The 57,671-nt window shown below is 65.5% G+C and carries 43 protein-coding genes, 3 pseudogenes and 1 riboswitch (1 of these 47 running past the window's edge); of the genes and pseudogenes, 32 read left to right on the plus strand and 14 right to left on the minus strand.

The window, feature by feature from the left end:
- Positions 1-95 (plus strand): annotated as a pseudogene (locus HDG39_RS22105) (IS5/IS1182 family transposase); the annotation flags it as partial.
- Between the two features lie 19 nt (positions 96-114).
- Positions 115-1,032, plus strand: a complete 918-nt coding sequence (locus HDG39_RS22110; protein WP_184008620.1) for a LysR family transcriptional regulator — start codon at positions 115-117, stop codon at positions 1,030-1,032.
- Between the two features lie 51 nt (positions 1,033-1,083).
- On the opposite strand, the gene HDG39_RS22115 is transcribed toward HDG39_RS22110, so the two are convergent.
- On the minus strand, positions 1,084-1,284 hold the full coding sequence (locus HDG39_RS22115) for a hypothetical protein (RefSeq protein WP_018418526.1): 201 nt from the start codon (positions 1,282-1,284) through the stop codon (positions 1,084-1,086).
- Between the two features lie 553 nt (positions 1,285-1,837).
- On the opposite strand from HDG39_RS22115, the gene HDG39_RS22120 reads away from it, so the two are divergent.
- On the plus strand, positions 1,838-2,629 hold the full coding sequence (locus tag HDG39_RS22120; RefSeq protein ID WP_184008840.1) for an SDR family NAD(P)-dependent oxidoreductase: 792 nt from the start codon (positions 1,838-1,840) through the stop codon (positions 2,627-2,629).
- Between the two features lie 128 nt (positions 2,630-2,757).
- Here HDG39_RS22120 and HDG39_RS22125 read toward each other — a convergent pair whose 3' ends face one another.
- On the minus strand, positions 2,758-3,753 hold the full coding sequence (locus HDG39_RS22125; protein ID WP_184008636.1) for an LLM class flavin-dependent oxidoreductase: 996 nt from the start codon (positions 3,751-3,753) through the stop codon (positions 2,758-2,760).
- A 336-nt stretch (positions 3,754-4,089) separates the two neighbouring features.
- Here HDG39_RS22125 and HDG39_RS22130 point away from each other — a divergent pair, with 336 nt between their 5' ends.
- The 15 genes from HDG39_RS22130 to HDG39_RS22200 all read left to right on the plus strand — a co-directional run bounded on the left by HDG39_RS22130 (position 4,090) and on the right by HDG39_RS22200 (position 21,673).
- Positions 4,090-5,691, plus strand: a complete 1,602-nt coding sequence (locus HDG39_RS22130; protein WP_184008638.1) for a rhodanese-related sulfurtransferase — start codon at positions 4,090-4,092, stop codon at positions 5,689-5,691.
- 544 nt (positions 5,692-6,235) lie between these two features.
- The gene (gene bamE, locus HDG39_RS22135) at positions 6,236-6,787 is read left to right on the plus strand and encodes an outer membrane protein assembly factor BamE domain-containing protein (RefSeq protein ID WP_184008640.1); all 552 of its coding nucleotides are present in this window, start codon (positions 6,236-6,238) and stop codon (positions 6,785-6,787) included.
- A 61-nt stretch (positions 6,788-6,848) separates the two neighbouring features.
- Positions 6,849-7,802 carry a patatin-like phospholipase family protein gene (locus tag HDG39_RS22140; RefSeq protein ID WP_184008642.1) on the plus strand — a complete coding sequence of 318 codons (954 nt, stop codon included), beginning with the start codon at positions 6,849-6,851 and terminating at the stop codon, positions 7,800-7,802.
- Positions 7,803-8,156: 354 nt separating this feature from the next.
- Entirely contained in the window at positions 8,157-8,846 is a 690-nt protein-coding gene (locus tag HDG39_RS22145; RefSeq protein WP_184008644.1) for an ABC transporter permease, read from the plus strand.
- A 5-nt stretch (positions 8,847-8,851) separates the two neighbouring features.
- Positions 8,852-9,565, plus strand: coding sequence for an ABC transporter permease (locus HDG39_RS22150; protein WP_184008646.1), 714 nt, complete (start codon positions 8,852-8,854; stop codon positions 9,563-9,565).
- Between the two features lie 91 nt (positions 9,566-9,656).
- A complete protein-coding gene (locus HDG39_RS22155) occupies positions 9,657-10,448 on the plus strand; it encodes an ABC transporter ATP-binding protein (RefSeq protein WP_184008648.1) in 792 nt (263 codons plus the stop codon).
- 31 nt (positions 10,449-10,479) lie between these two features.
- On the plus strand, positions 10,480-11,523 hold the full coding sequence (locus HDG39_RS22160) for a GlxA family transcriptional regulator (RefSeq protein ID WP_184008650.1): 1,044 nt from the start codon (positions 10,480-10,482) through the stop codon (positions 11,521-11,523).
- A gap of 317 nt (positions 11,524-11,840) precedes the next feature.
- Positions 11,841-13,076, plus strand: coding sequence for an aspartate aminotransferase family protein (locus HDG39_RS22165; protein WP_184008652.1), 1,236 nt, complete (start codon positions 11,841-11,843; stop codon positions 13,074-13,076).
- A gap of 67 nt (positions 13,077-13,143) precedes the next feature.
- The gene (gene aruF / locus HDG39_RS22170; RefSeq protein ID WP_184008654.1) at positions 13,144-14,196 is read left to right on the plus strand and encodes an arginine/ornithine succinyltransferase subunit alpha; all 1,053 of its coding nucleotides are present in this window, start codon (positions 13,144-13,146) and stop codon (positions 14,194-14,196) included.
- Positions 14,193-15,230: an arginine N-succinyltransferase gene (gene astA, locus HDG39_RS22175; protein ID WP_184008656.1), complete on the plus strand. Its 1,038-nt coding sequence runs from the start codon at positions 14,193-14,195 to the stop codon at positions 15,228-15,230. Before aruF ends, astA begins: the two co-directional genes overlap by 4 nt.
- Before the next feature lie 2 nt (positions 15,231-15,232).
- Positions 15,233-16,696, plus strand: a complete 1,464-nt coding sequence (astD, locus tag HDG39_RS22180; RefSeq protein WP_184008658.1) for a succinylglutamate-semialdehyde dehydrogenase — start codon at positions 15,233-15,235, stop codon at positions 16,694-16,696.
- A gap of 12 nt (positions 16,697-16,708) precedes the next feature.
- Positions 16,709-18,049, plus strand: a complete 1,341-nt coding sequence (astB, locus tag HDG39_RS22185; RefSeq protein WP_184008842.1) for an N-succinylarginine dihydrolase — start codon at positions 16,709-16,711, stop codon at positions 18,047-18,049.
- Entirely contained in the window at positions 18,033-19,115 is a 1,083-nt protein-coding gene (gene astE / locus HDG39_RS22190; protein WP_184008660.1) for a succinylglutamate desuccinylase, read from the plus strand. The genes astB and astE overlap by 17 nt, the downstream gene beginning before the upstream one ends.
- 146 nt (positions 19,116-19,261) lie before the next feature.
- Positions 19,262-20,056 (plus strand): ABC transporter substrate-binding protein, encoded by a 795-nt coding sequence (locus HDG39_RS22195; protein WP_184008662.1) that lies wholly within the window; start codon positions 19,262-19,264, stop codon positions 20,054-20,056.
- Between the two features lie 240 nt (positions 20,057-20,296).
- The gene (locus tag HDG39_RS22200; protein WP_184008664.1) at positions 20,297-21,673 is read left to right on the plus strand and encodes an EAL and HDOD domain-containing protein; all 1,377 of its coding nucleotides are present in this window, start codon (positions 20,297-20,299) and stop codon (positions 21,671-21,673) included.
- 100 nt (positions 21,674-21,773) lie between these two features.
- Here the strand turns inward: HDG39_RS22200 and HDG39_RS22205 are convergent, their stop codons facing one another.
- Together HDG39_RS22205 and HDG39_RS22210 are read right to left on the minus strand one after the other, a co-directional pair.
- Positions 21,774-23,231 (minus strand): HDOD domain-containing protein, encoded by a 1,458-nt coding sequence (locus HDG39_RS22205; protein ID WP_184008666.1) that lies wholly within the window; start codon positions 23,229-23,231, stop codon positions 21,774-21,776.
- Between the two features lie 95 nt (positions 23,232-23,326).
- Positions 23,327-25,141, minus strand: coding sequence for a putative bifunctional diguanylate cyclase/phosphodiesterase (locus HDG39_RS22210; protein WP_184008668.1), 1,815 nt, complete (start codon positions 25,139-25,141; stop codon positions 23,327-23,329).
- Between the two features lie 353 nt (positions 25,142-25,494).
- Between HDG39_RS22210 and HDG39_RS22215 the strand changes: the two genes are divergently transcribed.
- From HDG39_RS22215 to HDG39_RS22225, 3 genes are all read left to right on the plus strand, one after another.
- Entirely contained in the window at positions 25,495-26,796 is a 1,302-nt protein-coding gene (locus HDG39_RS22215; RefSeq protein WP_184008670.1) for an EAL and HDOD domain-containing protein, read from the plus strand.
- Positions 26,797-26,967: 171 nt separating this feature from the next.
- Positions 26,968-27,531, plus strand: a complete 564-nt coding sequence (locus tag HDG39_RS22220; protein WP_184008672.1) for a peroxiredoxin — start codon at positions 26,968-26,970, stop codon at positions 27,529-27,531.
- A 78-nt stretch (positions 27,532-27,609) separates the two neighbouring features.
- On the plus strand, positions 27,610-28,074 hold the full coding sequence (locus HDG39_RS22225; RefSeq protein ID WP_184008674.1) for a hypothetical protein: 465 nt from the start codon (positions 27,610-27,612) through the stop codon (positions 28,072-28,074).
- A gap of 17 nt (positions 28,075-28,091) precedes the next feature.
- Here the strand turns inward: HDG39_RS22225 and HDG39_RS22230 are convergent, their stop codons facing one another.
- The 4 genes from HDG39_RS22230 to HDG39_RS22245 form a co-directional block, all read right to left on the minus strand.
- Positions 28,092-31,418 (minus strand): efflux RND transporter permease subunit, encoded by a 3,327-nt coding sequence (locus HDG39_RS22230; protein ID WP_184008676.1) that lies wholly within the window; start codon positions 31,416-31,418, stop codon positions 28,092-28,094.
- 3 nt (positions 31,419-31,421) lie between these two features.
- Positions 31,422-34,556, minus strand: coding sequence for an MdtB/MuxB family multidrug efflux RND transporter permease subunit (locus HDG39_RS22235; protein WP_184008678.1), 3,135 nt, complete (start codon positions 34,554-34,556; stop codon positions 31,422-31,424).
- Positions 34,557-34,579: 23 nt separating this feature from the next.
- On the minus strand, positions 34,580-35,977 hold the full coding sequence (locus tag HDG39_RS22240) for an MdtA/MuxA family multidrug efflux RND transporter periplasmic adaptor subunit (protein WP_184008680.1): 1,398 nt from the start codon (positions 35,975-35,977) through the stop codon (positions 34,580-34,582).
- Between the two features lie 433 nt (positions 35,978-36,410).
- Positions 36,411-37,256: an IclR family transcriptional regulator gene (locus HDG39_RS22245; RefSeq protein WP_184008682.1), complete on the minus strand. Its 846-nt coding sequence runs from the start codon at positions 37,254-37,256 to the stop codon at positions 36,411-36,413.
- Between the two features lie 903 nt (positions 37,257-38,159).
- Here HDG39_RS22245 and HDG39_RS22250 point away from each other — a divergent pair.
- Both HDG39_RS22250 and HDG39_RS22255 read left to right on the plus strand, forming a co-directional pair.
- Positions 38,160-39,416, plus strand: a complete 1,257-nt coding sequence (locus HDG39_RS22250) for an acyltransferase family protein (RefSeq protein WP_184008684.1) — start codon at positions 38,160-38,162, stop codon at positions 39,414-39,416.
- A gap of 23 nt (positions 39,417-39,439) precedes the next feature.
- Positions 39,440-39,613: pseudogene (locus HDG39_RS22255) on the plus strand (ubiquinone-dependent pyruvate dehydrogenase); the annotation flags it as partial.
- Positions 39,614-39,683: 70 nt separating this feature from the next.
- Here HDG39_RS22255 and crcB read toward each other — a convergent pair.
- Both crcB and HDG39_RS22265 read right to left on the minus strand, forming a co-directional pair.
- Positions 39,684-40,064: a fluoride efflux transporter CrcB gene (gene crcB / locus HDG39_RS22260; RefSeq protein WP_184008686.1), complete on the minus strand. Its 381-nt coding sequence runs from the start codon at positions 40,062-40,064 to the stop codon at positions 39,684-39,686.
- A 72-nt stretch (positions 40,065-40,136) separates the two neighbouring features.
- A riboswitch (Fluoride riboswitch) is annotated at positions 40,137-40,198 on the minus strand.
- A gap of 77 nt (positions 40,199-40,275) precedes the next feature.
- Positions 40,276-41,463 carry an ammonium transporter gene (locus tag HDG39_RS22265; RefSeq protein WP_184008688.1) on the minus strand — a complete coding sequence of 396 codons (1,188 nt, stop codon included), beginning with the start codon at positions 41,461-41,463 and terminating at the stop codon, positions 40,276-40,278.
- A gap of 432 nt (positions 41,464-41,895) precedes the next feature.
- On the opposite strand from HDG39_RS22265, the gene HDG39_RS22270 reads away from it, so the two are divergent.
- Positions 41,896-43,653: a sensor histidine kinase gene (locus HDG39_RS22270; protein ID WP_184008690.1), complete on the plus strand. Its 1,758-nt coding sequence runs from the start codon at positions 41,896-41,898 to the stop codon at positions 43,651-43,653.
- 42 nt (positions 43,654-43,695) lie between these two features.
- Here HDG39_RS22270 and HDG39_RS22275 read toward each other — a convergent pair whose 3' ends face one another.
- Together HDG39_RS22275 and HDG39_RS35655 are read right to left on the minus strand one after the other, a co-directional pair.
- On the minus strand, positions 43,696-44,019 hold the full coding sequence (locus tag HDG39_RS22275; protein ID WP_184008692.1) for a hypothetical protein: 324 nt from the start codon (positions 44,017-44,019) through the stop codon (positions 43,696-43,698).
- 65 nt (positions 44,020-44,084) lie between these two features.
- A pseudogene (locus HDG39_RS35655) lies at positions 44,085-44,233 on the minus strand (SDR family NAD(P)-dependent oxidoreductase); the annotation flags it as partial.
- Between the two features lie 130 nt (positions 44,234-44,363).
- Between HDG39_RS35655 and HDG39_RS22280 the strand changes: the two are divergent.
- The 4 genes from HDG39_RS22280 (at position 44,364) to HDG39_RS22295 (ending at position 49,118) form a co-directional block, all read left to right on the plus strand.
- Positions 44,364-44,828, plus strand: coding sequence for a BCAL1086 family glycoprotein (locus HDG39_RS22280; protein WP_184008844.1), 465 nt, complete (start codon positions 44,364-44,366; stop codon positions 44,826-44,828).
- A 90-nt stretch (positions 44,829-44,918) separates the two neighbouring features.
- Positions 44,919-45,368 (plus strand): Rrf2 family transcriptional regulator, encoded by a 450-nt coding sequence (locus tag HDG39_RS22285; protein WP_018418385.1) that lies wholly within the window; start codon positions 44,919-44,921, stop codon positions 45,366-45,368.
- A gap of 179 nt (positions 45,369-45,547) precedes the next feature.
- Positions 45,548-46,195, plus strand: a complete 648-nt coding sequence (locus HDG39_RS22290) for an NAD(P)-dependent oxidoreductase (protein ID WP_184008694.1) — start codon at positions 45,548-45,550, stop codon at positions 46,193-46,195.
- Positions 46,196-46,313: 118 nt separating this feature from the next.
- A complete protein-coding gene (locus HDG39_RS22295) occupies positions 46,314-49,118 on the plus strand; it encodes a mechanosensitive ion channel family protein (protein WP_184008696.1) in 2,805 nt (934 codons plus the stop codon).
- 31 nt (positions 49,119-49,149) lie between these two features.
- Here HDG39_RS22295 and HDG39_RS22300 read toward each other — a convergent pair whose 3' ends face one another.
- Entirely contained in the window at positions 49,150-49,818 is a 669-nt protein-coding gene (locus HDG39_RS22300) for a cysteine dioxygenase family protein (protein WP_184008698.1), read from the minus strand.
- Positions 49,819-49,956: 138 nt separating this feature from the next.
- On the opposite strand from HDG39_RS22300, the gene HDG39_RS22305 reads away from it, so the two are divergent.
- A complete protein-coding gene (locus HDG39_RS22305) occupies positions 49,957-50,442 on the plus strand; it encodes an Lrp/AsnC family transcriptional regulator (RefSeq protein ID WP_184008700.1) in 486 nt (161 codons plus the stop codon).
- 286 nt (positions 50,443-50,728) lie between these two features.
- On the plus strand, positions 50,729-50,938 hold the full coding sequence (locus HDG39_RS22310; protein WP_184008702.1) for a hypothetical protein: 210 nt from the start codon (positions 50,729-50,731) through the stop codon (positions 50,936-50,938).
- Between the two features lie 19 nt (positions 50,939-50,957).
- Here HDG39_RS22310 and HDG39_RS22315 read toward each other — a convergent pair whose 3' ends face one another.
- The gene (locus HDG39_RS22315; protein ID WP_184008704.1) at positions 50,958-53,474 is read right to left on the minus strand and encodes an FUSC family protein; all 2,517 of its coding nucleotides are present in this window, start codon (positions 53,472-53,474) and stop codon (positions 50,958-50,960) included.
- A 213-nt stretch (positions 53,475-53,687) separates the two neighbouring features.
- Between HDG39_RS22315 and recC the strand changes: the two genes are divergently transcribed.
- On the plus strand, positions 53,688-57,080 hold the full coding sequence (recC, locus tag HDG39_RS22320) for an exodeoxyribonuclease V subunit gamma (RefSeq protein WP_184008705.1): 3,393 nt from the start codon (positions 53,688-53,690) through the stop codon (positions 57,078-57,080).
- Positions 57,077-57,671 carry the 5' end (the start) of an exodeoxyribonuclease V subunit beta gene (gene recB, locus HDG39_RS22325; protein WP_184008707.1) on the plus strand. The gene runs 3,131 nt beyond the window's last position, so 595 of the gene's 3,726 nt are visible here — the first part of the coding sequence; it begins with the start codon at positions 57,077-57,079; its stop codon lies off the right edge, out of view. The genes recC and recB overlap by 4 nt, the downstream gene beginning before the upstream one ends.

Genomic DNA, 57,671 nt, shown 5'->3' on the forward strand with positions numbered 1-57,671 from the left:
TCTCCACCCGGTATGACAAGCTCGCTGACAGCTATCTCGTGTTCGCGTCCCTTGCCTGCTCGTTTGGGCCGCTTTTAAATGTGAACACGGCCTAGTGCCGGTGCGAGGGTCGCGATGAATCCCAATGAACTCTTTGCGTTACTACCCGACATGGCGACGTTTGCGAGGGTTGTCGACGCCGGCAACTTCTCGATTGCCGCGCGGCAACTGGGCAGTACACCGTCGACTGTCAGTCGGCAGATCAAGCGTCTTGAGGATTCGCTTGGCACGCGGTTGCTTGAGCGCTCGACCCGTAGCCTCCGTTTGACGGATTCAGGCGCGCAGGTCTATCGGTATTGCCGGGATATGGTCGGCGCAGCGTCGGGCGCCGTCGACGTCGCTGGACAAGTGACGGGTGATCCGCGAGGCAAGGTCAGCATCAGTGCGCCGATTTCATTTGCGCGATCCGTCATCCATCCGCTTGTTCCCGAATTTCTGCGCATGTGGCCCGACGTGGATGTCCATCTGGTCTTCGCCGACCACGAAGTCGATCCGCTACGTGACGATGTCGATATGGTGATCCGACTCACGCGTTCGCCTCCGCCAGGCCTTGCTGCCCGGCGACTTGGAGCGGTCAAATGGGTTCTATGCGCGTCACCTGCTTATCTCGCGGAATGGGGGACACCGGCCGAGCCACGCGACCTTGACCGGCATGCATGCATGTATCTAGGGGAGACGGTCGACGACAATCGATGGCATTTCCGCCGCGACTCTGAGACACAGTCGGTCGAAGTGAAGGGCCGATACATCGCCAATGATGCGGGCGCGCGATTGGATGCTGCGCTGCATGGCCTGGGCATTGCGAGCTTGCCCGATTTTGCCGCTGCGCAGGCGATTTCCAGGGGCGACATTGTCCGGGTGCTGACCGACTGGGAATTCGAGGCGCGTCCCTATATGGGACCGGTCTGGCTGCTTTATCCGTCGAATCGTTTTTTACCGTCTCGAGCACGTGCGCTCATCGATTACCTGGTGAGCCAGCTCCACGACACGTAGGCTGCCACACCGACGGCATCAGGCGCGCAGGGCTGCGCGCCTCCTTTGCTGTCAGCCGTGGTAGAAGCCGTCGGTGACCGAGTTTTGCAGCACGCCGTCGACATAGACGCCGACAGGGTCGCCATCAGCGGACGTGAGGATCGAGCCGATGTGCTGGCCGGGTAGTTTCATCCGGCCACCTTGAATTCTGGTCATCTCCTGGTGATCAAGTTCTGCAGAGTTCTGGATGTCGTCGATGGTCAGTGTGTTCATGATGTGTCTCCTTGAACAAGAGGGTTGTAGAAACATTTGAGCGGCCGGCTGCCTGCAGCACACAACGCACATGTCATGCCATCCGGGCGTGATCTGCGCGGAGCGCATCCCCGTGGTGAATCGCGATGATGTGAGTCTGGGCGCCACCATCACTTAGCCAGACGAAGTTGGAAAATCGCTGACATGGCCTTGTTTTTCTTCTCCTACACGTACTTCAGGTCTGCCTGCTTCGCTATCGGCCTGCCACTCATGTGCGTGCCCCCACGTACACGCTTTGCTGCTCCCGGACATCTCCGTCAGATCATCTAGTCTTTTTCTGTTCGAAAGCGAGGCTCTATGCCCGATCCTGACTTATTCGGTGTTGCGGGGCGCTGTGGACACGCAGATGTATCTCGACATGAACGACAGCAACGAATCGCAGGCGTTCTTGACCGAACCGCCTCACTGGTCGATGGTGGCGCATCGATTACACGTACGTGAACCTCCTGGCGGCATCCGACGTTCAAGTTCCGATGTCGCCGTTTTTAATTCATCCATTGAAAGGAAACCACTCATGGACCTGAATCTGACAGGCAAACTCGCGCTGGTGAGCGGCAGCACAGCCGGCATCGGTTTCGCTATCGCGAGCACGTTGGCGCAGGAGGGCGCTCGTGTGATCGTGAACGGCCGCGCTCAGTCATCTGTGGACGACGTGGTCGCGCAGCTGAAAGCGCAGACGGGCAGCGACGTGCAGGGATTTGCGGGCGATCTCAGTACCGCCGCTTCAGCAGAAGAGCTCGCGCGACGCTATCCGGACGTGGAAATTCTGGTCAACAACCTGGGCATCTTCGAGCCCAAGCCGTTTGAAGAGATCCCCGACGCGGACTGGCGGCGGTTCTTCGACGTCAATGTCTTGAGTGGGGTACGCCTCGCTCGCCTGTTTTTGCCTGCGATGAGGCAGGCCAACTGGGGGCGCATCATTTTCATTTCGAGCGAAAGTGCGGTGCAGATTCCTGCTGAAATGATCCACTACGGGATGACGAAAACCGCGCAGCTGGCAGTCTCGCGGGGGCTCGCCGAAGCCGTTGCCGGGACGGGCATTACAGTCAATAGCGTGCTGCCGGGGCCAACGAAATCGCGGGGAGTGGGTGAATTCGTGGAGACCCTTGCCAAGGCCGACGGCAAATCGTTTGAAGCGTTCGAAACAGAGTTCTTCGAGAAGGTCCGTCCCACCTCGCTCATCAAGCGATTTGGTTCGCCGCAGGAAATCGCGTCGCTCGTGGCCTATATCGCCAGTCCGCTTTCGTCGGCCACCACGGGAGCCGCGTTGCGGGCCGACGGGGGCGTCATAAAGAGCGCCTTCTAGACCCACGCCGGCATTGGGCCGGCTTCTCACGCGACCGGCCCCAACTCAGTGCAAAAGACAAGGGCGGCTTGCCATGAACCGCCCTCTTTTCGTGCGTCGCCGTGTCCGCCGATCGGTTCGCGAACCGCTTATCTGGCCGCCATCATTTCATCGCGTACCTCGGCGCCGATCTCGAACGAGCGCAGCCGCGCGGCGTGATCGTAAATCTGGGCGGTCAGCATCAACTCGTTCGCGCCGGTCTGCTCGATGATCGATTGCAGACCTTCGCGGATTGCGTCGCGATCGCCGAGCACCGTGCAGGCGAGCGCACGCGCGACGTTGTTCAACTCCATCTCCGACGCGTCGAGCCGCTCGACCGGCGGCTGCAATTGTCCCGGCGTGCCGCGCCGCAGATTGATGAACTGCTGCTGCAGCGACGTGAACAGCCGTGCGGCTTCGTCGTTCGTGTCGGCGGCGAACAGATTGACGCCGACCGTCGCATAGGGCTTCGCCAGCGTCGCGGACGGCCGGAACTGCGTGCGATACACCTGCAGCGCGGTCATCATGTAATCGGGCGCGAAGTGCGACGCGAACGCGAACGGCAGCCCGAGCGCCGCGGCCAGTTGCGCGCTGTACAGCGACGAACCGAGCAGCCACAGCGGCACGTTCAGGCCCGCGCCCGGCACCGCGCGAATGCGCTGGCCCGCGACCGGCTCGGCGAAATACCGTTGCAATTCGACGACGTCGTCGGGGAAGGTTTCGGCGCTCGCCTGAAGATCGCGGCGCAGCGCGCGAGCGGTGGTCTGATCGGTGCCGGGCGCGCGGCCGAGGCCGAGATCGATCCGCCCCGGATACAGCGACGCGAGCGTGCCGAACTGCTCGGCGATCACGAGCGGCGCATGGTTCGGCAGCATGATGCCGCCGGAGCCGACGCGAATCGTCTTCGTGCCGCCGGCCACGTAGCCGATCACGACCGAGGTCGCCGCGCTCGCGATACCAGTCATGTTGTGATGCTCGGCGAGCCAGTAACGCTTGTAGTTCAGCTTTTCCGCGTGCTGCGCGAGTGACAGTGTGTTCCTGAACGCGTCAGCCGGCGTGGCACCCGCGGTGACCGGCGAAAGATCGAGAACCGAGAAGGGGATCATTGTCTGTTGATTGCGATGGGCGGCGCTTTCGCGCGATGGGGCATTGTGGCAAAGCGGCGCCTTTTCTGCTGGCGGCGCGGCGATGCCCCTGTCGGCTGAAGGGTCGGCAGGACCGACGCGGCGCGATGAGGCACGACGGGGATGCGGCGCGTGGCGCGGAAATTGCGCGTGCGTAGCGTGTTCGCGCGGCGGTGCTTCGCATTCGCAGTGCGCCCGAATAACCAATCCAGCGAGTGACCGTGCGCCGATCGGAATTCGAGTGTACGGTTAAGTATCGGTGCGGTGACGCGATCCGTTGCCGGAAATCTGGAATGTAGCGAAGGAGTTCCCGATCCCATGAGTGTCGTCAAAGAGTTTCGTACCCGGTCGTTCCAAGACGTGTGCCATGCATTGCTCGACCGCGAGGAGATCGCGCTCGTCGACGTGCGTGAGGAAGATCCGCACGCGCGCAGTCATCCGTTGTTCGCCGCCAATCTGCCGCTGTCGCGGCTCGAACTCGACGCGCCGCTGCGGCTGCCTCGCCCGGCCGTGCCGATCGTCGTGTTCGATGCCGGCGAAGGCCTCGCGAGGCGTGCGGCCGAGCGCTTCGCCGAACTCGGCTATACCAACGTCGCCTTGCTCGAGGGCGGCCTGCAAGGCTGGCGCGAAGCGGGCGGCGAGTTGTTCAAGGATGTCAACGTGCCGAGCAAGGCGTTCGGCGAACTGGTCGAAAGCGTGCGTCATACGCCGTCGCTGTCCGCGCAGCAGGTGCAGGCGCTGCTCGATCGCGAGGCCGATGTCGTGGTGCTCGACGCGCGCCGCTTCGACGAGTTTCAGACCATGAACATCCCCGGCAGCATCAGCGTGCCGGGCGCGGAGCTGGTGCTGCGCGCCAGGCAGCTCGCGCCGGATCCGGCCACGCGCATCATCGTCAATTGCGCTGGGCGCACGCGCAGCATCATCGGCGCGCAGTCGCTGATCAACGCGGGCGTGCCGAATCCGGTGGCCGCGCTGCGCAACGGCACGATGGGCTGGACGCTCGCCGGTCAACCGCTCGCGCATGGCAGCGCGCGGCGTGTCGAAGGCGCGGTCGACGACGTTTCCCGTCTCGCCGCGGCAGACGGCGCGCGCGCGGTTGCCGACCGGGCGCGCGTGCGCCGCACGTCGCGCGACGAAGCGCGCCGCTGGGCCGACGAAGCGGTACGCACCGTCTATCGCTTCGACGTGCGCAACCCCGAGGAATACGAGGCGGGCCACGTGCCCGGTTTTCGCAGCGCACCGGGCGGCCAGCTCGTGCAGGAAACCGACCTGTTCGTGACGGTGCGCGGCGCGCGCGTGATCCTCGCGGACAGCGACGGTGTGCGCGCGAACATGACCGCATCGTGGCTCGCGCAGATGAACGTAGAGGTGTACGTGGTCGATGGCCTGACGGCGGCCGATTTCGCCGAGAAGGGCATGACGCCGTTGGCGCGCAACGCGGTCACGCCGCCCGACGTCGACGACATCGAGCCGGCCGAGCTCGCCGCGCTGCTGCAGTCGACGGGAACCGTCGTGCTCGACTTCACGAGCAGCACGCACTATCTGAGGCGGCATGTTCCGGGCGCGTGGTTCGTGATCCGCAGTCAGCTCGCCGACGCGCTGCGCACGCTGCCCGATGCGAAGCGCTATGTGCTCACGTGCGGCAGCGACGTGCTCGCGCGCTTCGTCGCGCCGGAGCTCGCCGCGGCGACCGGGCGGCCGGTGCAGGTGCTGCGCGGCGGCACGACCGCGTGGATCGACGCGGGCTTGCCCGTGGAGTCGGGCGGCACGCGAATGGCGTCGCCGCGGATCGATCGTTATCAGCGGCCGTATGAGGGCACCGAGAACGCGCGCGAAGCGATGAGCGCGTATCTGGAGTGGGAGCATGGGCTCGTCGCGCAACTCGCGCGCGACGGCACGCACGGCTTTCGTGTCATTTGATGGCCGGCCATCCGGCGGCCGGCCATCCGGGGCCGGCCAACCGGCACCCCTCTTGCGCCGCGCGAATCTTCTGCCGATTCGGTGTAAACGCGCTCTCGTCGAAAGTCTCCGATGCGTTTAGATTAGCGGCATCTGGAAGGCTTTTCGAGGGACCAGGGCGGCCATAAAAGGCAGCGGTTTGTCATTCGGCGATGGCGCAAGGTGAGTAGCCAAGGTTGCTCATCGCTTCGTCTGGAGCAGACCGCTGCGCGTCGTCCGCGGTGCTTCGCGCAAGGCGGCCAATGAGCCGCCGTCACTTCCGGTTGATCCTATCGACCGACATGGCGACGCTGTACACAGCGTCGCCTTTTTGCTTCTGGCGTGCCCATCTCAACCGACCTCAGCCGATCCATTAGCGCTGCGCGCAACACGTTGCGTGCGTAGCCGCACCCGTCGCGCCTGCGTTGCTCGCGGTTTTCTCCGTGCGCGGTTATCCTTGTAGTACACACTACAGACCGGCCAGGCGCCGCGACGACAAATCCCGCACATCCGGACAGGAACCGAAGTGAGCCTCAAACCGCTGGGCGTGACGCTACTGATAGCGTGCTGTGCGCTGACCGGCTGCGACCAACAGCAGAGCGATCAAGCCGTGCAAAAACTCAAGGACTTTTTCAACGCCGTCAAACCGGACGCGTTGCTGCTCAAGAACATGACGCCGGGCGTCACGACCGAAGCGCAAATCCTCGCGCAGATGGGCAAGCCCGAGACCACGCGCAGCTTCACCGACGGCTCGAAGCGCTTCGAATATCCGCGCGGCCCGCAAGGCCTGAACACCTACATGGTCGACATCGATCGCGACGGCAAGCTGCAGGCGATCACGCAGGTGCTGACCGCGGACAACTTCGCGAAGATTCGCTCGGGCATGACCGAGGACGAGGTGCGGCGCTTGCTCGGCAAGCCTGGACAGGTCGCGGTGTTTCCGCTGAAGCCGGAAACCGTGTGGAGCTGGAAATGGCGCGAGGGCGGCGTGACCGAAGAAGGCATCTTCAACGTTCACTTCGACCGGAGCCAGAGGGTGTACACCACGTCACGCTCGGACGTGATTCGCGGGCGATAGGCGAAGGGGCAATGTCGATCAGAAGACGGCCGGATAAGCGGGCCGAAAAAGCGGGGTAGGCATGATACGTCGACGTCGATACAGCCGGATCGGGCTGGTGTTGGGGGGCGGCGCCGCGCGCGGCTGGGCGCATATCGGCGCGATTCGCGCGCTGCAAGACGCGGGCATCAGGCCCGACGTCGTGTGCGGCACGTCGATCGGCGCGCTGGTCGGCGCGGTCTATGCGAACGGCGATCTCGACTGGCTCGAGGAGTGGGTGTCGCGCCTCACGTGGCAGACCGTGGTGCGGCTGCTCGATCTGCGCATCTCGGGCGGCCTGCTTGGCGGGCGCAAGGTGATCCAGCTATTCGCCGACAAATTCGCCGGCTGCTCGATCGCGCAACTGCAGATGCCGTTCGCGGCGGTCGCGACCGAACTCGACACGGGCCGCGAAATCTGGCTGCAGGACGGCAGCACGATCGACTCGGTGCGTGCATCCATTGCGATTCCGGGCATCTTCACGCCGGTATGGCACAACGGCGTGTGGCTCGTCGACGGCGGGCTCAGCAATCCGGTGCCGGTGTCGGTCGCGCGGGGCATGCGCGCGGACTGCGTGATCGCGATCGATCTGAACAACGACATCCTGAACGGCCGCGATTTCGGCGGCCCGGTCATCCAAACGCCCGCGCTCGATCCCACCGCGCCGCCGCCCGTCGCGCTGCGCCGCAACGGCAAGCCGTGGCCGCGCTGGCTCGCGCCGGCGGAGGCGAGCGCCACCGACGACGTGCGCGTGCCGCCGAAGCCGAGCGCGCAGGTGCCGTCGATGCTGAGCTCGATCGCGCAAAGCATCGACATCATGCAGGTGCGCATCACGCGCAGCCGGCTCGCTGGCGAACCGGCCGATATCCTGATCCAGCCGCGTCTCGGCGGCATGGGCATCTTCGATTTTCATCGCGCGGCGCCAGCCATCGAGGAAGGACGCGAGGCGGTCGAGCAGATGCTGCCGGCGATTCGCGCGCGGCTCGGGCTCGACTGAGCGCGAGCTGTCAGGCGTCGGAGCCGGCGTGGACGCGCTGACGCAACGGCGCGACGCGTTCGGGCGGCGCCACCGCGGTCGGCGCGGCCTATCGAAAAAGCGACCCGAAACTTGCTAAATCGCCGCACGGCCAGGCGCACGCGGCGCGCGCGACAACACGATAACCCCCGTGAAACCAAGCGCTACGAGCGTTCCGTCGTGCGTCGACGTGTCATGTTGCGTCGCAGCAAATCACCCGCCCCATATTTGAGAAATTGATTTCAGCTTGCGAGACTCCGCGCCATGCCGGAGCAGCGAGCAGCCCATGAAGCCGCCGCCATCCGCGCCAATTCAACGAACTGGATGGAGACACGCGTGTTCCTATATGGCTTTGGTCCCGTGCTGCTCGCCGGCACGCTCCAGACGATCGAGCTGTCCGTTCTGTCGCTGGCGGCCGCTGTATTGCTCGGCCTCGCGGGCGCGGCGGCGAAACTCTCGTTCAACCGGCCCCTGCGGGTCATCGCGACCGGCTACACGACGCTGATCCGCTCGGTGCCCGACCTCGTGCTGATGCTGCTGCTGTTCTACAGCATCCAGATCTGGCTCAATGATCTGACCGACATGTTCAACATCGAGCAGATCGACATCGATCCGTTCGTGGCCGGCGTGCTGACGCTCGGTTTCATCTACGGCGCGTATTTCACCGAGACTTTTCGCGGCGCCTTTCTCGCGGTGCCGCGCGGCCAGCTCGAAGCGGGCAGCGCGTACGGCATGAGCGGCGTGCGCGTGTTCACGCGCATCCTGTTCCCGCAGATGATGCGCTTCGCGCTGCCCGGCATCGGCAACAACTGGCAGGTGCTCGTGAAGGCCACCGCGCTCGTATCGATCATCGGTCTCGCCGACGTCGTCAAGGCCGCGCAGGACGCGGGCAAGAGTACCTTCAACATGTTCTTCTTCATCCTCGTCGCCGCGCTGATCTATCTGGCGATCACCACCGTATCGAACGTCGCGCTGATCTGGCTGAACCGCCGCTATTCGATCGGCGTGCGACACGCGGAGCTCTGAGCGTCATGATCGACATCCTCAATCAATTCTGGAAGGCGTATCTATTCTGGGACGGGCAACGCCTGTCGGGTCTCGCGGTCACGCTGTGGCTGCTGGTCGCGTCGATCGCGATCGGCTTCGTGTGCGCGGTACCGCTCGCGGTCGCGCGCGTGTCGAAGAAGCGCTGGCTGTCGACGCCGGTACGTCTGTACACCTACGTATTTCGCGGCACGCCGCTCTACGTCCAGCTGCTGTTGATCTACACCGGCGTGTACAGTCTCGCGTTCGTGCGTTCGCACAGTCTGCTCGACGCGTTCTTTCGCAGCGGCTTTCACTGTGCGATCCTCGCGTTCGCCTTGAACACCTGCGCGTACTCGACCGAGATTTTCGCGGGCGCGATCCGCTCGACTTCGCATGGCGAAGTCGAGGCGGCGCGTGCCTACGGCATGAGCGGGTTCACGATGTACCGGCGCATTGTGATACCGTCCGCGCTGCGCCGCGCCTTGCCGTTGTACAGTAACGAAGTGATCCTGATGCTGCACGCGACGACGGTCGCATTCACGGCCACGGTGCCCGACATCCTGAAAGTCGCGCGCGATGCGAACTCGGCGACCTACCAGTCGTTCAATGCGTTCGGGCTCGCGGCGCTGATTTATCTCGTGGTGTCGTTCGCGCTGGTTGCGCTGTTCCGGCGCGCCGAGCGTCGCTGGCTCGCGCATCTCGCGGTGCGCACGCACTGAGCGCGCGTTGACGACATAGCATCGGGCGCGTCGAACTTCGGCACGGCGGCGTCCGCACCAGACCGATCCGTATTCTCACTGGGAGAGCATCTTGCTCCATACCACTCAAACCGAAGCTTGCAAGCTCGCCGTACAGGACATCCACAAGCGCTACGGCGACAACGAAGTGCTCAAGGGCGTGTCGCTCAACGCGAACAAGGGCGACGTGATCAGCATCATCGGCGCGAGCGGCTCGGGCAAGAGCACTTTCCTGCGTTGCATCAATTTTCTCGAGCGGCCGAACGCCGGGCAGATCGTCGTCGACGGCGAAGCGGTCAAGACGAAGACCGATCGCGCCGGCAATCTCGAAGTCGCCGATCACAAGCAGCTTCAGCGCATCCGCACGAAGCTCGCGATGGTGTTCCAGCACTTCAACCTGTGGGCGCACATGAACGTGCTTGAGAACGTGATCGAAGCGCCGATTCATGTGCTCGGTCTGAAGCGCAAGGAAGCCGAGGACCGGGCGCGCGAGTATCTGGAGAAGGTCGGTCTCGCGCCGCGTCTCGAGAAGCAGTATCCGGCGCATCTGTCGGGCGGCCAGCAGCAGCGTGTCGCGATCGCGCGCGCGCTCGCGATGGACCCGGACGTGATGCTGTTCGACGAACCGACCTCCGCGCTCGACCCCGAACTCGTCGGCGAAGTGCTGAAGGTGATGCAGAAGCTCGCCGAGGAAGGCCGCACGATGATCGTCGTCACGCACGAAATGGGCTTCGCGCGCAATGTGTCGAACCATGTGATGTTCCTGCACCAGGGCCGCACCGAGGAAGAGGGCAATCCCGCCGAAGTGCTGAGCGCGCCGCGCAGCGAGCGCCTGAAGCAGTTCCTGTCCGGCAGTCTGAAGTAACGCGCGGCTCGTTCGTTTTCACTGACAAGCGATGGCCCGCACGTCCAGCCCGGCTCGCACGACGCAGGTCGCGATTGTGGCACTGCCGCCCGTGTCGATGTCGGGCGTCGGGCCGATCGTCGACGCGCTCAGTCTCGCCAATGAAATCGACGGCCGCGCGCTGTATCGCGTGCAGGTGTGTTCGTGGGACGGCCGCGCGGTGCCACTGTCGGGCGGCGCGCAATGGCCGGCCGATGCCGCGTTCGGCGACGCGATCGCGTGCGACTGGCTGATCATCGTCAGCGAGCGGTTCCAGCAGTTCGCCGACTACCGGCTGTTTCTCGCGAGCCTCGCGCGCGTCGGCCAGCGCACGCCGCTCGTCACCGGTATCCACCACGGCGTGTGGTGGCTCGCGATGGCGGGGCAGCTGTCCGGGTATCGCGTCAGCGTGAACTGGGAAACCTATCAGCAGTTCTCTGAACAGTTCGAACGCTCGATCGTCACGCAGCAGATCTTCGAAATCGATCGCGATCGCGCGACCTGCGCGGGCGGCCAGGCGACCGTGGACTTCATGCTCGCGATGATCGGCCGCGAGCACGGGCCCGAACTCGCGGAGCGCATCGCCGATACGCTCGGCGTAGGCGTGCTGCGCGCGGGCGAGGAGCGTCAGCGCATTCCGTTCGTGACCGCGCCGGGCGAGCGTCACCCGCGCCTGAACGACGCGCTGCTGCTGATGGAAGCCAATATCGAGGACCCGCTGACCACCGATGAAATCGCCGGCCTCGTCGGCGTCTCGCGGCGGCAGCTCGAGCGCCTGTTTCGCCAGTATCTCGGCTCGATGCCGTCCAAATACTATCTGGGGCTGCGGCTGTCGAAGGCGCGCACGCAATTGCAGCGCACCAGCAAATCCGTCGTGCAGATCAGCCTCGCATGCGGGTTTTCGTCGGCGGCGCACTTTTCGAATGCGTATCGGGAGCGCTTCGGCGTCACGCCGCGCGAGGATCGCCGCAACTGGATCGACCGCCAGACCGGCGCGCACGGCGGCGCGAGCGAGCCGCGGCCGGCCGCGCTGATCGAGCGGCCCGAGCTCGATTGACGCAAGGCGGCGCGCCATGCACGCATGGCTCGTGCGCGCGCTGGAAGCCGCCTGAAAGCGAAGCCGGGGCAAGCCCGGCGCGAGTACGACCAAAGCGCGACCAAAGCGCGACCAAAGCGCGACCAAAGCGCGACCAAAGCTCGACACAAGCCCGACACGAACCGCTCACAGAGTACGAACGAAACGCCTGCACGAAAAATACCCGCTGTGGCCGGCGACGCGCGGAACCTCATAGAAAGCGTCGCGTATGCGCAAGACGTGCCGCGCGCGGTTTCCTACACTAGCTGTATTACCTGTCACCCGTAAAAGGAATTGCCATGAACGACCTGACTGTGACACGCCAGACCTTCGACGAAGTCATGGTGCCGGTGTTTGCCCCCGCCGCCTTCGTACCGGATCGCGGTCTCGGCTCGCGCGTGTGGGACACGCAAGGCCGCGACTATATCGACTTCGCCGGCGGCATCGCCGTCACCGCGCTCGGTCATGCGCATCCCGAGCTGCTAAAGGTACTGCATGAGCAGGGCAGCAAGCTGTGGCACATCGGCAATGGCTACACGAACGAGCCGGTGCTGCGCCTCGCGAAGCGCCTCGAAAGCCTCACGTTCGCCGACCGCGCGTTCTTCGCGAATTCGGGCGCCGAGGCGAACGAGGCCGCGCTGAAGCTCGCGCGCCGCGTCGCGTTCGACCGTCACGGCGCGCAGAAAGATGAAATCATTTCGTTCGCGCAGTCGTTCCACGGCCGCACGCTGTTCACCGTCAGCGTCGGTGGCCAGCCGAAGTACTCGGAAGGCTTCGGCCCGGTGCCGGCCGGCATCACGCATCTGCCGTACAACGACATCGAAGCGGCGAAGCAGGCGATCGGCGCGCAGACCTGCGCGGTGATCGTCGAGCCGATCCAGGGCGAGGGCGGCGTGATCCCGGCCGATCCGGCGTTCCTGAAGGCGCTGCGCGAAGCGTGCGACCGGCACAACGCGCTGCTGATTTTCGATGAAGTGCAAACCGGCGTGGGCCGCAGCGGCTTCTTCTACGCCTACCAGGACACCGGCGTGACGCCGGACATCCTGACCACCGCGAAGGCGCTCGGCAACGGCTTCCCGATCGGCGCGATGCTGACCACCAAAGAGCTCGCCGCGCACTTCAAGGTCGGCGTGCACGGCACGACTTACGGCGGCAATCCGCTCGGCTCGGCGATCGCGGAAAAAGTGGTCGAACTCGTCAGCGACCCGAAGCTGCTCGAAGGCGTCCGCTCGCGCAGCGAAGTGCTCAAGGGTCATCTCGCGAAACTGAACGAGCGCTTCGGGCTGTTTACCGAAGTGCGCGGCAAGGGTCTCCTGATCGGCGCCGAACTGAACGACACGTTCCGGGGCCGCGCGAAGGACTTCGTCAACGCGGCCGGCCAGCACGGCGTGATCATGCTGATGGCGGGCCCGGACGTGCTGCGCTTCGTGCCGTCGCTGATTATGCCGCTCGACGACATGGCCGCAGGCTTCGCGCGTCTCGAGACGGCGTTCGGCGAACTCGTCGGCGCGAACGCGCAGGCGGCGTCGCATTGATGTTCAGGCAGTCCCGCACGCCCACGCTGATGCAGCGGATCATGCGTCACATTCAACAGGAACGATGATGCTCTTCGTACGTCCAGGCCGCCTTGCCGATCTCGATGCGCTCGAGCATATGGCACGCACCGCGCAGCCGGTGCTGCATTCCCTGCCGCACGACCGGCGCGCGCTCGAAGCGCGGGTCGCGTTGTCGGAAGACTCGTTTCGCGCGGAGGTCGATTTTCCGGGCGAGGAGTTTTATCTGTTCGTGCTCGAAGACTCGGAGACCGGCAAGCTGATGGGCACCGCGAGCATCGTCGCGGCGGCCGGTTACGCGGACCCGTTCTACGTGTTTCGCAACGACGCGCTGATTCATGCGTCGCGCGAACTGCACGTGAATCGCAAGATTCACGCGCTGACGATGTCGCACGAGCTGACCGGCAAGAGCCGGCTCGCGGGCTACTACATCGACCCGTCGCTGCGCGGCGACGCGGCCGCGCAACTGATGTCGCGCGCGCGGATGATGTACATCGCCGCGAATCGCAAGCGCTTCACGCCCGAGGTGTTCTCGCTGCTGCTCGGCGTGACGGACGAAAACGGTGTATCGCCGTTCTGGGAAGCGGTGGGGCGCAAGTTTTTCGGCCGCGATTTCGCCGACATCGAAGTCGAATCGGGCGGCCGCAGCCGCACCTTCATCGCCGAAGTGATGCCGACCTATCCCGTGTATGTGCCGCTGTTGCCCGAAGCGGCCCAGCGCGTGCTCGGCGAGCCGGACGCGAACGCGCTGCTCGCCTACGAGATTCATCTCGAGGAAGGCTTCGAGACGGATCGCTACGTCGATATCTTCGACGCGGGTCCGGTGCTGACCGCGCAGTTGGATCGCAGTGTCAGCGTGAAGCACAACGAAACGCGCGTCGTGCGCGAGGCATCTGCGACGCACGGCGAAACGTACCTGATCGCGCACAACGGCGCCGCCGGCGAGTTCCGTTGCGTGCTCGGCGATCTCGCGCCCGGCAAGGCGTCGGGCGCGGGGTTGTCACAGGCGGCGCGCGCCGCGCTCGGCGTACGGGAAGGCGATGCGGTGCGCTGCGTGCCGCTGCATCAGCCGCAGGATGAACAATCGGGAGAAGCGCAATGATCGTCGTTCGCGTAGTACAACGAGGCGATGTGGATGCGCTGATGCGGCTCGCGCAGGAAACCGGGCCGGGCCTGACCACCTTCAAACCGGATCGCGATGCGCTCGCGGCGCGTGTCGAACGCGCGCGCCGCACGATGGAAGATCAGGCCGCGCCGCACGAGGCCGGTTATTTCTTCGTGATGGAAGACACCGCGACCGGCGACGTGGCCGGCGTCTGCGGGATCGAAACGGCGGTGGGGCTGCAGCAGCCGTTCTACAACTATCGCGTGAGTACGGTCGTGCACGCGAGCCAGGATCTCGGCATCTGGACGCGCATGCACGCGCTGAACATCTCGCACGACCTCACCGGTTATGCGGAAGTGTGCTCGCTGTTTCTGAGCCCGCGTTATCGCACGAGCGGCGTCGGCGGCTTGCTGTCGCGCTCGCGCTTCATGTTTCTCGCGCAGTTTCGCGAGCGTTTTCCGCAGCGTCTGTGCGCGGAGCTGCGCGGCCATTTCGACGAGCAGGGCACGTCGCCGTTCTGGCGCGCGGTCGGCTCGCATTTTTACCAGATCGATTTCAACGCGGCCGACTATCTGAGCTCGCACGGCCGCAAGGCGTTTCTCGCCGAGCTGATGCCGCGCTATCCGGTGTACGTCGAACTGTTGCCGGAAGAGGCGCAGCGCTGCGTCGGCCTCACGCATAACGACACGATCCCCGCGCGCCGCATGCTCGAAGCCGAAGGGCTGCGCTATGAGAATCACGTCGATATTTTCGACGCGGGTCCGGTGCTCGAATGCCATATCGCCGATTTGCGCACGGTGCGCGAAAGCGTGCTGGTGGCGGCTGAAATTGGCGAGGCAGCGGAACAAGCCGCGCAGGACGGGCCGAAGTCGATGGTATCGAATACGTCGCTCGGCGATTTTCGCGTTGGCGTCGTGGCGGGCGTGCCGCGCAACGGTGTGTGCCGGCTGAGCGCGGCCGAGGCCGACGCGCTTCGCGTGCAGGCAGGCGATCCGCTGCGGGTGCTGCCGTTGAAACACAAACAAGGATGATCATGAGCGAGCTTTTCATCGACGGCGAGTGGGCCGCCGGCACAGGACCCGTATTCGCATCGCGCAATCCCGGCACGGGCGCGGTGGTGTGGCAAGGCAACGGCGCGTCGGCGGACGACGTCGATCGCGCGGTACGGAGCGCGCGCCGCGCGTTCGCCGCATGGTCGGCGCTGACGCTCGACGAGCGCTGCGCGGTGGTGCGCCGCTTCGCCGCGCTCGTGACAGAGCGCAAGGAAGCGCTCGCCGAAGCGATCGGCCGCGAGACCGGCAAGCCGCTGTGGGAAGCGCGCACCGAAGCGGCCTCGATGGCCGCGAAGGTCGAGATCTCGATTCAGTCCTACAACGAACGCACCGGCGAAAAGCGCTCGGCGATGGCCGACGGCACCGCGGTGCTGCGGCATCGTCCGCATGGCGTGGTGGCGGTGTTCGGGCCGTACAACTTCCCGGGCCATCTGCCGAATGGGCATATCGTGCCGGCGCTGATCGCCGGTAACGCGGTCGTCTTCAAGCCGTCCGAACTCGCGCCCGGCGTCGCGGCGCTGACCGTGCAGATCTGGCGCGATGCGGGGCTGCCTGCCGGCGTGCTGAATCTCGTACAGGGTGAGAAGGACACCGGCATCGCGCTCGCGAATCACCGGCAGATCGACGGACTGTTCTTCACCGGTAGTTCGGATACGGGAACATTGCTGCACAAACAGTTCGGCGGACGGCCGGAGATCGTGCTCGCCCTCGAAATGGGCGGCAACAATCCGCTCGTGATCGGCCCGGTCGCGGACCTCGACGCCGCCGTGCACCACACGATTCAATCGGCGTTTCTGTCGGCGGGCCAGCGCTGCACGTGCGCGCGCCGCATCTTCGTGCCCGACGATGCGTTCGGCGAGCGTTTCCTCGCGCGCCTGACGGAAGTGACCGCGCGCATCGGCGTCGGTGAATACAACGCGGAGCCGCAGCCGTTCATGGGCGCCGTGGTGTCGGCGCGCGCGGCCTCGCGTTTGATCGGCGCGCAGGAGCGTCTGCTCGCGAGCGGCGCGAAGGCTTTGCTGAAAATGGAGCAGCGCGATCCGCAACTCGGCTTCGTCACGCCCGCGATTCTCGACGTGACCGACGTAAAGGACCTGCCCGACGAGGAGCACTTCGGTCCGCTCGCGCAGATCATCCGCTACCGCAATTTCGACGACGCGCTCGAACAGGCGAACGATACTGAGTTCGGTCTCTCGGCGGGCCTGCTCGCCGACGACGAAGCGCTGTGGACGCATTTCCAGCGCACGATTCGCGCGGGCATCGTCAACTGGAACCGGCCGACCAATGGCGCTTCTTCAGGAGCGCCGTTCGGCGGGCCGGGCCGCTCCGGCAATCATCGGCCGAGCGCGTACTATGCGGCCGATTACTGCGCATACCCAATGGCCTCAGTCGAGAGCGCGCAACTGAACATGCCCGCGAGCGTCTCGCCGGGCCTTCAATTCTGAGGATCGACGATGCTGCAAGCCACTGAAGCCAATTTCGACGGCCTGGTCGGCCCGACTCACAACTACGCGGGCTTGTCGTTCGGCAACGTCGCGTCGCAGAGCAACGAGAAGTCGGTCGCGAATCCGAAGGCCGCCGCGCGCCAGGGTCTGCGCAAGATGAAGCAGTTGGCGGACCTCGGCTTTCATCAGGGCGTGCTGCCGCCGCAGGAGCGTCCGTCGATGCGTCTGTTGCGCGAGCTCGGTTTTTCCGGCGACGATGCTTCGGTGATCGCGCGCGTCGCGAACAACGCGCCCGAACTGCTCGCGGCGGCGAGTTCGGCCTCGGCGATGTGGACCGCGAACGCGGCGACGGTGAGCCCGTCCGCGGATACGCACGACGGCCGGGTGCATTTCACGCCGGCCAATCTGTGCAGCAAGCTGCATCGCGCGATCGAACATGAGTCGACACGCCGCACGCTGCGCGCGATGTTCAGCGACACCGACCGCTTCGTCGTGCACGAGGCGCTGCCCGGCACGCCCGCGCTCGGCGACGAGGGCGCGGCGAATCACACGCGCTTTTGCGAGCAATACAAGGCGCGCGGTGTCGAATTCTTCGTGTATGGCCGCAGCGAGTATCGTCGCGGGCTGGAACCGAAGCGCTATCCGGCGCGCCAGACGTTCGAGGCGAGCCGCGCGGTCGCGCATCGTCATGGCTTGCAGGAAGCGGCGACCGTGTATGCCCAGCAGAACCCTGAAGTGATCGACGCGGGCGTGTTCCATAACGACGTGATCGCGGTCGGCAATCGCAACACGCTGTTCTGCCATCAGCTCGCGTTCGTCGAGCAGCAGGCGGTGTACGACGAGCTGCGCGCGAAGCTCGCGAGTCTGCACGCAGGGTTCAACGTAATCGAAGTGCCCGACGCCCAGGTCAGCGTCGCCGATGCGGTGACGTCGTATTTGTTCAACAGCCAGCTGCTGACTCGGCCCGATGGCAAGCAGGTGCTGGTCGTGCCGCAGGAGTGCCGCGAAAATCCGCGCGTGGCCGCGTATCTGGATGAGCTGACTTCGCACAGCGGTCCGATCGACGAAGTGCTCGTGTTCGATCTGCGCGAGAGCATGAAGAACGGTGGCGGCCCCGCATGTCTGCGTCTGCGCGTCGTACTCGACGACATCGAACGCGCGGCGGTCGCGCCGGGAGTGTGGATCGACGACACGCTGTTCGGCCGTCTCGATGCGTGGATCGAAAAGCACTACCGCGATCGTCTCGCACCCGCCGATCTCACCGATCCGAAGCTGCTGGTCGAGTCGCGCACCGCGCTCGATGAGCTGACGCAAATCCTCGCTCTGGGCTCGCTGTATGACTTCCAGCGCTGAGCACGCAATGGCGGCCCCGAGCGCGATGCTCGACGATTTTCTCGCGTGGACGCTCGCGGGCTCCCGGCCTGCCGCGCATCAAGTGCAAGGCACGTGTGCGAACGGCGTGCGCTGGACGTGGCAGGGCGACGGTGTACTCGTCATCGAGCCCGCGGAGCGGCACGCGGACATCCGTAGCGTGCTCGTGTCGGCCGGCGTGCATGGCGACGAAACCGCGCCGATCGAACTGCTGTCGCGCATCGTCGCCGATATCGCGCAGGGCCGCGCCGTGCTTGCGTGCCGGTTGCTCGTGATTCTCGGCAACATCGAGGCGATGCGCGACGGCGGCCGCTATCGCGACGACGATCTGAACCGGCTGTTCAGCGGCCGTCATCTGCAACTGCCGCACAGTCATGAGGCGCCGCGCGCGGCCGCGCTCGAACAGGCCGCGACGCGCTTTTTCGCCGACGCGTCAGCCGCGCCCGGCGCGCGCTGGCATGTCGACATGCATACGGCGATCCGCGCGTCGGTGTTCGAGCGCTTTGCGCTGTTGCCGCATACCGGCAAGCCGTTTTCGCGCGCGATGTTCGAATGGCTCGGCGACGCGCGTATCAGCGCGGTGCTGCTGCACACGACGAAGGGCAACACCTATTCGCACTTCACCGCGCAAGCGTGTGGCGCTGATGCGTGCACGCTCGAACTCGGCAAGGTGCGGCCGTTCGGCGAGAACGACCTGACACGCTTCGAGGGCGCGGATCTCGCGGTGCGCGCGCTGCTGGCCGGCACGCGCGTGGGTTCGCGAGCCGACGCACCAGCCGACGCGCAAGCCGCTCTGCCGCGTGTGTTCACCGTCGTCGATCAACTGACCAAGCAAAGCGACGCATTCGAGCTGCTGCTCGCGCCGGACGTGCCGAACTTCACGCTGCTCATGAGGGGTAGCTTGCTGGCGCGCGACGGCGACTATCAATACACGGTGCAGCGCGACCAAGAGCGCATCGTGTTTCCGAACCCGACGGTCAAGCCCGGCCTGCGCGCCGGTCTGCTCGTCGTCGACACCACCGCCGACACGCTGTCCAAGCTTGTCTAGACAGGTTCCATGTACAATCGCCGGCTTCGCGGCGGTCGCACCAACTGGTCACGCCGGCCGCGCGAGTCCGAAGCGCGGCGGGCGTAATCCGCCTGTGCGCGCCGAATCGGCTCCGTTTCAGTCCACACCGTAAAGGAACATCCGTAATGAAGAAGAATTGGCCCAACCTGGCCGCGCTCGCGCTGGTCGCGACGGCGGTGTTGACGGCAGGCACCGCGTCGGCGGCTGAGATCAAGGAAGTGCGCTTCGGCGTCGAGGCGTCGTATGCGCCGTTCGAATCGAAGTCGCCCGCTGGCGACCTGCAGGGCTTCGACATCGACGTCGGCAATGCCGTGTGCGCGAAGCTGAAGGCCAAATGCGTGTGGGTCGAGAACTCGTTCGACGGCCTGATCCCGGCGCTCGAAGCGCGCAAGTTCAGCGCGATCAACTCGGACATGACGATCACCGACCAGCGTCGCCAGGCGATCGACTTCACCGATCCGATCTACACGATCCCGAATCAGATGATCGCGAAGAAGGGCAGTGCTCTACAGCCGACGCCCGCATCGCTGAAGGGCAAGCACGTCGGCGTGCTGCAGGGCACGATCCAGGAAACCTATGCGAAGGCGCGCTGGGCGCCGGCCGGGGTCGACGTCGTGCCATATCAGACGCAGGACCAGATCTACGCGGACCTCGCGTCGGGCCGTCTCGATGCGTCGTTCCAGGACGCCGAAGCGGCATCGAAGGGCTTTCTGAAGAAGCCGCAGGGCGCGGGCTTCGAGTTCGCCGGTCCGGCCGTCAGCGACGACAAGCTGCTCGGCGCGGGTGTCGGCTACGGTGTGCGCAAGAACGACAAGGCACTGAAGGATGCGCTGAACGGCGCGTTGAAGGAGCTGAAGGCGGATGGCACGATCGACCGCCTCGCCGCCAAATATTTCAACGTGAAAGTCGTGCTGAAGTAACGATGCATCGAAGTGTGCAAAACGGCCGCTCGTTGCGGCCGTTTTGCTTTCCGCACGCGTGTCGCAAACGTTCAACAAATATTTCGAGATATTGCCTCGTAAGCCTGTTCGTGCCCAATGACGCTGCGATAAAATTGCGACGCACACTGCCGCGCGCGACGGAGCTTTCAACGTCACAGAAACGCGCCAACGTGCAGCGAAAAACAGAACATAGCGGCCAGGCGCCGAGCGGGGACTGGAATGACCACCATCGCAATCGAGACTCTGAGCCACAGCGGCACGACCGACGACGCGTCGCTCACCGCCAGCTACGCGCGGCAGCCCATTCTGAATCGGGACGGCATGCTGTGCGGCTATGAGATCAAGGTGCGTGCGCCCGAGCTGCCGCTCGCCGACGCGGACCGCATCGCCCCGCAAGCCAATACCGATCTCCCTCCCGAAACCGACGCGTTGCCGGGCCGCGCGCCCACGCCGGCGCAACGCGTCGCGCGCGCGATCGTGCGCGGGCTCGTGCAGAGCGACGTGCGCGGCGCGCTGACCGGCCATCCGGCCTATGTCGACGTGAGCCGCGAGCTGCTGCTCGACGACGCGATCCTGAGACTGCCCGCCGAGCGCTTCATGCTCGAGCTGCCTTCATCGCTCGAAGTCGACGACGCGTTGATCGCGCGTGTCGTGTATCTGCACGGCCGCCGCTACCGCTTCGCGCTCGACGACGTGACGCAGCCCAACGAGACTTTCGCGAAGCTGCTGCCGTACGCCGAAGTCGTCAAGATCGACGTCACGCGCACACCGCGCGCGCTGCTGCCGAAGCTCGCGAGCGTGCTGAAGTCGGCTGGCAAGCTGCTGCTCGCATCAGGTGTCGATGCGCAGGCCGACTTCGAAACGGTGCACGAGCTCGGCTTCGACCGCTTCCAGGGTTATTACTTCGCGCGCGCGCAAAGCTCGGCGACGCGCCGCGTCAGCGCGCCGCGCCACGCGCTGCTCAATCTGCTGCAACTGCTCGCGGGCGACCCGACGGTCGCGCAGCTCGAAGCCGAGCTGAAGCTGAATCCGGTGCTCGTCATGCATCTGATGAAGCTCGCGAATTCGAGCGGCCTCGCGGTCGGTCACAAGGTGACGACGCTGCGCGACGCGATCAACGCGACCGGCACCGACCGCATCGCGCGCTGGACGCAACTGCTGCTCTACGCCGACGGCCGCAAGGTCGCGCTGGAGGACGATCCGCTGCTGCAACTCGCGGCCACGCGCGCGCGCTTCATGGAACTCGCGATCGAGCGCATGCCCGAGGCGGGCCGCGACGAAGCCGATGCGGCCTTCCTGACCGGTGTGTTTTCGTTCGTCGATGCGGTGTTCGGCGGCTCGCTGGAAAAAACGCTGAACATCCTCACGCTGTCGCGGCCGATCCAGGCCGCGATCCTGCATCGCGAGGGCAGGCTGGGTCTGCTGTTGAGCGCGGTCGAAGCGCTCGAAGGCGGCGCATGGGAGCGCGTCGCCACGCTATGCGAGCGTCTTGCGCCGTTGACCGTGGAAGAGGTCGCGCAGATGGGTCTCGCGGCCGGCGCATGGGCCGGCGTCGCGGATCGCGGCGCGGAAGGGCTCGAGCGGATCGAGGATTGAGTGGGGTAAAAGCCCCACACCGTGCCCGGATAAAATCGTTTTCGGGCAAACCCGGAAAGGATCGACGTGAAGCAGCGTGATCAACGATCACGCCAGGTCTTCACATCGTCTCCATTTCCTGCATTTGCCCCTGGCCGAAAAAACGGCCTAACTCCCGTGCCAGTTCGTTGAGTACGCTCATCTCCTTCTGCGAGATGCGGCGCGCCTCCTGCGTATGCGACCAGTCGCCGTAGAGCAGCGCGACCGTCTGATCGGTTTCGTCGATGATCGGCAGCAGCACGAACGCGCGCGCATCATCGAACGAGCGCCGGAACCACTCGGGCAGCCGCGCGACCATCTTCGGATCGCGCGCATTCTCGATGAAGATGCCCACCGAGTTCGCGATCGCGAGATGAAATACGTCGGGTTCGAACGCGGTGTTGAACGAGAGCCGCGGCAGCGCCGCGTCGATCTTCGGCCCGAAGCCGAGACGCGCCCTGAACGATCCGTTGCTGTGCTTGACGTACACCACGGTGCGCGAGAAGCCGAGCGCCGCGAGCACGGTCTCGGCGGCCATCGCGAGCGCCGGTGCGAGCGGGCTGCCCTCGGGCAGGTCGCGCAGATCCTTCACCCCGATCTCGATGCGTGCCTCGGGTGTTAGCGCCTCGCGTGCGATCGCATCGGCATTCGCGCGTAACTCGACGATCTCGCGCATCACGCTGTCGCCGCCATCCTCGCGTGCTAGCGCGACGCTCATCTGCAGCAGCACCTCGGGGTCGGTGTTCAGCGCGCTGCTGTACTCGTGCGCAAGCTCGCCGATGCGTGCCTCGCGCTCCCCCTCGGGCATGTTCTGCTGGGTGAGCACGTCGGCGACCGCGGTCGAGTAATTGGTGATCGCGCGCAGCCACTGCACCTGGCGCGGTTGCGTCGCATCCTCCGCATCGAACTCACCCATGCCCGAGCGGATCGTGTCAGGCAGGCGCCAGCGCACCGCGGCTTCGGCGCCGATTTCATCGAACGTCACGCCGAGCACGAGCACGCACGCATCGGTTTCGAGTGCGCCGCCGTCGATATGGCGGCGAATCTGGTCCCATTCGGCGTCGAGATAGAACACGACCAGCAGCTTGCCGATCTGCCGCATCAGCGTGCAGACCACCGCTTCCTCGCCGGCGCGCAGGTCGCCGCGCTCGGTCAGCTTGCGCGCGACGCAGCCCGACAGCAGGGTGCGGTTCAGTTCGAGTTTCGCGTCGATGCGGCGCGGCGCGCTTTGATGAAAGTGATCGACGATCTTCAGACCGACGACCAGATGGCCGACCGCATCCATGCCGAGCACCATCAGCGCGCGCGACACGGTCGTGATGTTGCCGCCGAACGCCATGTACATCGCCGAGTTCGCGAGCCGCAGCACCTTCTGCGTGAGCGCGAAGTCCGACAGCACCACTTGCACGAGGCCGGTGAAGTCGAGGTCGTCGTTGGTCACTGCCGCCATGGTGGTGCGCAGCGATTGCGACAGCATAGGGAAATCGCCGCGCTCGCTCATTCGCGTCCAGAGCCGGTCGAGCACTGCCGCCTTTACCATGTGAGTCCCGCAAAAGCCATACGTGTTCCAGTGAATGCCATGCCGGTCGTGAGCCGGCTTGTTGCGCTGCCTGGGCGTCGTGTCTGCATCGCCCGTTACGCGCCGTGCAACTGAAGCTCGCGCGATTCGAAGCGCTGCGCGAGTTCCTCGGACGGCAGCGCCTTGCAAACGAGCCAGCCCTGAATGTGATCGCAGCCCATCTCGGTGAGCAACGCGCGTTGCGCTTCCGTTTCGACGCCCTCGGCTACCAGTTCGAGGTCGAGCGTCTGCGCAAGGCCGACGACAGCGCTAACGATTGCCTGATCGTTTCGCGAGGTTAGCAGATTCTCGACGAAACTCCGGTCGATCTTCAGCTTCGCGAGCGGAAAGCGCTGCAGGTACGCGAGGCTCGAGTAGCCGGTGCCGAAGTCGTCGACGGCGAAGCGGATGCCCATTGCGGTCAGCTCTTCGAGCAAGCCTTTCGCGTGCGCCGGGTCGTGCATCAGCAGACTTTCGGTGATCTCGAAGACGAGGCGGCGCGGATCGATGCCGGTCAGCTCGATCGCCTCGCGCACCGAGTCCTTGAAGCGCGGATCGCGAAACTGCTGCGGCGACACGTTGACGGCCACGTACTGCAGCGAGATGCCCTTCGCGTCCCACTGGATCAGTTGCATGCACGCGACCTTCAGCACCCAGTTGCCGAGAAAGTTGATGAGCCCGATCGACTCCGCGAGCGGAATGAACATCGACGGCGGCACGAGGCCATGCACCGGATGCGTCCAGCGAATCAACGCCTCGACACCGACCACGCCCCGCGTGCGGCTGCTCGTGATCGGCTGGAAGTGTAGCGAAAACTCGCCGTTGCGTACGCCGTCGTAGAGGTCGGCCTCGAGTTTAAGGCGCTCGGCGTCGGCCGGGTTGTCGTCGGGTACGTAGAACGCCAGCGTGTTGCCGCCCGCGGCCTTCGCCTGCAACAGCGCGTGGTCGGCCCAGCGCAGCAGGTGCGTGTCGTGGCCGCCGGTGTCGTTGGCGTGGCGCACGTCCGGGTATAGCGCGATGCCGATGCTGGCCGACAGGTGCACCTGCTGACCCTTGAACACGTACGGCTGCTGGATCGCGGTCAACAGACGCCGCGCCAGCGCTTCGGCGGCCGCCGCCGCGTCGGTGCGGCTCGCGGCAGGCTTCACGAGGATCGCGAACTCGTCGCTGGCGACGCGCGCGATCGTTTCGTTCGGGCTCGTCATGTTCAACAGGCGCCGCGACGTGTCGCGCAGCATCTCGTCGCCGGCGTCGTAGCCGAGTGCGCGATTCACGCGCTGATAGTCGTCGAGATCGAGCAGCAAGAGCGCGACCGGCGTGCCATGCGCGTCGGCCTTCTGTTGCGCGTCGAGCAACGCGTGCAGCAAGCCCGACTGGTTCGGCAGGCTGGTCAGCCGGTCCAGATGCAGCGCCTGGGTCAGGCGCTCTTCGGTGGCGCGCCACGACGACACGTCGAAGCCGGCGATCGCGTAGCCGTCGACGCCGTCGTGGCTGCTGCGCACGACCCGCAGCTCGACCGTGATCGGATAGGTCAGCGACTTGACGAGCCCGAGCGTCGCTTTCTCGACGTTGCCCGAGGCCGCCGCGAGCTTGAGCAGCGCGTCGAGGCGCGGCACGTCGGCGGGCGCGACCAGATCGTGCAGCGTCGCGGTTTTCAGGTATTCGCGGTGATAGCCGATGAAGCGCAGGCTCGCGTCGGACACGTAGATGAAGCGCAGCGCATCGTCGACGTGCGCGAGCAGATCGACCGCGCCGACCACCTGTTCCAGTGGGGGCGGGCGGTTCGCGCTGCTCGGCTGGTCGTCGTCCTCGCGCCGGCCGAACGCCCGCAGCCGGTCGATGACCGTGCGCAAGGAGCCCCGGCGGGGCGCGGTGATCGTGTTCGCTTCCATGTTTGTCGCTGGCAACCTCGGTTCGTCCGCGGGCGGGGCTGCTTGTCCGCCGGTCCGGGCGGCCAGGAGATAGCAGGCCGCCCCATCAGAACGAGATAACGACGCATGCGGGGAAATCTTTAGCGGCCCGTGGAGAAAAACATCTGGTAAGGAGAAGCCCGGCGCCGTCGCCGGGACGATTCGGTTAAAGTGACGCCGCTTCGCGGCCGTTAACACGGCGAATCCCCTTTATTTGGCGACGCTGATGACGTCGCGCTGCATAGACTTTCCGAACCTTGCACTGATGATCCATGTCCGAACGCCCCGTCGTCAGGTCCGCCAGAGCCCCACGGCCCGTCCCGCGGGACGTCGAGGTGCGTGATGTCCTCGCCGGCGCGTCGGCCGGCTATCGTGAGCACGGGGAGCTGGACGCTGCCCCGCAGTACGTCTATGTCGGCCGCCAGCCGATTCTCGATCGCGATGGCGCGCTTCACGCCTACGAGCTGCTGTTTCGTGCCGGAACGTACAACTACGCCGAAATCAGCGACGACACGCAGGCCACCGCGCAGGTGGTCGCGCGCACGATCGGCGGAATCGGCGTACCCGCCGTGCTCGGCCAGCATCGCGGCTTCGTCAATATCGATCGCGCGCTGCTCTTTAGCGACATCGTCCATCTGATGCCGCCCGAGCGCTTCGTGCTCGAAATCCTCGAAACCGTGCGCTACGACGCCTCGCTCGCGCGTCGTCTCGGCGAGTTGCGCGGCGCCGGCTTCCAGGTCGCGCTCGACGACGTGCACGATCTGTCCGACGAGCTGAGCGCGATGCTGCCGTACGCCGACATCGTCAAGATCGATTTCCTGCAGACGCCGCGCCGCGCCGTCGCGGAGCTCGCGTCGACGCTGCGCGGCCACGGCAAGACGCTGCTCGCCGAGAAGGTCGAGACACGCGAGGACTTCGCGCTCGCCCACGAGCTCGGTTTCGATCTGTTCCAGGGCTACTTCTTCGCGCGGCCGCAGGTGCTGGCCGCGCCGCGCAACCGCTCGCTGCGTCCGGGCCTGCTGCGGCTGCTCGCGCTGCTGTCGCGCGACGCCGGCATCGTCGAGCTCGAGGCGGAGCTGAAGGTCAACCCGGGCGTGGTCGTGCAACTGCTGCGGCTCGTCAATTCGAGTGCATTCGGCCTCGGGCGCAACATCGCGTCGCTGCGCGAGGCGATCATCGCGACCGGCACGCGGCAGATCGCGCGCTGGGCGCAACTGCTGCTATACGCGGACACCGGCGAGTTGCCGTGGCGCGCCGATCCGCTCGTGCAACTGGCGGCGACGCGCTCGCGCTTCATGGAGCTCGCCGCGAACTGGCTGCGTCCGGCCGACGGCGAATTCGCCGACGCCGCGTTCATGACCGGGATTTTTTCGCTCGTGCACATCGTGCTCGACAGCACGCCGGACGCGGTGCTCGAGAAACTCGGCCTGGCGCCGCAGATTCGCGACGCGATCGTCGCGCGCAAGGGCGAACTGGGCGCGCTGCTGCTGATCGCCGAGGTCGCGGGCGAGGGCGGCGACGCGGCGCCGGTCGCGACGGCGGCGGGCTTCCACGCGCTGACGCCCGACGTGCTGTCGGAGCTGAACCTGTCGGCGGCAGCGTGGTTCGGCGCGCACGTGGCGGAATTGGGCGTTTGATGCGTCGAGCTCGCGCGCCGCACTCTTTCGATTCGCTTGTGATCCGGGCGACGACCCACGCCGCGTGCGCATCCGTGGTCCAATAGGGAGTTCAGCGACGGCCTGTGACGTCGGCCGAAGCTCTCTCCGATGGACCCGATCAATTGCGTGCGCTCACGCGTGGAGGAGCAGATGAAGACAAAACACATACCGGCGGTACTGGCCGCCGTCATGGCGTTCGGATTCGCAATGCATTCGCCGCTCGCCTCGGCAACCCTGAAGCCCGGCGATACGGCGCCGACGTTTACCGCCGACGCCTCGCTCGGCGGCAAGACCTACACGTATTCGCTCGCCGACGAACTGAAGAAGGGCCCGGTCGTGCTGTACTTCTATCCGGCCGCGTTCACGAAGGGGTGCACGATCGAGGCGCACGAGTTCGCCGATGCGGTCGACGAATACAAGAAGTACGGCGCGACGGTGATCGGCGTGTCGCACGACAACATCGATACGCTGACGAAGTTTTCGGTCAGCGAATGCCGCAGCAAATTCCCGGTCGCGGCCGACGCCGACGCCAAGGTAATCAACGCATACGACGCGGGCATGCCGTTGAAGGCCGGCATGGCGAATCGCGTGTCGTACGTGATCTCGCCCGACGGCAAGATCATCTATGAGTACACGAGCCTGTCGCCCGACAAGCATGTCGAGAACACGCTGAATGCGCTCAAGGAGTGGGCGGCCGCGCATAAGGGGCAGTGAGGGGCAGTGAGGGGTCGTGCGCGGCGTCGCGTTTGCCCGCGCTAGCCGACTAAAAACCTTTCGCCGGATGAGTTTGCGATGCCGATTGTCGTTGCGTTGATTGCGCTGATCGCGCTGGGGTACGGCGCGGTGCGTGCCTTTTATGCGCTGCAGGTCGCTTTCGGGCTGGCGGTGGCGGAGGGTGTGGCTGTGCTGGTTGCGTTGCTGATCGCCGGTGCGCTCGCGTACTGGCGGCAGCGGCGCCGCGAAGTCGCGCCGAACGTGCGCGACGGCGACTGGACGCACGAATTGAAGGGCAGTTGGGGCTCGGTGCGGCTCGCGGCGGCCAAGCGGCTCTGCGAGATTCGCGTCGGCGACCAGCAGGGCGCGTATATCTTCGCCGATCTGCTCGCCGCCGAAGCACAGGGCCGCGACGCACAGGCGCGGCTCGCGCTGAAGGTCAACGACTCACGGCACGGCGAGTGGCTCGTGCCGATGTCGAACGAGCGGGCGGCGCGCCGATGGCAGCGGATTTTCTCGCTGGCCATCGAGCAGAAGCTGTGAGCGCCACCTTCACTACATCATGACGACGTCGGCGCCGCGCCACCCGCGCGGCGTGCCTTTCTCGCCTCCCAGCGCACGCGGATGCGATCCATGTACAGATAGACGACCGGCGTCGTATAGAGCGTCAGCATCTGGCTGACGATCAGCCCGCCGACGATCGAAATACCGAGCGGCGCGCGCATCTCCGCGCCTTCGCCGCTGCCGAACGCGAGCGGCAACGCGCCGAGCAGCGCGGCGAAGGTGGTCATCATGATCGGCCGGAAGCGCAGCAGACAGGCCTGGTAGATCGCGTCGCGCGACGACATTCCCTTGCGCGACGCGTCGATCGCGAAGTCCACCATCATGATCGCGTTCTTCTTCACGATGCCGATCAGCAGGATCACACCGATCAGCGCGATGATGCTGAACTCGGTCTTGAACAGCAGCAGCGCGAGCAGCGCGCCGACGCCCGCGGACGGCAGCGTCGACAGGATCGTCAGCGGGTGGATGTAGCTCTCGTACAGGATGCCGAGCACGATATACACCGCCGCGAGCGCGGCGAGGATCAGGATCGGTTGGTCGGACATCGACTGCTGGAACGCCTGCGCGGTGCCCTGGAAGCTGCCGTGAATCGTGGCGGGCATGCCGATTTCGGCCATCGTGTCGTAGATCGCCTGCGTGGCGGTGGACAGCGACACGCCCGGCGGCAGGTTGAACGAGATCGTCGAGGCGACGAACTGGCTCTGGTGATTGACCGATAGCGGCGTGGTGCCCGGCCCGAAGCTCGCGATCGCCGACAGCGGCACCATCGTCTCCTTCGCGGTCGACACCGCCGAGCCCGACGACGCGCTCGACTTGCCGCTCGCCGCGATCGAATTGATGGCCTGATTGCGCGCGGAGTCGGCTGCGATGCTGGCCGCGCTCGTCGCGGTGGTGGCGGCCGTGCCGCCGGTTGCCGCGCTCGTCGTGGTCGACGTGCTGGTCGCTCTGGACGTCACGGTGCCGGCCGGCGCGTTGGTGGTCTGCGCGCCGCTCGCGCTGCCGCCCGACGTACTGACGAAAATCTGCTTCAGCATCTCCGGGCTCTGCCAGTAGCGCGGCGCGACTTCCATCACGACGTGATACTGGTTCAGCGGGTTGTAGATCGTCGACACCTGGCGCTGGCCGAACGCGTCGTACAGCGTGTTGTCGATCTGCGCGGGCTTGATGCCGAGGCGCGATGCCGTGGCGCGGTCGATCGTCACCATCGCTTCGAGACCGCCTTGCTGCTGGTCGGAGTTCACGTCCGCGAGCTCCTTGCGTGCCTGCAGCGCCTCGGTGAGCTTCGGCCCCCACTTGTACAGATCGGGCGTCGAGTCGGCGAGCAGCGTGAACTGATACTGCGCGTTCGATTGCCGGCCGCCGACACGGATGTCCTGCACGGCCTGCAGGAACGTGCGCGCGCCGGCCACGTCGCCGAGCGGCGCACGCAGTTGCTGGATCACCTGGTCGGCGGACAGCTTGCGTTCGCTCTTCGGCTTCAGCGACATGAACATGAAGCCCGAGTTGGTCTGCCGGCCGCCGGTGAAGCCGGCCACGCTGTCGACCGCCGGATTCTTGCTGACGATTTCCATCATCTGCGAGAACTTGCCCTTCATTGCCTGGAACGACGTGCTCTGGTCGGCCTGGATGCCGCCGATCAGGCGCCCCGTGTCCTGCTGCGGGAAGAAGCCCTTTGGCACGATGATGTAGAGCGCGATGTTCAGCGCGATGGTCAGCAGCAGGACGAGGACGATCAGCAGCGGATGCCGCAGCGCCCAGCCGAGCGTGCGCTCGTAGCCGCGCTGCATCGATGAGAAACCGCGTTCGAGCCAGCGGCCGAAGCGGCTTTCCTGTTCTTTCTCGTGCGGCTCGCGCAACAGGCGCGAGCACATCATCGGCGTGAGCGTCAGCGATACGACCAGCGACACCGCGATCGCCAGCGACAGCGTCAGCGCGAACTCGCGGAACAGCCGCCCGACGATGCCGCCCATCAGCAGGATCGGCAGGAACACGGCGACGAGCGAGATGCTGATCGACATCACCGTGAAGCCGACCTCGCGCGCGCCGAGGAACGCCGCTTTCATGCGCGGCACGCCGTCTTCGATGTGGCGCGAGATGTTTTCGAGCACGACGATCGCGTCGTCGACGACGAAGCCGGTCGCGATGGTCAACGCCATCAGCGACAGATTGTCGATCGAGAAGCCCATCAGGTACATCGCGCCGAACGTGCCGACGATCGAGATCGGCACGGCCACGCTCGGAATCAGCGTGGCGCGCCAGTTGCGCAGGAACAGGAACACCACCATCACGACGAGCGTGACCGCGATCACGAGCGTGCGCTCGGTGTCCCTCAACGACGCGCGGATCGTCGTCGAGCGGTCCGAGGTCGGCGCGATGTCGACGTCGGCGGGCAGCGACGCGTGCAGTTGCGGCAGCATCGCCTTCACGCGGTCGACGGTCTCGATGATGTTCGCGCCCGGCTGCCGGTACAGGATCACGAGCACCGAGCGCTTGCCATTGAAGAGACCGAGATTGCGCAGATCTTCGACAGAATCGACGACTTCGCCCATGTCGGAGAGTTTGACCGGCGCGCCGTTGCGATAGGCAATGACGAGGTCCTTGTATTGCGACGCCTTGCTCGCCTGGTCGTTGGTGTACAGCTGTACGCGGTTCTCGCCGAACTCGATCGAGCCCTTCGGGCTGTTCGCATTGGCCGCGGCGAGCGCCGCGCGCACGTCCTCGAGGCCGATGCCGTAATGCGACAGCGCGTGCGGCAGCAACTCGACGCGCACGGCCGGATTCGCCGAACCGCTGACATCCACTTCGCCAACCCCCTGCACCTGCGACAACGACTGCTGCAGCACCGTCGCGGCCGAATCGTAGAGCTGGCCCGCCGTCAGCGTGCTCGACGTCAGCGCGAGAATCAGGATCGGCGCGTCGGCCGGGTTGACCTTGTGGTAGGTCGGGTTGCTGCGCAGGCTCGCGGGCAGGTCGGCGCGCGCCGCGTTGATCGCCGCCTGCACGTCGCGCGCGGCGCCGTCGATGTTGCGGTTCAGGCCGAACTGCAGCGTGATGCGCGTCGAGCCGACCGAGCTCTGCGAGGTCATCTCGGTGACGTCGGCGATCGAGCCGAGATGCCGCTCGAGCGGACTCGCGACGCTCGTCGCGACGGTCTCCGGGCTCGCGCCCGGCAGCGTCGCCTGCACCGAGATGGTGGGGAAGTCGACCTGCGGCAGCGGTGCGACCGGCAGCTTCGTGAACGCGAAGACGCCCGACAGCGCGATGCCGATCGCCAGCAGCGTGGTGGCGACCGGGCGGGAAATAAACGGGCGCGACAGGTTCATCGCTCAGTTCCCTGCATCGGTGGCGGGCGGCGTGGCGCTACCGGACGAATCGCCGCGGTTAAAGCGCTCGCGCAGCCGGCGGCCGAGCGAATCGAACGCAAGGTAGATCACCGGCGTCGTGAACAGCGTCAGCAGCTGGCTCACGATGAGGCCGCCGGCGATCGCGATACCGAGCGGCCGGCGCAGCTCCGAGCCCGCGCCGGTGCCGAGCATCAGCGGCAGCGCGCCGAGCAGCGCGGCGAGCGTGGTCATCAGGATCGGCCGGAAGCGCAGCAAGCACGCCTGGTAGATCGCCTCGCGCGGCGGCTTGCCTTCCTCGCGCTCGGCGTAGAGCGCGAAGTCGATCATCATGATCGCGTTCTTCTTCACGATACCGATCAGCAGCACGATGCCGATGATGCCGATGATGTCGAGATCGTGCCCGGTGACCAGCAGCGCGAGCAGCGCGCCGACGCCGGCCGACGGCAGCGTCGACAGAATCGTGATCGGATGGATGAAGCTCTCGTACAGCACGCCGAGCACGATGTACATCGTGACGATCGCCGCGAGGATCAGGAACAGCTCGTTGGCGAGTGACGCCTGGAACGCGAGCGCCGCGCCCTGGAAGCGCGTCTGGAACGACGCGGGCAGACCCACGTCCTTCTCGGCCTGCTGGATCGCCTTGACGGCCGCGCCGAGCGACGAACCCGGCGCGAGGTTGAACGACACCGTGGTGGCCGGGAACTGGCTCAGGTGCGTGACCAGCAGCGGCGCAGGCCGCTCGATGAACTTCGCGATCGACGATAGCGGTACCTGGCCGCCCGTCGACGTGGATGAGGGCAGGTAGATCGAGTTCAGCGACGTGGTGTAGTGCTGCATCGTCGGCTGCGCTTCGAGAATCACGCGGTACTGGTTCGACTGCGTGAAGATCGTCGAAATGATGCGCTGGCCGAACGCGTCGTACAACGCGTTGTCGATGGTGGCCGGTGTGATGCCGAAGCGCGCGGCGGTCGCGCGGTCGATATCGATGAACACCGAGCGGCCGTTGTCCTGCAGATTGGTGGCGACGTCCGCGAGCTCGGGCGACTGCTTGAGCCGGTCGACCAGCTTCGGCACCCACGTGGTGAATTCGCTGATGTTCGGATCGGTCAGCATGAACTGATACTGCGTCGGGCTGACGGTCGAGTCGATCGTCAGGTCCTGCACCGGCTGCATGTAGAGCGAGGCGCCCGGAATGTGCGCGACGTCCTTCTGCAACTGGCGGATCACCTCGCTCGCGGTGTTGCTGCGGTCGTCGCGCGGCTTCAGGTTGATCAGCATGCGGCCGCTGTTCAGCGTGATGTTGGTGCCGTCCACGCCGATGAACGAGGTCAGGCTTTCGACGTCCGGGTTCTTCAGGATCTGGTCGGCGAGCGCCTGCTGACGCTCGGCCATCGACGCGAACGACACCGACTGCGGCATCTGCGTGATCGCCTGGATCACGCCGGTGTCCTGCACCGGGAAGAAGCCCTTCGGCACGTACACGTACAGCAGGCCGGTCAGCACCAGCGTGAGCACCGCGACGACCAGCGTGGAGCGCTGACGGTTCAGCACCCACGTGAGCGCGACCGCGTAGCGCGCGATCACCCAGTCGATGAAGCGGTGCGCCTTCGCCTCGAAACGGTGACTGTCGTGCGGCGGCGTGTGGCGCAACAGCTTCGCGCACATCATCGGCACGAGCGTCAGCGACACGACCGCGGAGATGACGATCGTCACCGCGAGCGTGATTGCGAATTCGTGGAACAGGCGCCCGACCACGTCGCCCATGAAGAGCAGCGGAATCAGCACCGCGATCAGCGAGACCGTCAGCGAAATGATCGTGAAGCCGATCTGCTTCGAGCCCTTCAGCGCGGCTTCGAGCGCCGTGTCGCCTTGCTCGACGTAGCGCGCGATGTTCTCGATCATCACGATCGCGTCGTCGACGACGAAGCCGGTGGCGATGGTCAGCGCCATCAGCGACAGGTTGTCGAGCGAGAAGCCGCACAGGTACATCACCGCGAGCGTGCCGATCAGCGACAGCGGCACCGACAGGCTCGGAATGATCGTCGCGTAGACGTTGGCGAGGAACAGGTACATCACCAGCACGACCAGCACGACCGACATCGCCAGTTCGAACTGCACGTCGCGCACCGACGCGCGGATCGTCGTGGTGCGGTCGGTGACGACCTCGACGTCGAGCGCGGCGGGCAGCGACTGCTGCAGCTGCGGCAGCAGCGCCTTGATGCTGTCGACCACCTGGATCACGTTCGCGCCCGGCTGGCGCTGCACGTTCAGGACGATCGCGGGCGTGTTGTCGACCCACGCGCCGAGCTTGGTGTTCTCCGGACCCGAGACGATGCTCGCGACGTCGGTCAGCATCACCGGACGGCCGCTCTTGTACGCGACCACGGCGCTCTTGTACTCGTCGGCGTCGGTCAGCTGGTCGTTCGAGTTGATCGTGTAGTTGCGCGTCGGGCCGTCGAAATTGCCCTTCGGCGTGTTGACGTTCAGGTTCGAGACCGTGGTGCGCAGGTCGTCGAGATTCAGGCCGTACGCGGCGAGCGCGCGCGGATTCGCCTGAATGCGGATGGCGGGGCGCTGGCCGCCCGACAGGCTCACGAGGCCCACCCCGGCGACCTGCGAAATTTTCTGCGCGAGACGCGTGTCGGCGAGATCCTGCACCTGCGTGAGCGGCAGTGTCTTCGACGTGATCGCGAGCGTGATGATCGGCGCGTCGGCCGGGTTGACCTTCGCGTAGATCGGCGGCGCGGGCAGGTCGGACGGCAGCAGGTTGCCGGCCGCGTTGATCGCCGCCTGGACCTCCTGCTCGGCGATGTCGAGCGGCAGGTCGAGGCTGAACTGCAGCGTGATGATCGACGAGCCGGCCGAGCTTTGCGACGACATCTGGTTCAGCGACGGCATCTGCCCGAACTGCCTCTCGAGCGGCGCCGTCACGGACGACGTCATCACGTCCGGGCTCGCGCCCGGATAGAAGGTCTGCACCTGGATCGTCGGATAGTCGACCTCTGGCAGCGCGGAAAGCGGCAGAAAGCGCAGCGCGACGAGGCCGACCAGCATGATCGCCGCCATCAGCAGCGCGGTGCCGACAGGACGCAGAATAAACGCGCGGGATGGATTCATGCGGTGAGTGCCGTGCCTTTACTTTATTGCGATGCTTGCGCCGCGTGCCGGCCGCGATGCGCGTGCGCGGCCGAGGCGGCCGAGGCGGCCGAGGCGCCCGCCGGAGCGCTCGCGCCGTGCGCGCCGGACGCGCCACGCGGCCGCTCGGCCGGAATCGTGATCTTCGCGCCTTCGCGCAGCCGGTCCGAACCGTCGATCACGACGCGCTCGCCGACCGCGAGGCCCGACTGGATGCTGGTGCGCTCGCCGTCGACCGGGCCGACCTTGACCTGGCGCACGGTGACCGTGTTGTCGGCCTTCACGACGTACACGAAGGTACCCATCGAGCCGTTGAGCACCGCCGAGGTCGGCACGATCACCGCGTTCCTGATCGTATCGACGAGCAGGCGAGTGTTGACGAACTGGTTCGGGAACAGGCCGTTGTCCTTGTTCTCGAAGATCGCGCGCAGTTTGATCGTGCCGGTGGTCGTGTCGATCTGATTGTCCATCGTCTTTAGCGAGCCGACTTCGAGCGGACGCGTGTTGCTGCGGTCGTACGCGGTGGCCGACAGCGACTCGCCGTTCTGCGTGTGCTGGATGATCTGCTGCAGATTGTCTTCGGAGGTCGTGAACACCACGCTGATCGGATCGAGCTGCGTAATCACGACGATGCCGTTGGTGAGGCCCGAGGTCACGTAGTTGCCCGGGTCGACCTGGCGCAGACCGACGCGTCCCGACACCGGCGCGGTGACGCGCGCGTACACGAGGTCGAGCTTGAAGCTGTCGACGTTCGCCTGGTCGGCCTTCACGGTGCCCTCGTATTGCCGCACCAGCGACGCCTGCGTGTCGACCTGCTGACTCGCTATCGAGTCCTGCGCGAGCAGCGTCTGATAGCGCTTCAGATCGAGCCGTGCGGTGGCGAGCAGCGCCTCGTCGCGCACCAGCGTGCCCTCCGCGTTGCGCAGCGAAATTTCGTACGGACGCGGGTCGATCTGGGCCAGTACGTCGCCCTTCTTGACCATCTGGCCTTCCCTGAAATAGACGTCCTGCAGCACACCGCTCAGCTGCGGCAGCACGGTGACGGTGGCGAGCGGCGTGACCGTGCCAAGCGCGGTCAGCACGACCGGCATCTCGCCCTGCGTCGCGGCGGCGACGTGCACCGGCTGCGCCATGTTGGCCATCGCGTTCGGACCGCCGCGGCCAAAGCGGCCGCTGCGCGCGCCGCTCGCCGCACCCGGCGCGCTCGCGGCGCTGCCGGGCCCGCCCCACGGATGCCAGCGCCACAGCACGACGCCGAGCACGACCAGCGCCGCGACGATCAGCGCGACGGTGCGACCGCGGTGGCGTTTCACCGCACCGGGCGCGCTCGATTGCGCGCCGTTCGCGGACGGCTGGGAAGCGGCAGGGCGTTGGGTTTCCGGGTGCTTTTGTTGTTCGTCCATCGGTTCGGTCGGGTGGCTGGCTTGATGATGTGAGCCGCCGATGCGGTCGCCGCCATTCGAAAGGCGGCGGACCGGCACATGGGCGGCATGTCAGGCGGTCGTGGCGGCGGGCGCCGCGCAATGTTCAGCGCGATGCTACCCGAGGCGCGGGACAGAGATGTTAACGCAATGCGGAATCATCACGGATGGACGCAGCCGTTTCGACGGCGCTCACGGCTCTCGGCGCGCGGTCCCGCGACGGGATGCGTGATCGTACGTTGCGGCGTCTGTAACAGTCCAGCCGCGTATTTTTCGGTTGATTACGAAGGTTACAGGATGTCGGCGAATTGTCGGGCGAGGGCCGGCCGCCGTCGCCACTCTCGCGGATCGCGGGCGGCTGGCGCCGGGTTCGATCCGCGCGGGGCGCCGTTTGGCACCCGTTGCCGCCGACGGCTTATTCGTCGAGCCGGCGCCCCGGCGTGCCGCCGATCTCCAGTACGATCTTGTCGATGCATTCGAGCAGCGCGGGCGCGGCGTGCGCGATCAGCCAGTCGCGCGGACATTGGTCCGCCGAGCCGCCGCAATTGACTGCGTAGCGCTCGCCCGACGGCCCGACGAAGCCGAGCGCGATCGCGTTCAGCCCGTTGTACCACTCGCCGGTGGCGATTGCGAAGCCCCGCTCGAGGGTGTCCTGGATCCCGCTTGCGAGACGGCTGCCGATATAGCCCCAATCGTCACCTTCGGCCGTCTGCAGGCCGACCAGCAGACGGTCGCGATCCGGTTGCGCGAGCGCCGCGAGGTACGCCCGGCCGACGGCGGTGCGCGTCAAGCTCATGCGCGAGCCGATTTCGAGTCGCGACACGAGCACCGCCGAACGCGGCCGGATCGCGTCGATGACGACCATGTCGTAGCGGTCGCGCACCGCGAGATGCACTGACAACGCGGTGCGTTCCGCGAGTTCGATCAGAAACGGCCGCGCGCGCGAGCGGATGTCGAAGTTGCGCAGAAAGCCGTTGCTCAGTTCGAGCACCGACGAGGTCAGCACGAAGCGCTCGCTGTCGGGTAGTCGCAGCAGAAAACCGGTGCCCACGAGCGTCGCGGTGATGCGCGACACGGTGGGCTTCGGGATGCCTGTCAACTCGGCGAGTTCGCGATTGCTGAGCGGTGCGTGCGCGGCCGCGACGGCGCGCAGTACGGTCAGGCCGCGCGCGAGCGCGGTGACTTCATCGCCTGGGCCGTCTCGGTCTTTGCTGGCGGGGATCTTGGCGGCGACAGGTTGGTTGGGAGTGGATCGGTTCATGCGTTTTTTTGGAACAGCATTTCAAATTGTTCGTGCGACAACTGTTGACGGCCGCTCACAGAGGGCAGGGGCATCTCGAAACCGGGGCACCCATTCATATATATTTAAGAAAAGTCATTGTATCGGAAGAAATTGCCGATCGATGGTCGACTAAAACTTTTTGCTTGACTTAGTCAGCATAACCATAAAAAATGGAACCTTATTTCGAAAGTCGCTTTGTCTCCGCTGCGTTTTGGTGCGCGCGGGCGGAAAATCCCAAAATCCAGGCTCGATTGCCCGTCCAATGCGCTTGCGCCTTTCGAATACCTTCTCTCAGGTTCTAGCACGGCCCTCGGAATGGCTAGAACTTTTTAAGGCGTCGCGGCAACGTGACGCCTTTTTTTTGTCGTTCGCACAGCCATTGTTCGTATCCGCCCGGATTCATTCGAACGACACTATCAGAACGCGCATAGATCCGGTGGGCGTGACGGCAAACCTCCATACGGATAAGTCCGAGAAGTTTCAGAAGCGCGGCGCCCGAAAGAAAAACTGAAGCATTAAGCAGCGCCCAGATAAAACCTTAAGAAACTGCCACCTCGGCGCAAAAGACGTCACGCGAGAACTGCTGGTCGCTTATTGATTGCGTTTTTACATCGCAACTTTGCGCATTTATTTTGTCACTGTTTTCTCATTACCGGGATGGCGGGCGGAGAAACGCGCGCGCTGGTTTCAGGCGATCTTCGCACACAGTGGTTTTTTGCAGCCGCAATAGGTGCGGAAGCGCACATACCGGTTGCCGCGCCTCCATGAATCATGCTCCGCATATTGAGCCGCGTAAATGCTTTCAATTTAAAAACTAAAGAATATAAAAATGAAAGGAAGCGCAATGAAGCGATATTCGCACGTAAGAAGAAGGAAGGCAAAATGAAGGCGATGCTCCCGGGGCTGGACATCCTGCGGTTCCTGCTGGCCTGCTATCTGGTCGTCTTCCACACGCTCGTCATTTACCCCGAGGCGAGGGCGATGCCAATGGCCGACTTCTTCAAATTCGGCGGCTGCGCGACGAGTATCTTCTTTATTCTGTCAGGATTCATTCTATCGCACGTTTCGGTGGAAAAGGAAACTAGCGAAACGATGAAGGTTTCGGCATCGAAGTTTTTTATCAACCGCTTTAGCAATATTTATCCGATTCACATTATTACGTTAGCGCTGAGCGTTGCATTAATGGCTGTGAATTCACATCCCTTCGACACCGAACTGAGCAACCTCGATTCAGCACCGCCGATTGTGCACACCATGAGTGGTGTAGAAGTGGCGGTCAATGCGGTTTTACAGATCCTGTTATTGCAGGCTTGGAATCCATTTTATCTGTCATTCAACATTCCGTCGTGGTCGTTGTCGACGCTGTTTTTTTTCTATTTATTGTTTCCTGCGCTCGCGCCACGCCTGCTGTCGATTCGCTTGAAATCCGCAATGCTGATGGCGATGTGGGGCGCCAGCCTGTTGCCGGCCGTGATCGTTGTTGCAGGCGGGTGGTATCAGGTGTGGCCGATCGGTGTGCTGCATACCAATCCGCTGGTGCGGCTCCCGGAGTTTCTGGCGGGCATTCTCGCTTACGGGATATTCGAGGCGAACGTCGAAAGCATTACCGGCATGATCGCGGGTTGCCGGTGGATCATATTCGCTGCCCTAGGGGCACTTTTCATCGGCGCCACTTTTCTGTTTACGGCGGGAATGCGTTCGTGGGAAGTACTTCTTCACAACGGCGTACTCTTGCCCGCGCAAGTCGTGGTGATTTTTGTTTGCGCGAGCGCACTGCAAAACGCGTCGCCGCGCGTGGCCGCCTGGACGAGACGGCTCGGCAACGCTTCGTTGTCGATCTTCGCGCTGCAATACCCGCTATTTATCGGCTTTCTCAAAGTGCAGAAGCTGCTTGGCATTCCGTATTCGCTGTTGTCATGCGTGCATCGACCGCATGTTTGCTGGGAGGCGGCACGCCAGGTGCCCGTGCATTTTTCCGCCTATCCGGTCTATCTGATCCTGGTGCTGGTGGCGTCGGTGCTGTTTCAGGAGTGGGTCGTGTTGCCGCTCAGGACCAGGCTGCGCCGCGTGCTGAAGGGTCGCTGGGACGCAGCGCGGTCCGCGCCGCTGCCTGCGACGCCGATGCCGAAGATACGGTGAGACGCGCTGCTGGCCAGCTGCATGCGTTTGCGCATCCCGGTCCCGCACTCGTCGATGTGGTCACATCGAAGCATGAGCTTGCGATGCTTCCGAAGGTCGAACTTGCCCATGCGAAGGGATTCAGCCTCTATATGCTGCGTGCGATATTGCACGGAGGCGGCGACGAGATCGTCGAGCTGGCTCGAACCGAGCTCAGATGCAAACCGGCGCGAGCCCGATTGCCGACGGCTCGAGCCCGCGCCCATGATCCTCGTCTACGTGTGCGCCTCAGCGCGTCAGCAACGATACCGTCGCGATGCCGAGAATCGTCATGATCAGCGAAGTGCTCACGTGAATCGCCACTTCTCCCGCCGCCCAGCCGAACCGGCCGTCCTGCAGACGCTGCACGACCTCCGCGGAGAACGTCGAGAACGTCGACAGCCCGCCCATCAGACCGGTGATGACGAATAGCCGCCATTCCGGTGTGAGATGGGGCACACGCGCGAAGCCCGCGACCGCCACGCCGATGATGTAGCCGGCGATCACGTTGGCGGCGAGCGTGCCGAGCGGCAAGTCGCTAAAGACCGGGTTAAGTCGAAAGCCGAGGAACCAGCGAAACAGCGAGCCGAGTGCGCCGCCAATCGCGACAGCGAGAAAAGACCAATACATGGAAGAGGATCGAAACCGGAATGTCGACAGACCGGTTGATGCGGGCGAGTTGATGCCGCGTCCGCATAACCGGGCGTAGCAGGCATCATCAGCCCCAAGGGCGGTTAGTGGAGAATGCCATCTCCAGCCGCGAAGTCTAGCATCGGCGCGCGCATTTGGGGACAGGCGCGTGATTCGCGCCTCTCCCGTTTCCTGCGAGCGCCGCCCTCGCTCACTCCGGCGTTGCCGAAATCTTGTGAATCGACAGATCGGCGCCGTTGTATTCCTCTTCCTGGTCGAGGCGCAGACCGACCGTCTTGCGGATCACGCCGTACACGACCGTGCCGCCGAGCCCCGACACGACGATTCCGCCGAGCGTGCCGATGACCTGCGAGGCGAACGACACGCCCCCCAGCCCGCCGAGCGAATGGATGCCGAAGATCCCGGCCGCGATGCCGCCCCATGCGCCGCACAGACCGTGCAGCGGCCACACGCCGAGCACGTCGTCGATGCGCCAGCGGTTCTGCACGCAAGTGAACATATAGACGAACAGCGCGCCGGCGATAGCGCCCGTGACCAGCGCGCCGAGCGGATGCATGATGTCCGAGCCCGCGCACACCGCGACGAGCCCGGCGAGCGGGCCGTTGTACGTGAAGCCCGGGTCGTTGCGGCCCGCGAACCACGCGCTCAGCGTGCCGCCGACCATCGCCATCAGCGAATTGACCGCGACGAGGCCGCTGATCTTGTCGAGCGTCTGCGAGCTCATCACGTTGAAGCCGAACCAGCCGACCGTCAGCACCCATGCGCCGAGCGCGAGAAACGGAATGTTCGACGGCGGATGCGCGGCGATACCGCCGTCGCGGTGATAGCGACCGTGGCGCGCGCCGAGCAGCAGCACGGCCGGCAACGCGACCCAGCCGCCGAACGCGTGCACCACCACCGAGCCCGCGAAGTCATGGAACGGCGCGCCGAAAGCCTGCGTGAGCCAGTCCTGAATGCCGAAGCGGTCATTCCACGCGATGCCTTCGAAGAACGGATAGATGAACCCGACCAGCACGAACGTCGCGAACAGCTGCGGATTGAACTTGGAGCGCTCGGCGATGCCACCTGACACGATCGCGGGAATCGCGGCGGCGAACGTCAGCAGGAAGAAAAAGCGCACGAGCGCATAGCCGTTGTGCTGGGCGAGCGTCGCCGCGCTGTCGAAAAACTGCACGCCGTATGCGATCGTGTAGCCGATGAAGAAGTACGCGATCGTCGAGACCGCGAAGTCCACCAGAATCTTGACCAGCGCATTCACCTGATTCTTCTTGCGCACGGTGCCAAGTTCGAGGAAGGCGAATCCCGCGTGCATCGCCAGTACCATCGCGGCGCCGATCAAAAGAAACTCGGTATCGGCGCCGTATTTCAGACTTTCCATCGATATGTCCCGCTTATGCCAAAAAAGGTGCGCTATGTGAGCAAGAAGCGGGCCAAAGTTGTGCTGATCGCGTCGACACGGTGCGAACTGGCACCGGGATGGGAATCTATGGATTTTGAGCCGTGGGCCGTCTGAGCGTGCAATGCACCTGAACAGAGAAGATAGGCACATAAGTAGTGCATAAATCGACGCCCTTACGCAGAATGACCCAGACGAGGGCGGAATATTCGATTTAAATTACATTTTCATTCGGAATTCCGACGCAGCGAGATGCCGGCCGGGCGCATCGATGCCCATTTCTGGCGCACCGTGCGCGAACAGCAGAAGCTGCCGTCGACGCGTACGTGCCACTGTTTCTTTTCCCGCGCAAACCCCCACATAATGTGCCGACTACGTGCACGATCCGACGGCCAACCCCTCCCATGGGCACGCATGAGACTGACCACTAAAGGCCTGCTTCTGATCGCGATCCCGGCCGTTTTCGAACTCGCGCTGCTCACCGGTGTCGTGAAGGCGCAGGCCGATGCGACGATGGCTGAGCGCTCGGCGATGCATAGCGAGGAGGTGTTGCGCCAGACCACGGAGATTCTCGATCCGGTGCTGTCCGAATCGGTCGCGCTGCGGGGCGCCGTGCTCGCCAACGACGCGCATTTCACCACCCCGATCACCGTATGGATGGATGTCGACCGGCGCATCGACGAGCTCGCCGAACTCGTCGCGGACAATCCGGCGCAGGTCGAGCGCGTGGCCGAAGTGCGCCAGGCGGTGCAGGCGTACCGCCAGTGGTCCGACCGGATCCAGGACATGCTGCACGCCGGGCGGACCGGCGAGATTCTCGCGCGCTTCCACGATCTCGCCCAGGCCGACGTGCTCGATCATTTCCGTTTGGAGGTGACCGCGTTCCAGGCCGAGGAGCGCCGTCTCGATAGCTTGCGCTCGAATGCCGTCGCCGCCGTGCGCGAACGGGAACAGACGCTGATCGTCGCGGCCGCGTTGGGCTCGCTGCTGTTCGTCGCGCTCGCCGTCTGGATGTTCACGCGCGGTGTGCGCGGCCGGCTCGCGCTGCTGTCCGACAACGCAGGCCCGCTCGCCGGCAACGAGCCGCTTGCGCCGCTCGGCGCGGGTAGCGATGAAATCGCGCGGCTCGATCTGACCTTGCACGAGACGAGCCGCCGACTGCTCGAAGCCGAGCGCATCGAAGCTCGCTTTCATGCGGACCTCGAGCGGCGCGCCACCGAGCTCGCGCGCAGCAACGAGACGCTGCGCCAGCAGACCCAGGAAAACGAAATGTTCATCCACAGCGTGTCGCACGACCTGCGCGCGCCGCTCGTGAATCTGCAGGGATTTTCCAGGGAGCTGATTCGCGCAAGCGACGAGTTGCGCGACGCGGTGCGCAACTCGTCGCTCGCAATCGGCACGCGCGAACGGATCGAGCGCCTCGTCGACGAGGACATCGGCGAGGCGCTGCATTATCTGCAGACCGCGGTGCTGCGCGCGTCGCACATCATCGACGCGCTGCTGCGGCTGTCGCGCGTCGGGCGTGTCGAGTACCGGCGCCAGAATGTCGATGTGCGCGACATCGTGCAACGTGTCGTCGATGCGATGCAGGGCTCGATCCGTGCGCGGCGCGCGCGCGTGACGGTCGGCGAACTGCCAGCGGTATGGGGCGATCCGACCGCGCTCGAACAGATCTTCGCAAACCTGATTGGCAACGCGGTCAACTATCTGGACCCGGCGCGCGAGGGCCGCGTCGAAATCGGCACGACGCCTGCGCCGCCGGGCGTGCATTCGCTGCGGATCTTCTACGTGCGCGACAACGGCCTCGGTATCCCGGCGATCGCACTGCCGCGCCTGTTCGCCGCGTTCCAGCGCCTGCACGGCAATGCCACGGCAGGCGAGGGCATCGGCCTCGCGCTCGTGCGGCGGATGGTCGAGCGACATGGCGGCCGCGTGTGGGCGGAATCGAAGGAGGGGGTGGGCACGACGTTCTATCTGTCGCTGCCAGAGGCGGGTGCCGCGGGCGCGAAACCGGCCGCCGCTGGCGCGGCTGTGCTCGCCGCGGCGGGGCCGGCTCCGACGGCGCGCGGTGCGCGTGAGTGCGTGCCGGGCGCTGTGGGGCCAGGCTTGGGCGCAGGGAGCGGGTCGTCCGCGCGTTCGATCGACGCGGTGCGAGGAATCAGCCCGCGGTAGGGGGCGCTCGATCGTGCGGCGCGGACGGCGCTCGCCCGCGAATTAACCGGCGAAAATCCGCCGCGGCTTCAGCAGTCTTCTGCCGCGCACCGACCAGTAGCAACCGCATGCCAGCAGCACCGCGATGACGGCGAACGTTTCGGCCGGTGTTGGCCGAATGCCGGCAAGACCCTCGACGGCAAACAGGCCGTGCGTGACACCGAGCAGTGCCGCCCACAGTGCACACGCGGCCTGCATCAGCAAACGGGTTCCTTTCAGATGCCGAGCGCGGGTGTCGTGCGACCAGGTGGGCAGCCGGCGCGCGCAGAAAAAAACGATCGCCATCAGCATGATGACGAGGGTGACGATCCAGTCGATCAGTTTCATCGAAACAGCACTCCCCAAAAGCAGCCGCCACTATAGGGAGGTGTTTCGCCTGCAACTGTCGGAAGATTCTGAGTTGTGGGGCCAAGGAGACCGAACCCGGCGTTGTTGACCAACACATCGGTGCGGCCGAATTTTCAATCGCGGCCTGCACCGCTACCTTTGCCTGGGCCTCGTTGGTCACCTCCAGCTCCACCGGCAGCAACCCAGCCGACTCCAGCTCCATCAGGTTCGACAGAACCGCGACGAACTCGCCGGGGCGATCCGAAGCGGCCGCGCGGCGCAACGGCGGTATCATGGGCACGTCTTCGCATGTGCGAGCCGCCCGACGCGGCTCCTTCCAGATCATGATTTCATCTCTTTCTTCATCGTTATTGCGCCGCGCGGCGGTCGTGGTCCTCGTGTTCGGCGCGCTGGCCGCGTGCCAGAAGAACGACGCGTCGGCCGGCCAGGTCGCGGGCAAGCTGAACGACGCCGCGCAGCTTGCCGGTCAGAAGCTCGATCAGGCCGCGAGCTACGTCGGCCAACAGGTCAACGCGACCAAGGACGCCGCGCAACAGAACCTCGACTCGGCCTCCGCGCCGTCGCTCAAGATCGACCCGGCCGCGCTCGCGTCGAGCGCGCAGGCCAACGTGCAGAACGCGGCGACCGCGGCCAACGCGCAGCTCGGCAAGGCCGCGTCGATCACGGGCCAGGGCCTCGAAACGGCGGGGCGCAAGCTGCAGGCGTGGTCGGCGCAGAATGCGGGTGCGTCGGCTTCGTCGACTGCATCGACCGATTCCGCCGACGCGCAGAAGCAGATGGATAAATGACCCAGGCCGTTCGATCCGGCTTCGTCGTTTGACTTTAGCGTTATATGTAATTACGATGGTTACACATTGTCGTTTCGGGACGGATCTGCCGTGAACACGAGTAGCCGGTTTGCCTTTGCCGTGCATGTGCTCGCGCTGTTGTCGTTACAGGGCGGCGTGCCGTTGTCGTCGGAGATGATCGCGGGAAGCGTGAACACCAATCCCGCGCTCATTCGCCGGCTTCTTATCATGCTCTCCGACGCCGGCCTCACCACCTCGCAGATGGGCGCCGGTGGCGGCGCGTTGCTTGCGCGGCGGCCGGAACGGATCACGTTGCTCGACGTCTATCGAGCGGTGGAAGACGCGCAGTTGTTCGCGTTGCATCGCGAGGAGCCAAATCCAGCGTGCATGGTGGGACGCAATATCCAGAGCGTGTTGAGCGGGATCATCGACGAAGCGCAGCAGGCAATGGAAGCGACGCTGGCCGCGCGCACGCTCGCCGACGCGACCGCCGACGTGGTCCGCTCGGAGAAGCAGCGCGAGCGCAAGCGCCGTGCTTGAGCGTGCCTTCGCGCGCAAGACGCGTCGGCGGTGAACGATAGAAGCGCAGTGTCGTAGGGCGCGGGTCGAACTATTCCGGCACGCGTGCCAAACCAGGGAACGGGGGAGCGCCCCGCTTTTTTTCACGTTATATGTAACTATAAAAGTTACATATAAGACAACCTGAGGAGTACGCTGATATGAGCAAGCAACTGAAGATCGCCCTGTTTGGCGCGACTGGCATGATCGGTTCGCGGATTGCCGCGGAAGCCGCGCGTCGCGGGCATCAGGTGACGGCGCTGGTGCGCGATCCGGCGCGGGTGCCGGCCGGCGTCGCGAATCTGCATGCGGCGCAGGCCGATCTGCTCGACGCCGCGAGCGTCGGCGCGGCGGTGCGCGGTCAGGACGTGGTCGCAAGCGCGTATGCGCCGCCGCAGGGCGATCTCGCCACGCTGACGCAAGCGACACGCGCGCTGGTCGAGGGTGTGCGCGCGGCGGGGCTGAAGCGCGTCGTCGTGGTAGGCGGCGCGGGCTCGCTCGAAGTCGCACCGGGCAAACAACTGGTCGATACCGACGGCTTTCCGGACGCGTACAAGGACATTGCACTCGCGCACCGCGACGCCTTCGAGTACTACCGCGGCGTGACCGATCTCGACTGGACGTTCTTCGCGCCCGCCGCGCTGATCGCGCCGGGCGAGCGCACCGGCAAGTTCCGCACGGGCGCGAACACGCTGATTGCGGACGCGGACGGCAACAGCCGCATTTCGGCCGAAGACTACGCGATCGCGTTCGTCGACGAAGTGGAGCAGGGTCGCTTCATCCGTCAGATCGCGACGGTCGCGTACTGACGAGCGGCGGTTCGAATTCGCCGGCCGCGCAAGCGTACTAACATTCGGTTACGCATGTTCGGCCGCGCCGGGTGAATCTGCGGCTACACTGGCGTCTGCCGTTTTCTCACGGATTGCCATGCAGCCATGCCCCTCGCGGCGTGAGTCCGAGGCTGCGCCGTCTGGCGGCGGGCAGCAGCCGGCGATTCTCAGCGCCCCCCATCTCTCCTCCGCTCACACCGCTCGCGGCACTGCCAGCGGCGACGCCCGCCCGCGCGCGAGCACAGATGCCGTCGGTTGGTTTGCCGCGCTGCTGTGCGCCGCGCTGATTCTGTGCCTCGGTGCGCTGCCGCGCATGGCGCAAGCCGCGGGCCCCGCGGTCGGCGGCGGCACGCCGGTGATCCCGGCATTGCAGAGCCTGATCAACAGCGCGACGGTGAACGCGACGCCTGCGTCCGCGGCATCGGGGGCGTCGGTGCCCGAGGCGGCGTCGGCGCCGTCGCCCGCGAGCCAGGCGGAGCTGGCCCGCTCGCTCGACAGCGTGATCGCCACACTCGACAACGACCGCCAGCGCAGCGCGCTCGTTGCCCAGCTGAAAAAGCTGCGCGACGTATCGCAAAGCGCCGCGCAAACCGTCGGGCCACCCGCGCCCGCGTCCGCGCAACCTAGCCCGGGCCTGCTCGGCGCGATCGCCTCGGGTATCGCGTCGTTCGAATCCGACGTGCATCAGGGCCGCACGCCGGTGCGCTACTGGAGCGGGCGCGTGACCGCGGCCGGCAACGAGCTGTACACGATCGTCTCGGGCCAGGGACGCGAGGGTGTCGGCACGATCCTGTTGGCGATGCTGGGGATGCTGGCCGGCTGGGGCGCCTGTGCCGGCGCGCTGATCTACCTGCAGCAACGGCTGCACCGGCGCTTCGGTGTGGAGCTGGTGCTGCGGCCCAATCCCACCACACGCGAGCTGCTGATCTTCGCGTTGCGCCGCGTCGGTCCGTGGATCATCGCGTTCATCGCGGCGCTGCTGTTCATGCGCGCGATGCCCGATGCGCTCGGCCGCACGCTCGGCATGGTGGTCGCGTATGCGATCGTCGCGGGCGCGGTGTTTTCCGCGATCTGTCTGATCATGTTTTCGCTGTTCGGCTCGGGCCACCGGCGCGTCGCGGTGCGCCTGCTGATCGATCACGCGCGCCGCGTGCTGTTCGTGATCGGCGTGTGCGGCGCGCTCGGCGACGCAGCCGTCAATTACGACGTCGAGCATCAGCTCGGCACCAACCTCGCCGCGCTGATTTCGACCGCGGCCAACATGACGGCCGCCGTGCTGACCGGCTATTTCGCGCTCGCGTTTCGCCGGCCGGTCGCGCATCTGATCCGCAACCGGCCGTACGAACAGCGCAACGACCACAAGGCCGCGACCGATGCGTTCGAGGTGCTCGCCGCGCTGTGGCACGTGCCGGTGCTGCTGCTCTCGGCCGCGTCGGTGGTCGCGACGCTCGGCGGCTCCGGTTCGAGCGAAAACGTGCTGCAGATCTCGATCGTCACCGCGCTGCTGCTGGTGCTGGCGTTCTTCCTGTCGGCGATCGTGCTGCGCATGACGCGGCCGCGCAGCGCCCGCGCGCGGCGCCGCTCGCCGTATCTGACGCGGCTGCTGCGCTTTTGCGGCACCTTGCTGACATTGTTCATCTGGCTGTTTTTCTTCGAATTCGCGGCGCGTCTGTGGGGGGTGTCGCTGGCCGCGGTGATCGAGAGGAACGTGGCGGCGCGCGGCGTCGCGCATGCGATGACGGCGATCGTCGCCACCGTGTTCATCGCGTGGCTGCTGTGGATTCTGGTCGACACCGCGATTACCGAGACGCTCAATCCGGGCAGCCCGCGCAACAAGGCGCGCAGCCCGAGTATGCGCGCCCGCACGATGTTGCCGCTGGTGCGCAACGTGTTGCTCGTCACGATCATGACGATCGGTGGGATCGTCACCGCCGCGAACCTCGGCATCAACGTGACGCCGCTGCTCGCGGGCGCGGGCGTGATCGGGCTGGCGATCGGTTTCGGCGCGCAGTCGCTGGTGACCGACCTGATCACCGGGCTCTTCATCATCATCGAGGACACGATCTCGGTCGGCGACTGGATCGACGTCGATGGCGGGCATGCGGGCACGGTCGAGCATCTGTCGATCCGCACCGTGCGGCTGCGCGACGGGCAGGGCGCGATCCACGCGATTCCGTTCTCGCAGATCAAGATCGTGAAGAACCTGTCGCGCGATTTCGCGTACGCGGTGTTCGAGGTGCGCATGTCGTTCTCGACCGATGTCGACGAGATCACGCAGCTGATTCGCGAAGTCGGCGCGGAGCTGATGGCCGACTTCCGCTACCGGCGCGAGATGCTCGGGCCGATCGAGGTGTGGGGCCTCGACCGCTTCGATCCGAACTGGATGGTCGTCAAAGGGCAGATCAAGACGCGGCCGCTGCAGCAATGGAGCGTCGCGCGCGCGTTCAATTTGCGGCTCAAGCGCAAGATGGACGAGGCCGGCATCGAGATTCCGGTCGCGCAGATGCGGGTGTACACATCGTCGAAGGATAGCGAGGGCGAGCCGCTGCGCGACGATGAGATGACCGGGTTCGTCGCGCCTATGAATGCCGGTGCCGATGACAGCCGGCATGCGCATGGCGAGGCGCAGCAGCGGGCGCGGGACGGCGAGCGCGGCAAAACCCATCAAAGGGCGCATGAACCCACTCGCGAAAGAGACCGCGAGGCGGCGCACGAGTATCCGCGCGAAGCGGAATATGAAGTGGGCGTCGTTGGCCCGTCGGCGCGGGCGTCGACACAGGTGCCGCTTGCGCCCGCGCGTGACGTGTCGCACGAACCGCGTCCGGCGCCGCCGACGACCGGACAGACCGCGCCGATTCCGCCGCAGATTCCGACGGCGGGTGATGTGGGTGGGAAGAATTGAGGCGGGGGTGTGTTTGGGGGCCGTGCAACCGTCAAACCAGTTCCGCCGTGTCGGCCATGCGGACGATGTCGTTCACGTGCGTGGCGATCCGCGCGCCTTCGACGCCATAGACATGCAGCGACACCGCCGGCGCATCACTGCTGTTGCCAAGCCGATGAATCGCAGCACGGCCGCCGCGCACGAACGACACCGCGCCGCGTTTGCGCGTCTGAGCGCGCAGCGCGCTCGCGCATTGATGCGCGTCGTCCCATTCGAAGACCGTTTCGCTCAGCTTGCCCTCGACCACCGCGTAACCGCACCAGGTGTGATGCGCGTGCACGGGGCTCGCCTGGCCGGGCTGCCAGACCAGCGCGGCAATCGCATAGCGGCCTTGCGGATCGGCGATGAGCAGATGGCGCCGATAGGTGGCGGCGGAACCTTCGCGTTGCATCGGTGCGAGCAGCGCCGGGTCGGCGGCCGCCTCGGCGAGCGCGAGCCGCATGGTGCGCGCGAAGAACGTCGAATGCGACGGCTCCGGAAATTTCGAGCAGGCTTCGAACATCGCGTCGAGCGTGTCGCATAGGCGCTCGAGCGGTGTGCGCCCGATCTCGCCCAGCGTTTGGGTCGGTAACGCGGCCGCGTCAAGTCGGGCCGGGTCCGGCAGCGACTTCAGGTAGTCGGGAAGGTGCTCGAAAGCGGTGGCGCGAAGGTCGTCGCTCATGGTTTTATTGCAGCGCGGGCGCTGCTGTTCGGCAATTTTCGGTATCGATATTTATACCGGTTTGCCCGGAGAAAGAGTTTCCATATAATTCCCTCGACCGTCAGAAAAGTAGAATAATTTCCTATTAGAGGTGGTGGTATGAGTATGGATATCATCGATCGGAAACTGCTCGAATTGCTGCAGGCCGACGCGACGATGCCGATCGCAGAACTCGCGCAGCGCGTGAACCTGTCACAGACGCCTTGCTGGAAGCGGCTGCAGCGCCTGAAGGAGGCGGGCGTGATTCGCGCGCAGGTGGCGCTGTGCGACGCGCGCAAGCTCGGGGTCGGAACCACCGTGTTCGTGGCGGTGCGGACGAATCAGCACACGGAGACATGGGCCGCCGCATTTACGCAAGCGGTGCGCGACATTCCAGAAGTGGTCGAGGTCTACCGGATGAGCGGCGAGACCGACTATCTGCTGCGCGTGGTGGTCTCCGATATCGACGACTACGACCGGATCTACAAGCAGTTGATCACGGCCGTGCCGCTGTACGACGTGAGTTCCAGCTTTGCGATGGAGCAGATCAAGTATTCGACGGCGTTGCCGGTGCGGCCGGTTGCGACTGTCACAAATAACGGCTAACGCGCGACATGTGATGGGGCGGTGACGAACGAACGGAACACGGTTCGCTACGATGGCGACGTGGTCGATGCATTTAAGGCGACGGGAGAGCACAGACCAAAATCACCAGCAGCAACACGAGGCAGACCGGGTGCCGCCAGGAGCGCCGCTTGCTGCCTCGACAGTAAACGCGCCACAGCGCATCCATACCGCTCCCCTCGGCTGCAAGCCGCGTGCAAGCCCACTGGGCGTAGAATCCCGCCTTCTCCGACCCATCCGCGACTGCTTCGCGAACCGAGCCCGCTTCATGACCAGACCGCCGCGCAAGAAGAATCCGACCTTTGGCATCTCCGTCTTTATCGTGGCGGCGATCCTGCTGGTGATCGCCACGTTGTTCTATAACGCGATCCGCGAAAAGCACGAGTTCGACAGCCAGCCCACGCAGGTGCCGCCGGTGGCTTCGGAGGCTACTGCGGCGGCCGCCGCGATGAAACCGGCGAGCGGCGCCGCGCAATAACGCCCGCGCGCTTCCTGCTTCATTCCTCCGGCAGCCGGATCATGCTCGCGTCCTTGCGAATCTGCGCGGACGCCGCGAGCATCTGCTTGCATTGATGCGCGAGCAGCTTCGTGTCATGCACGGCATCGGCCGTATAGTCCGGCGATTTCTCCGTTTCGACGACCATCGCATCGAGCTCGCGACTCATCAGTTTGATCTGCTCGCCCTGCTCGGCGGGCAACGCGGTGCCGGCTTCGGCGGCGCTCAGGTTGTCGCGCACGAGGCTCAAAGCGCGCTGCAGCGGCTGTAGCGAGATATCCTCGACCCGTTGCTGCTGTTGCGCGGAAGTGCGCAACAGCGGCGCGGCGGCCGTGATCTGCGACGCGAGCACATGGCTGCGCACCAGCAGACCGTTCAACTCCGGCACGAACTTCTGCGCGGACTTCGGTTCGAGCATCATCCGCTGGAACGCCTGACCGAGATTCGCGAACGCAACGTGAACGTTCTTGCGCGCGAGCCGATAACGGTAATCGCGGTCGAGCGCGGTCGCCGCGGCGGCAGCGGCGGCCGATGCACCGCTTGCCGGGCGCGCGGTCGCGTTGCGGATCGTGGTGGTGTCATGACCGGCCTCGCCCGCGTTCGCCTCGGCATCGGCGTCGGCGACCGGCCGTGCCACGCTGGCGCGCCCAGCGCCGCGCGCACGGACGCCACTCGCCACTTCGGCTCCGGCTCCGGCGACGGCGAGCGCCGGGCCGCCAAAGCCAGTCGCCGGATCCGCCATCGCCGCCGCCGGCGCGCGCGCGCCCGCTTCGGTCACGACCGCGACCACCGCCGCGGCCGGTTTGCCGCTCCACCACCAGCTCGCTTCGAGATACTGCCGCGTCGCTCTGATCATGTTGTTGACGAGCTTGCCCATCAAGCGGTACTCCCAGTACGGGAACAGGTGGCTCGCCGCGATCGCGATCGCGCAGCCGACTACGGTGTCGATCGCGCGCTCGCCGATGATGCGCATGCTGCCCGGCGCGAGCAGATGGAACAGCAGCAGCACATACGATGACGTGAACACGACGCTCGCCGCGTAGTTGAACAGCAGCAGGCTGTAGCTCATCACCATCGACGCGAACATCACGACCATCAGGATGTGCGGCTCCTTCACGAAGATGATCAGCGCGATGCTCGCCGCGCAGCCGATCAGCGTGCCGATGATCCGCTGCCCGTTGCGCTGCTTGGTCAGCGAGTAGCCGGGCTTCAGAATGATCACGGTGGTCATCACGATCCAGTACGCGTTCGTGAGCGGCAGCAGGCGGCCGAGCCAGAAGCCCACGGCGACCGCGATCGTCACGCGCAACGCGTGGCGAAAGCTCGGCGAGGCCATCGTCAGATTCGACAGGATCTGCCCGAATGGCACGCGCCGGCTCGACACGAAGCGGCTCAGCGCCTGGTCGATGCGCAGTTCGGTTTCGGTCGGGCTCGGCTCGGTGGCGAGGCTTCGGCGCATCTTGTCGATCAGCCGCGTGGCGCTCCAGATGCGGCGGAAATTCGACGACACGGCCGAATACGCCTCCGGGTTCTGCGTCGGCAGCTCCTGCTTGCGCATCAGTTCGATTTCATACTCGATCGCGCGCAATTCCGCCTTCACGTTCACGCGCTTGCGCGGCGCCTGATTCTGCAGCACCGCGAGGCCGATCTCCTCGAGATCTTCGGCCGCCTTGCGGATCAGATCGCGATAGAACATCAGCAGATCGGAGCCGCCGAACGTGCTGCGCACGAGCGTGTAATCGGTTTGCGCGCCGACGAACAGCTCGTGCAGATCGACGGTATTGATGAACAGGTTGTACAGCATCGCGCGGCGTGGTTCGAGCTTGCCGCGCTTCAACTTGGGCAGATTGCGCAGCACGATGTCGCGCGCGGCGTCCTGGCGATCGACCGCGGAGATCTGCTTGTCGACGAGGTTGCGATAGCACTCGTCGAGATCGTTGTCGAGATCGTAGAAGGCGGCGCGCGCGAGCAGATAGTCCGCGCACGCGAACACGCTTTCGGCGAGCGCCTGCTGCTCGATCCGATGCATCATCCAGTGGCTTACGAAGGTCGACCAGTACGTGTACCAGAGGCCGCCGAGCAGGATCCACGACGCGTTGACGAGCGCCTGCAAGGGCGTGAAGTGTTCCTCCAGCGTCATGATCATCATGAACAGCGTCGCGAAGCTGATCTGCGGCCAGCGATTGCCGTAGACGACGATTAGCGACAGCACGAACGTGAGCGGCACGACCGTGCACCACAGCGCGATCGGATTGACGGTAGCGAGGCCGGTGGCGAGCGCGGATAGAAAGCCGATCACCGAGCAGGCCAGCATCTCGTTGTGCTTGTACTTGAGCGGCCCCGGCATGTCGACGACGCAGGCGCCGAGCGCGCCGGTCGCGATCGTGAAGCCGAGCTCGCGATCGTGGAACACGATCAGGCACAGGATGGCCGGTAACGACACGCCGACCGCGATGCGCAGGCCGCCATAAAAATACTGGCTATAAAGGAATTTTCTTATTTCGACCGAATAGCGCATCGACTACCTGAATCCATTCACCGAGAAAACCGCAGTTGGAAAGACAGCGCGAAACTGCCGTCGAGTCTAACTGATTTTGCGCGCGTTCTGACCTCGTCCATTCGGCCAGGTTATGCCCTGGGGATGGGTTTGTTATGCTGTCGCTTCAATGTCCGCCGTGGCTCGCGCGCATCGCTCGCGGGCCATCAGCGTGCCAAATGTGATCTGGAATCCATGCTTCAGCTCTTCTACTCGAACCGCTACGAAACGCTGGTGGGCGCGCTGCTCGGCGACCTCGCGCAAGCGCCGTCCGACCCGTGGACCGCGCGGCCCGTGATCGTGCCGAGCGCGGCCGTGCGCCGGCGGCTCGAGCTCGATATCGCCGCGCGCCAGGGCATCTGCGCGAACGTTAATTTTGGTTATCTCGCGCAATGGCTGTGGGCGCAGATCGGCGGCGTGATCGAGGTACCGAAGCATTCGCCGTTCGCGCCGGACCGGCTCGTGTGGCGCTGCTACCGGCTGCTCGACGACTCGGACGAAGCGCTGCCGTGGAACGCATCGCCGCGTCTGCGCACCTATCTCGATGCGGCCGACGCGTCGATGCGCTACGAACTCGCGCGGCGCGTCGCGACCGTGCTCGATCACTATCTGACCTATCGCCCCGAATGGCTGCTGCAATGGCACAAGGGCGGCTCGATCTTCGCGAGCGGCGCGGCTGACGACACCGGTCCGCGTCTGACCGGTGCGAGCGACGCGGCGCGCGAGGACGAGCGCTGGCAGGCGGCGCTGTGGCGCGCGGTGCTCGCCGAGCTCGCGCAAGCCGGCGGTCATGCGCAAACATCCGCGGCCGCGCTGCCGCCCGCGTATCGGTTCCTCGATGAAATCGCCGCGCTCGATCTCGAGGCGATCTCGAACGCGCAATGGCCCGAGGCGGTCAGCGTGTTCGCGCTGCCGACCATGCCGCCGCTGCATATCGCGTTGCTGCGCGCGCTGTCGCGCTGGATCGACGTGCGTCTGTACGTAATGAACCCGTGCCGCGAGTTCTGGTTCGACGTGGTCAGCGAAGGGCGCGTGCAGGCACTCGACGCGGCGGGGCAACTCGACTATCAGGAAGTCGGTCATCCACTGCTCGCCGAATGGGGCCGCCAGACGCAGGCGCAGCTGCATATGCTGCACGAGCTGACCGAAAGCGCCGCATCGGCCGAGACCGGCGACTTCACCGAAAACCCGGAGCCGAGCTGGCTCGCCGCCGTGCAGAACGGCATCCTCGCTTTGCGCAATGAAGCCGATGCCGACGAGTTGCCTATCGAGCGCGGTATCGAGGTGCACGTCTGTCATAGCCTGTCCCGGCAGCTCGAAGTGCTGCACGATCGCCTGCTCGGCTGGTTCGACGAATTCGACGATCTGCAGCCGTCCGACGTGCTGGTCGCGGTGTCCGATCTCGCGGCGGCCGGCCCGCTGATCGATGCGGTGTTCGGCACCACGCCCGCCGGCGATACGCGCCGCATTCCGTACCGCATTACCGGCTTGCCGCCGTCGCAGGCCAATCCCGTCGCGCGTCTGTTGCTCGACTGGCTCGCGCTGCCCGAGCGCAGCGTCGGCGCGCCGGATCTGATCGAATGGCTGCGCGTCGACGCGGTCGCGGTGCGCTACGGCATCGTTGCGAATTCGCTCGAAGCCGCGCAGGAATGGCTCGCGGCCGCCGGCGCGCGGCGCGGGCTCGCGCCGCTCGAACCGGTCGGCGAGCACGTGCCGGTCGCGCGTCATACGTTCGCCGATGCGCTGACGCGCCTGTACCTCGGCTACGCGATGCCGGCAGGCGGCGAGCCGGTCGATGCGTGGCTGCCGGTCGAAGGCGCGGGCGGTTCGGATGCTGAACTGCTGGGCCGTCTGTCGCGTTTCGTCGACGACATCGACAGCTTCGCGGCGAGCTGCGCGATCGAGCGCACGCCGTCCGACTGGTCGCACCTGCTGCTCGAAACGCTCGGGCAGTGCTTCGACGGCGGCGTCGAGTTCGCCGATTCGCTCGCGGCCGTGCGCGACGCGCTCGATGCGATGAGCGCCGCGATGCAGGCCGGCGCGCATAATGTGTTGCTGCCGGCGTCGGTGGTGCGCACCGCGCTCACCGAAGCGCTCGACGACCCCGCGCGCGGCGGCGTGCCGTGGGGCAGCGTGACGTTTTCTTCGCTGACGAGCTTGCGCGGTTTGCCGTTCCGCGTGGTCTGCCTGCTCGGCATGGACGACGGAGTGTTGCCGTCGCTCGCGCGTGCCGACGAGTTCGATCTGATGGCCGCGTTCGGTAAGGCCGGCGATCGTCAGCGCCGCGACGACGAGCGCAATCTGTTCCTCGATCTGCTGCTCGCCGCGCGCGAGCGGCTCTTCATCGCCTACACCGGCCGCAGCATTCGCGATAACGCGCCGCTGCCGCCGGCCGCGCTCGTCGACGAACTGCTCGATCATCTCGCGCAGGTGTCGGCGGGCGAGGAGGCGAGCCCGGCCGAGATCGACACCGCGCGGCGCGAGTTCATCGTCGAGCATCCGTTGCAGGCGTTCGCGTCGGACTACTTCGCGGCGAAGCCCGACCTGTTCACCTACGACGCCGATCGCGCCGAACTGGCCACGCTGCTTGCCGAACCGCAGCATGCCGCCGCCACGCCGTTCTTCGATCAACCGCTGCCGCCGGAAGATATGCACGAGGTGGAGTTCGACGACTTCGTGCGCTTCTGGCGTCATCCGGCGCGCGCACTGCTGCGCGACCGGCTCGGAATCGCGTTGTCGGATGCGCAGGGCGAGTTGCTCGACACCGAGCCGTTCGATCTCGACTATGCGGGCCGCGACGCACTCGCCGAGCGCGTGCTGCCGGTGCTGCTAGACGCCGGCACCGACGACGAGGTGATGTATAGCCGCGTGCAGCGCATCGCCGAGGCGAGCCCCGAGTTGCCCGGCGGCGCGACCGGCGCGGTCTGGCGCGCGCGGGAGTTGTCCGCGCTGCGGCAGTTGGCGCAAAGCGTGCGGCGCGAGGTGGTCGCGGGCGTCGAGCGTTTGCCGTTCGTGCTCGACGTCTCGCCGCGCTGGCCGCAAGGCGGCGATGGCAACGACAGAGCCCTCTCCCTGTTTGGCGACTACGACGCGCTGTTGCTCGAGTCCGCCGAAACGCCGCTGCATTTGCGCGGCACGTTGAACCTGCTGACCGGAACGGGACAAGTGATCTTTCGTTATGCCAAAGCCAGCGCGCGCGACTATCTGTCCGCGTGGCTCGCGCATCTGGTCTATTGCGCGGCGCAGCCGGACGGCCCGCGCCGCACCGTATGGCACGGCAGGGGCGAGAGCTTCGAGCTCGCGCCCGTCGCGGCTCCGCTCGACGAACTCGCGCCGTTGGCTGCGCTCTTCAATGCCGGCCGCCGGCTGCCGCTGCGCTTCTTCCCGAAAAGCGCATGGGCGCGGCTCAGCGAAAGCGAATCGGCGGCGCAAGGCGTATGGGTCAACGACCGCGTGCGCGGCGAATCCGACGACCCCGCGTTGCGCATCGCGCTGCGCGGCACACCGCTCACGCTCGACGAACCGTTCGGCAGCCTCGCCGCGATCGTCTTCAAGCCACTGATCCAGCATTTGCGGAGCGCCTCATGAGCGACGCGCGGCGCCATCAAAGCCTCGCCGCCGACGAACTCGACGTGTTCGCATGTCCGCTCGACGGCGTGAACCAGATCGAAGCGTCGGCGGGCACCGGCAAGACGTGGAACATCTGCGCGCTGTACGTGCGGCTGCTGCTTGAAAAGAACCTGAACGCGGATCAGATTCTCGTCGTCACGTTCACGAAAGCGGCGACCGCGGAGCTGCACGAGCGCATACGCGGCCGTCTCGCGGAATTGCACCGCGCGATCGAGATGGACGACGACGGCGACGATCCGTTCATCCGCCGGCTGTTCGAAACGACGCTCGCGCCGGAGCGCGGTATCGAGCGCGAGGCTGCGTTGAAGGTCGTGCGGCGCGCGTTGCGCACGTTCGATCAGGCCGCGATCCACACGATCCACGCGTTCTGTCAGCGCGCATTGCAGGAAGCGCCGTTCGCCGCCGCGATGCCATTCGCGTTCGAGATGGAAGCCGACGACGCGGCGCTGCGTTTCGAACTCGCCGCCGATTTCTGGCGCGAGCAGGTCGAGCCGGTCGCGCATGCGCATCCGGCGTTCGCCGCGTGGCTGGTGGCCAAGCGCGCCGGTC

The sequence above is a fragment of the Paraburkholderia lebeckiae genome, assembly GCF_014201005.1.
Taxonomy (GTDB): domain Bacteria; phylum Pseudomonadota; class Gammaproteobacteria; order Burkholderiales; family Burkholderiaceae; genus Paraburkholderia; species Paraburkholderia tuberum.

Bases quoted from the DNA above. Each gene is read 5' to 3' on its own strand.
- HDG39_RS22250 (WP_184008684.1), top strand. From the start codon at position 38,160: ATGAAGGCGATGCTCCCGGGGCTGGACATCCTGCGGTTCCTGCTGGCC.
- HDG39_RS22305 (WP_184008700.1), top strand. From the start codon at position 49,957: ATGAGTATGGATATCATCGATCGGAAACTGCTCGAATTGCTGCAGGCC.
- HDG39_RS22220 (WP_184008672.1), top strand. From the start codon at position 26,968: ATGAAGACAAAACACATACCGGCGGTACTGGCCGCCGTCATGGCGTTC.
- HDG39_RS22160 (WP_184008650.1), top strand. From the start codon at position 10,480: ATGGCCCGCACGTCCAGCCCGGCTCGCACGACGCAGGTCGCGATTGTG.
- aruF (WP_184008654.1), top strand. From the start codon at position 13,144: ATGCTCTTCGTACGTCCAGGCCGCCTTGCCGATCTCGATGCGCTCGAG.
- HDG39_RS22165 (WP_184008652.1), top strand. From the start codon at position 11,841: ATGAACGACCTGACTGTGACACGCCAGACCTTCGACGAAGTCATGGTG.
- HDG39_RS22275 (WP_184008692.1), bottom strand. From the start codon at position 44,019: ATGAAACTGATCGACTGGATCGTCACCCTCGTCATCATGCTGATGGCG.
- HDG39_RS22195 (WP_184008662.1), top strand. From the start codon at position 19,262: ATGAAGAAGAATTGGCCCAACCTGGCCGCGCTCGCGCTGGTCGCGACG.
- recC (WP_184008705.1), top strand. From the start codon at position 53,688: ATGCTTCAGCTCTTCTACTCGAACCGCTACGAAACGCTGGTGGGCGCG.
- astA (WP_184008656.1), top strand. From the start codon at position 14,193: ATGATCGTCGTTCGCGTAGTACAACGAGGCGATGTGGATGCGCTGATG.
- HDG39_RS22265 (WP_184008688.1), bottom strand. From the start codon at position 41,463: ATGGAAAGTCTGAAATACGGCGCCGATACCGAGTTTCTTTTGATCGGC.
- HDG39_RS22280 (WP_184008844.1), top strand. From the start codon at position 44,364: ATGATTTCATCTCTTTCTTCATCGTTATTGCGCCGCGCGGCGGTCGTG.
- HDG39_RS22225 (WP_184008674.1), top strand. From the start codon at position 27,610: ATGCCGATTGTCGTTGCGTTGATTGCGCTGATCGCGCTGGGGTACGGC.
- HDG39_RS22230 (WP_184008676.1), bottom strand. From the start codon at position 31,418: ATGAACCTGTCGCGCCCGTTTATTTCCCGCCCGGTCGCCACCACGCTG.
- HDG39_RS22300 (WP_184008698.1), bottom strand. From the start codon at position 49,818: ATGAGCGACGACCTTCGCGCCACCGCTTTCGAGCACCTTCCCGACTAC.
- astD (WP_184008658.1), top strand. From the start codon at position 15,233: ATGAGCGAGCTTTTCATCGACGGCGAGTGGGCCGCCGGCACAGGACCC.
- HDG39_RS22125 (WP_184008636.1), bottom strand. From the start codon at position 3,753: ATGATCCCCTTCTCGGTTCTCGATCTTTCGCCGGTCACCGCGGGTGCC.
- HDG39_RS22200 (WP_184008664.1), top strand. From the start codon at position 20,297: ATGACCACCATCGCAATCGAGACTCTGAGCCACAGCGGCACGACCGAC.
- crcB (WP_184008686.1), bottom strand. From the start codon at position 40,064: ATGTATTGGTCTTTTCTCGCTGTCGCGATTGGCGGCGCACTCGGCTCG.
- HDG39_RS22290 (WP_184008694.1), top strand. From the start codon at position 45,548: ATGAGCAAGCAACTGAAGATCGCCCTGTTTGGCGCGACTGGCATGATC.
- HDG39_RS22115 (WP_018418526.1), bottom strand. From the start codon at position 1,284: ATGAACACACTGACCATCGACGACATCCAGAACTCTGCAGAACTTGAT.
- HDG39_RS22270 (WP_184008690.1), top strand. From the start codon at position 41,896: ATGAGACTGACCACTAAAGGCCTGCTTCTGATCGCGATCCCGGCCGTT.
- HDG39_RS22140 (WP_184008642.1), top strand. From the start codon at position 6,849: ATGATACGTCGACGTCGATACAGCCGGATCGGGCTGGTGTTGGGGGGC.
- HDG39_RS22245 (WP_184008682.1), bottom strand. From the start codon at position 37,256: ATGAACCGATCCACTCCCAACCAACCTGTCGCCGCCAAGATCCCCGCC.
- HDG39_RS22235 (WP_184008678.1), bottom strand. From the start codon at position 34,556: ATGAATCCATCCCGCGCGTTTATTCTGCGTCCTGTCGGCACCGCGCTG.
- HDG39_RS22315 (WP_184008704.1), bottom strand. From the start codon at position 53,474: ATGCGCTATTCGGTCGAAATAAGAAAATTCCTTTATAGCCAGTATTTT.
- HDG39_RS22110 (WP_184008620.1), top strand. From the start codon at position 115: ATGAATCCCAATGAACTCTTTGCGTTACTACCCGACATGGCGACGTTT.
- astE (WP_184008660.1), top strand. From the start codon at position 18,033: ATGACTTCCAGCGCTGAGCACGCAATGGCGGCCCCGAGCGCGATGCTC.
- HDG39_RS22120 (WP_184008840.1), top strand. From the start codon at position 1,838: ATGGACCTGAATCTGACAGGCAAACTCGCGCTGGTGAGCGGCAGCACA.
- HDG39_RS22240 (WP_184008680.1), bottom strand. From the start codon at position 35,977: ATGGACGAACAACAAAAGCACCCGGAAACCCAACGCCCTGCCGCTTCC.
- HDG39_RS22210 (WP_184008668.1), bottom strand. From the start codon at position 25,141: ATGGAAGCGAACACGATCACCGCGCCCCGCCGGGGCTCCTTGCGCACG.
- HDG39_RS22310 (WP_184008702.1), top strand. From the start codon at position 50,729: ATGACCAGACCGCCGCGCAAGAAGAATCCGACCTTTGGCATCTCCGTC.
- HDG39_RS22130 (WP_184008638.1), top strand. From the start codon at position 4,090: ATGAGTGTCGTCAAAGAGTTTCGTACCCGGTCGTTCCAAGACGTGTGC.
- HDG39_RS22150 (WP_184008646.1), top strand. From the start codon at position 8,852: ATGATCGACATCCTCAATCAATTCTGGAAGGCGTATCTATTCTGGGAC.
- HDG39_RS22295 (WP_184008696.1), top strand. From the start codon at position 46,314: ATGCAGCCATGCCCCTCGCGGCGTGAGTCCGAGGCTGCGCCGTCTGGC.
- HDG39_RS22205 (WP_184008666.1), bottom strand. From the start codon at position 23,231: ATGGTAAAGGCGGCAGTGCTCGACCGGCTCTGGACGCGAATGAGCGAG.